Origin of the sequence: Mucilaginibacter robiniae (assembly GCF_012849215.1) — a bacterium.
Classification (GTDB): domain Bacteria; phylum Bacteroidota; class Bacteroidia; order Sphingobacteriales; family Sphingobacteriaceae; genus Mucilaginibacter; species Mucilaginibacter robiniae.
This window is the reverse complement of the sequence record NZ_CP051682.1, coordinates 2,478,273-2,535,943: the sequence shown is the minus strand read 5'-3', so window position 1 is coordinate 2,535,943 and position 57,671 is coordinate 2,478,273. Positions and strand designations below refer to the sequence as shown.

Sequence of the window (57,671 nt, the reverse complement as noted above, 5' to 3'; positions counted from 1 at the left end):
TCTTTTTACCCCTTCGTCGTTATTTCTGTGATAAATGCTTATCCCGAAAACATATCTGGATCAGGCAGCGAGATGTTGAACAGGTTAAATCATTAAGGCATAGTTAAAGCTTCAGCATAGCTGATCCTCTTTGCAGCTAAAAACAAACTATAAGCCGTTTTATGAGTTAAGGGGATAAAGCAGCTTCATCTTGAAAACGAATTCATCCACTCCATTAACCGGCCGCCTGAAATGGGTAGAGCACATTGCTGCACTGATGGATGATCGTTTCCGAATACCGGGCACACAGTTCCGCTTTGGCTTAGATCCCATTCTGAATCTTATTCCGTTTGCTGGTGATGTATCAGGATTTGTTGTAGCCGCAGCACTGGTATGGGTAATGGCCCGCCATGGTGTAAGCCGTAAAGTATTAATCTTAATGGCCGTTAGTATTTGCCTGGATGCCCTGATTGGCGCTATACCTTTAGTAGGGCAAATTTCAGATTTTTATTTCAAAGCCAACACCCGCAACATCAAACTACTGAAAGAGCATTATGAAGAAGGCCGGCATCAGGGTAGCGGAACCGGCGTGCTTATTCTTATTTTCCTGCTATTATTTGCCTTTTTCGCCTTGTTTATTTTCCTGCTATACCATGTTGCTCTTTGGGTAAAAAGCTGGTTTTAACCTAGCTAAAATGATTATTTATCCACAATTACTGTTATAACAAGGCTGGTTAACAACTTTTTTTTTCTAATCAACCCAAATGAGCGATATTGAGCCGGCTAATCTATATACATGCCAGCTTCTACAGATTACACCCCGGCTCAACGCACTTGGCAGCTTTTCAGGCGCAACAAAGCAGCCTTAGCCGGTTTGGCTATCATTATCATCACCGTACTGGCGGCCTTGCTGGGCTATCTTATCATGCCTGATAATACGCCTGCGGCCAATAATATGTCGTTGCGGCTTAGCTTGAAAAAACCGGGCACTACTTTCCGGCTACTGCGCCTGCGTAGGCCAGAAAAAATAGATACCGTAAACCTGCTTACCCAAATGCTTTACGGCCAACCATCTCCCTATCAAGATATCCCTATCACAAGTTGTCACTTTACAAACGATTCCGTTATTGTTCAGGAGTATGTAAGTGCCGAAGATAAGCCAGAACGTAAAGCCTACAACATATTTGAGGTAGTAACCGGACATCCTCCCACTTATAAGAGCGGGCAAGTTACCGTATGTAATTCCAACAAGCACTGTTATACATTCTCAATCAATCCGGCTCTTTATGAACGTTTTAGAACTACTATTCAATCAGAAAACCTATCTACAAAAACCTTCTGGCTGGGTACGGATATTTACGGCCGCGATTTATTAAGCCGGTTAATTTTAGGGGCACGCATATCCTTATCAGTAGGTTTAATGGCTGTGCTCATCAGCTTGCTGATTGGGGTTAGCATAGGAGCCATAGCCGGCTATTACGGCGGCTGGATTGATGCCGGGCTAAGCTGGCTCATGAATATTTTGTGGTCGTTACCTGCTTTACTACTAGTTATAGCTTTATCATTCGCTTTGGGAAAAGGGCTTTGGCAAATATTTATAGCAGTGGGTCTGTCTATGTGGGTGGAAGCTGCCCGGGTGGTACGTGGTCAGGTGATCAGCTTAAAACAAGCCGAGTACATTGAGGCCGCCCGTGCATTAGGTTATACACAAACCCGCATTATCATTCGGCATATTTTACCTAATATTGCAGGACCAGTACTGGTTATAGCTGCCTCAAATTTTGCTTCGGCTATTTTGCTGGAAGCAGGTTTAAGTTTTTTAGGTTTTGGCGCCCAACCGCCCGTACCTACCTGGGGAGGCATGATACGTGAACATTATGGATATATTATTATGGATGCCGCTTATTTAGCTGTATTACCGGGTTTAGCTATCATGCTGATGGTTTATGCTTTCAATCTGGTTACGGTAGGCCTGCGTGATGCCTTCGACATAAAATCACAAAATATCCGCTTATAGAATATTTTTTCTATTTTAGAACTTCCAAGAATACGATGCAGACTATTGAAGAAGGCTCAGGCGAAGACGAACTTATTAAATTGTTACTCAAACGGCAGTGGGAGCTCAACTCTCTGCTCGAGGTAACACAAGCTATCAATAAGAATACGTCGGCCCCGGTTTTGATTCAAATGCTGGAGGTTATCCTGAAAAACTATCTGCACATAGGCAAGCTGAGGTTTTTGGTAGAAAGGCAGGGAGCGTTTGTTTGCGTATCTAAGTACGGGGGCAATTTTGAAACCGTACCTGTACTATATAAAGCCTGCCTGCAGTTAAAAAAAGTAAAGATACCTACCGCACTGGCCGGCCATGCCGACCGACTACTGAGCAGCTACAGCTATTTCATTCCCATTTATCATAAAGGTAAAGCACTGGCTTATGCCCTGATTGGTGATTTTAACCTATCGGGCGAAATGCTGAGTAATGACTTGAACTTTATCCAAACGCTGATTAATGTAATTGTAGTAGCGTTAGAAAACAAAAAGCTGTTCAGGGAACGTTTACAGGCCGAACGCTTACAACGCGAGTTGGAATTGGCAGCCGAGGTGCAGAACATGTTGATACCGGTTAAGGTTCACAAAGACAAAGCAGTAGAACTAGGCGCTAAATATTTGCCGCACCAGGATATTGGTGGTGATTACTTCGACTTTTTCCGACTGAATGATCAGGAGTTTTTATGGTGTATTGCCGACGTATCGGGTAAAGGTATATCGGCCGCGCTTTTAATGGCTAACTTTCAGGCCAGTTTGCGAGCATGGGCTACAGTTGATGATGATTTATCAAACGTGGTAAGGCGGCTTAATACTATTGTTATCAAGAATACTAAAGGCGAGCGGTTTATTACTTTGTTTTTAGCGAAGTATAATGAATCTACCCGCAAGCTTACCTACATCAATGCCGGGCATACACCTTCTATTTTACATACTGGCAATACCACCCTGCCGTTACGCGCCGGTACTACCATGATTGGTGTTTTTGAGGAGCTTCCGTTTTTAAACCAGGGAGAAACGATAGTTGACCCTGGCAGTTTGCTATTCAATTATACAGATGGTTTAATGGATTATGAACTGAATAAAAACGATCATTGGGATGAAGACACTTTAATTGAGTTTGTAAAAGACTACAGCCATTTATCGGCCGACAAGTTTAATCAGGTACTCATGGATCACCTGAACCGTATTATACGGGGTCGCCGTATTGACGATGTCACATTGCTTACGCTTAAATTCTGCTAAAATTATTGATGCTGCAATCTAGATATCAGCATCATTTGCTTGAGGCTGGCTGCGATGAGGCAGGCCGTGGTTGCCTGGCCGGACCAGTATTTGCCGCAGCCGTTATTTTACCGGCAGATTTCACCCACCCGCTGCTTACCGACTCTAAACAACTTACCGAAACTGAACGCTATCAATTACGGCCCGAAATTGAACAGCAAGCACTGGCTTATGCAGTAGCCTCAGCCAGCCCTGCCGAAATTGATGAGATTAATATCCTGAATGCTTCTTTTCTGGCTATGCACCGGGCCATTGAAGGGCTGGTGCCTCAACCTGAGTTTTTAATTATTGATGGCAATCGGTTCAAGCCTTACGCCAACATACCGCACCAATGTTTAGTTAAAGGTGATAGCCGTTATTATAGCATTGCGGCCGCTTCGGTACTGGCCAAAACCTACCGTGATGATTATATGCAGCAACTGGCAGCCGAGTATCCGCAGTATGATTGGGCCAGTAATAAAGGTTACGGCACAGCACGGCACCGGGCTATGCTGGTGCAACACGGACCATCTCCACACCACCGCCGTACATTTCGCGTGAAAAGTCAGCAGCTGAACATTTTTTAACGATAGCTTGTATAAGGGGTTTCGGGATATTAAATTTGCTATCACCACTTATACAACCTGTGAAAATTCTGCTGCTTACACATTTGACGCCTTTTCCGCAAAACAGCGGATATCCTATTGTAGTAGGCAATACTATTCAGGGCTTGGTTGATTCAGGTCACCAGGTTACCTTATTTTCTCTTGATACTAAAAAACCAAACAAAGGCAACGATCCGAAAACGGATGCGCTGACCAGCCAGATACACTATTACTGTCATGAAACAGATACCAACGTATCGCCCGCGCAGGTAGCGCTAAGCTGGGTTAATGGCAAGCTTTTCATGATAGATCGATATTATGATGCGGAATTTGAACGCTTGCTGATTAAAGAACTGCAAAGCACCACTTACGATATTATCCAGTTTGAGGGTTTATTTGTAACGGCTTATCTGAATGCCGTACGTAAGGTTACTTCTTCTAAACTGTTATACCGGGCTCACCATATTGAGTACTTGGTTTGGGAACGGCTGGCCCAGCAGAAAAATGATCCGATAAAAAGGCTTTACCTGCGGCTCATGGCTAAACGCATTAAGAAATTTGAGCTGCAGCAACTGAAACGGTTTGATGCCGCTGCGGTATTTACCACGCAAGATAAAGACTTGCTGAACGGTCACCATCCGCAGCTACCGGTTGAAATCTTACCAGTGGGCCTGAACCTCACCCGTTACCAACCCAGTTGGGATAAAACCGAATTTCCGAGTTTATTTTTTTTAGGTGCTATGGATTGGATGCCCAACCGGGAAGGTATGGAATGGTTTCTGGATAATTTTGTGCAGGAACTTACGCAAGGCGATTTACGCGTTCGCTTTTATGTAGCCGGTAATGATATACCCGAGCGTTTTGACGATTACGAAGTAATGGGCAAAATTTACATCCAAGGCGAGGTAGATGACGCGCTGGAATTTGTAAACAGCAAAGCTATCATGATTGTGCCCCTGCTATCGGGCGGTGGTATGCGTGTAAAAATTGTAGAAGGCATGGCTATGCAAAAGTGCATCATCTCTACTTCCTTAGGAGCGGAAGGTATCAACTACAAGCACGGTGTTAATATCCTAATCGCTAACACGCGTGAAGAGTTTTTTAGGGCCATTAAGCGCTGTATATCTGACGAAAATTATTGTAAAGATATTGGCCATCATGCCCGCCTCCTGGTAGAAGAGCAACACAATGCGGCTTCTATTACCCAACGTTTGGTAACCTTTTATCAGCAGATGCTTTTAGCCTGATTTGGGCTAAATTTTATTACTTTTGCGCCCAACAAACTTCGGGCAATGAAAAATACTGCTTTAACTCCCATACACATTCAAGAAGGCGCCAAAATGGTACCTTTTGCCGGGTACAACATGCCGGTGCAATACGCTGGCATTAACGCCGAACATGATACCGTACGCAAAGCGGTAGGTGTATTTGATGTAAGCCACATGGGTGAGTTTATTTTAAAAGGCGAAGGTGCCCTTAATCTTATTCAGCAAGTAACCAGTAATGATGCTTCCAAGCTGTATGATGGTAAGGTGCAATACTCTTGCTTGCCTAACGAGCAAGGCGGTATTGTAGATGACTTGCTGGTGTACCGCATTGACGAGAAAACCTATATGCTGGTGGTAAACGCCTCGAACATTGAAAAAGATTGGGAGTGGATCAGCAAATACAACAGCTATGGGGTAGAGATGAAAGATATATCTGACCGTACTTCGCTGTTAGCTATACAAGGCCCTAAAGCTACCGAGGCGCTGCAAAGCTTAACCGACATTGATTTGGCCTCGATGGAGTATTACACCTTCAAAAAAGGCACATTTGCCGGGATTGATAATGTATTGGTATCGGCTACCGGCTATACCGGAGCAGGGGGCTTTGAAATTTATTTTGATAACGAACACGCCGAACATATCTGGAAAGCCGTATTTGAAGCTGGCGCTCCATTCGGTATTAAACCTATAGGCTTGGGCGCCCGTGATACCCTGCGCCTGGAAATGGGCTTTTGCCTATATGGTAACGACATTGACGATACCACTTCACCACTGGAAGCCGGCTTAGGCTGGATCACCAAGTTCAGCAAACCCTTCACCAACTCCGAAGCTTTGCAGCAGCAAAAGCAACAAGGCATCAGCCAAAAGCTGGTGGGCTTTGAAATGGTAGAACGAGGCATTCCGCGCCACAACTATGAAATTGTAGATGCCGAAGGTAACAATATAGGCCGTGTTACTTCAGGTACCCAGTCGCCTTCACTGCAAAAAGCTATTGGCATGGGCTACGTTAATGCTACCTTTACCAAAGAAGGTTCAGAAATTTACATTAAAATTCGTGATAATAAAATAAAGGCTCAGGTAGTAAAACTACCTTTTGCTTCACAGCCTGCTAAAGCTGGCGCATAAGCACTTACTACAAAAAATGACTTACGTCATTGTACCATACGAAGCGACCGCTGATCTTTGCATAACTAACGTGCGCTGAGCAGAGGTCGCTTTGTATTTCACATTAGCGGCATTGGCCATTCATTATTATTTATGCAAAAAAACTGCCTTGAGGTTTGCCTTACCCCGGCTTTACTACCCTTATATAAAGTAGAAAATTATATTGTTGTTATCATCGACATCTTCAGGGCTACGTCATCTATCTGTTACGGTATTGAGAACGGGGCTGAAGCTATTATACCCGTATCAGAAGTAGAAGAATGTGCCGCTTATCGTGAAAAAGGATTGAACTACTTACTAGCTGCCGAACGCAACGGCGAAGTAGTGACTGGTTTTGATTTTGGCAACTCGCCGTTCGCTTACACACCCGAAAAGGTAGCTGGCAAAACAGTAGTACTTACCACTACCAACGGTACACATGCTTTGCACTTGTCACGCCAGGCTAAAAGAGTAGTTATTGGCTCGTTTTTAAATCTAACAGCACTATGCAACTGGCTGAAAACGCAGCACGATAATATTTTGCTGGTATGCGCCGGCTGGAAAAATAACTTCAACCTGGAAGATACTTTATTTGCCGGTGCCGTAATTGAACAACTAAAAGAACTGGAGTACAAGCTGGATGACCCTGCCATTGCGGCTAACGATTTATACCAATTAGGCAAACACGACATCAGCGACTATCTGAAAAAAACCTCGCATGGCGAACGCCTGCGCAAGCTGGGCATTACCGAAGATATTGCCTTTTGCATGCAGATTGATCTAACCACAGCCATACCTGTACTGGAAGGAGAGAAATTAACAAAGCTGCAAGATTAATATACTTGCAGCTTTATTGTTATTTATCAATCGGCACGTAGGGTTTTTACCGGATTGGTTAATGCTGCTTTGATAGATTGAAAGCTGATAGTTAATAAAGCGATCAGAATAGCCAATAAACCTGCGGCTACAAACACCCACCAATTAATGGTTATTCGGTAAGCATAGCCATCCAGCCACTGGTGCATACTCCACCAAGCTATCGGAAAGGCAATAATGGCGGCAATAATTACCAGTTGAATAAATTCTTTGGATAACAAAGTAGTAATACCCGCCACACTAGCACCTAATACTTTACGAATACCTATTTCTCTGTTACGCCTTTCGGCAGTGTAGGCGGCCAAACCAAACAGCCCCAGGCAGGAGATGACAATAGCCAAAGAGGCAAAAACACCGGAAAGCTTTCCGACCAATGCCTCACTTTTAAAACGCTGGTTAAACTGATCGTCAACAAAGTTATACACAAAGGGGTAGGCTGGTTCACTATTTTTCATAACACCTTCTATGCGGTTTAAGGCATTAGCTATATCAGCTTGTGGCTTAATACGGGCATAAATATACTTTGCTTCTGATGGCGTGCAGAAAAAAATAACCGGATCACTAGTACCGTACATATCGCCATATACAAAATCTTTAACTACGCCTACTACCGTAAAAGTTAAGGTTCGTGTTTCATTTACATCAGTCTGCATGGTTTTACCTAAGGCGCTTCCTTCACCCAATAGTTGTGCAAGAGATTCGGTGATGATGATATTGGTACTATCTGACTTACTATCCGTTTTAAAATCACGGCCTTCCTTTAACTTTAAATTCAGGGTCGGGATTAAGCCACTGTTCACATAACGGTAAGACATTAAGATTTCTTTATTCGGATCTTTACCTTGCCATCTAAATCCGGAACCATTATCACCGTCGCTTAGGGGATTGTAATCGCTTAAACCCAGGTTATCTATAACGCCGGTGTTCAGTAATTCCTGCTTTACCGCAGTAAAGTTGCGCACCGTAGTTGAATGAATATCTATCGCCACCAGGTTGTTGCGGTTATAACCTAATTCTCTGTTTTTTACATGCTGTATTTGCTGATAAATGATGATAGTACTAATAATAAGTGTTATAGATATGCTGAACTGTAACACCGCCAGCCCTTTCCGAACGTATTCTGGTCCGCTGCTTTTTACCTTGTGCCCTTTAAATATGGCAACCGGGTTAAAAGAGGAAAGATAAAAAGAAGGGTAACTGCCCGAAAACAAACCACACACCAAAGCAATAACCAGTAAAGCTGCCATGTGTACAGGTTTGAATACCTCTGCGGTTAACTGTTGCTGAACTAATTGGTTAAAGCCAGGCAACAGCAACACTACGATAATTACACTTAATATAACGGCTATTACCGACATCAGTAATGCTTCGCCAATAAATTGTGTAATTAGCCGGCTTTTAACGGCTCCTAGTACTTTGCGTACACCTACTTCTTTAGCTCGCTTTTCGCTACGGGCCGTAGCCAGATTCATGAAGTTGATGCAGGCGATCAGCAGTATAATCCAGGCGATAAAGGTGAACATACGGATATACTGAATGCGGCCTCCGGCTTGCTTCCCATTTTCAAAGCCCTGACGCAGGTGCCAGTCGTTCATGGAAAACAACAATGGCCGCGCAATAGCACCCGATGCTTTGGTTTGTATATAACCGTACAGTTGTTTGTTAACTGCATCCGGACTGGCTCCAGGCTGTAATTCCACGTAAGTGTTAACACTGTTGTTGCCCCACACTGCTAAATCGGCTATACGCTGCTTGTAAGTAATTTCGAAAGGAGCCAACCAGTCAAATTGCAGCGTAGAGTTAGATGGTACGTCCTTAATTACACCCGAAACTACGTAGCTGCGCTCATTATTTACTCTCAGCATTTTACCTACAGCTTGGTTTTCAGACCCGAAGAACTGCCTGGCCATTTTTTGGGTAATCACTACCGAGTACAACTCCCGAAAAGCAGTTTGAGCATTGCCCTGTACGAACTCGATAGTAAACATATTGAAAACAGAAGGATCAGCATATACGCCTTGTTCGTACAATGCCTTATCTCCCCGACTGAACAAAAAACGGGCATCATCCATACGGCAAGTGTTGGCAATGCCGGATATCTCCGTTTTCATAGCAGGCCCCATTGGAGCTGGGGTAGAACCAAAGGTACGCACGCTACCATCATACGCCTGATTTTCCATAATACGGTACAAGCGGTCGCGCTTGCTATATTGCTGATCAAAGCTGATCTCGTTCTCCACCCATAAAAAAATCAGACTGGCACAGGCAATGCCCATAGCCAAACCAAAAATATTTAGGAAACTATAAGTCTTATTTTTCCAAAGGTTGCGGAACAAAGTTTTAAAAAAGAGCTGAATCATAAATGAATGCTACTAGTTGCCAATTACACGATTAGAAAACTCTTTCCCAAGACAATGCCACCAATATAAACAATTACAAATCAACCAATTACATTAATATATATTAAGATTGTCTGTTCGCTTTTGATACAAGTAAGTGTCCGTTTACAGCGGATTGTACCCTTATTTTAGCTTTTCGTTGTTCCGATGCCGGTCGGCATCCCTGATGCTTTTCTTTTCCAGATTTTTCTCCAGTGCCTCCGTTAGATTAATGCCAGTTTGATTAGCCAGACATATCAGCACAAACAACACATCAGCCATTTCATCAGCCAGGTTTACTTCGGTATCAGATTTCTTGAAGGATTGTTCGCCATACTGCCGGGCCATAATGCGGGCTACTTCGCCCACTTCCTCCATTAAAATAGCGGTATTGGTCAGTTCATTAAAATAGCGGATACCCGTCGTGTTAATCCAGCGGTCAACCAGTTGCTGTGCTTCTTCAATCGTCATAAACACGAATGTCTCGAATTGAATCGAATTATACGAATGTGAGTCAACACTAATTATGCAAGCTGAATAGATTACAAAAATTCAAAGCATCATTTACTAAAAGATAACGTGCCTTATTTATACTTACCAATTCATATAATTCGCAATCATTCACGATTCTTCGTGTCCATAATGATAGTGACCGGCCCATCATTGACCAGGCTAATCTTCATATCGGCACCAAAAATACCAGTGGCTGTATCATGACCGGTCAAAGAGGTCAGTGTGGTAATCATCTGTTCATACAACGGAATGGCTTTATCAGGCTTAGCCGCACGAATAAACGAAGGTCGGTTGCCTTTTTTAGTTTGAGCGAACAGTGTGAACTGTGAAATCAGCAGAATACGACCGTCAATATCAGCCAGAGATTTATTCATCAATCCGTTTTCATCACCAAATACCCGCATGCCTACAATCTTCTGAGCCAGCCATTGCACATCTTCAATGGTATCAATATCTTCAATGCCTAGCAAAATCAAAAACCCTGTATTAATTTGGCCAGTAACCTGACCATCAACCGTGCAGGATGCACTGGTAACTCGTTGTAGTATAGCGCGCATTGTTAGAATTGAGAATATAGAATCAGGAATAAAGATGCAAAACCATTCGTAGAGATACAATGCTTTTCATCTCTTAAACCAACAAAAAAGCCACAAGATATTGTGCTATATATTTTTAATCACCCGCAAAAAAGGTCTTGACTCCTGATTCTATATTCTTGATTCTCAATTATGCTCTGGTATCATTACCATGATACATGCTCAGGTAACTTTCGTAGCGGGAGGGTTCAATTTCACCATTTTCTAGAGCTTCCAGTACAGCGCAGCCGGGTTCGTTGATATGCCGGCAATTATGAAAACGGCAGCTATGCATACGATCACGCATTTCAGGAAAGAAGTGGCTGAGTTCCTGCTGGTCAATATCAATAATCCCCAACTCACGTATACCGGGCGTATCAATAATAGCACCGCCACCAGGCAGATCGTACATTTCGGCAAAAGTGGTGGTGTGCATGCCTTTATCGCTCCATTCGGATACTTCCATGGTACGCAGTTGCAAATCAGGTAGTATGGCATTCATCAAGCTGGATTTACCGACGCCTGAGTGCCCGGAAAACAAAGTAATTTTATCTTTTAGCTGCGTTACTAATTGCGGAATGTTGGTGCCCTTTAAGGCTGATACCTCATAACATGGATAACCCAGGTTTTCATAAATGCTTTTGTACTCGGCCAGTATCTCCAACCCTTCTTCACTAAACATATCGAGCTTGTTAAACACCAACGAGGCCGGAATATCATAAGCTTCGGCAGTTACCAAAAAGCGGTCAATAAACCCCAGCGAAGTACGCGGGGAAGCCAAAGTAACTACCAAAAAAGCCTGATCAAGATTGGCTGCAATAATTTGTGCTTGTTTAGACAGGTTGATGGATTTGCGGATAATATAATTTTTGCGTGGATGCAGTTTGTTAATGACCCCTTGCTGTAATTCAGGCTCCAGGTCAAAATCTACCTGGTCGCCCACAGCAATGGGGTTGGTGGTGGTGAGCCCCTGAATACGGAACTTACCTTTGATACGGCAGTCATACCGGTTTCCTTCAGGTGTTTGTACCTGATACCAGCTGCCGGTTGATTTAGTGACGATACCCTGCATAAAGTGCGTAAAACTACAAAACTTTAAGCCCTAACTAAAAATTAACCTATTCGGTTTGCATTTGTAATATTTATCTCTTTAATTTACAACCGTCAGCACCTGACGAATACATACATGATTACCAACATTACTATTACAACCATTATTACCACCACCGGCATTTGTTCCGGAGGCAGGTAGTTTGTACGGTAAGAAAAAATAAAAACCAACAAAAGCGCCTTCCTCCGGTAAAACAGAGGAAGGCGCTTTTGCTTTAACAGGGCGTATATGAAAGTTTTAAAATTTGGAGGCACTTCAGTAGGTTCGGCAGAAAGTATCCGTACCGTAATTGACATTATCGGGCAGGAACGTGAACCCGGCTCAGGTTTGGTGGTAGTTACATCGGCCATGAGCGGAGTAACCAATCTGCTGGCAGAAATGGCTACAAATGCAGCTGCCGGACAAGAGTTTACAGCACAATTGGCCGAATTGGAAAGCCGGCATTTTGATGCTGTAAAGCAGTTGCTCGATATTCCGCACCAAAACCCGGTTTATACCCGCCTTAAAATTTACTTCAACCAACTGGAAGATTTGCTGCAAGGCGTGTTTACCTTGCGGGAATTAACTGCCAAAACACGCGACCACATTCTAAGCTTTGGCGAACGCTGTTCTACTTTATTGCTGAGCCGTTTGGCCTTACAGCATTTTCAAGAAGTGTTGTTTGTGGATGCTACTGAGGTGATTAAAACAGACAGCAGCTTCGGGCAGGCTAAAGTAAATACCGGATTAACCGACCTATTAATACGCAACCTGGTTACCGAGAATGCCGGCAAAATATTGCTGGTAACCGGCTTTATTGCCAGTAATGATGCCGGACAGGTAACTACTTTAGGTCGTGGTGGTAGTGATTATACCGCAGCCCTGTTTGGCGCAGCCCTGCAAGCTACTGAGATACAGATTTGGACTGATGTAAACGGCATGATGACTGCCGACCCACGCTTGGTTAAAAAAGCCTTCTCGTTACCGGAACTAACTTATACCGAGGCCATGGAGCTATCGTACTTTGGGGCTAAGGTTATCTATCCACCTACCATGATTCCGGCATTTTTAAAGCGCATTCCTATCGTTATTAAAAATACTTTCGAGCCTACCTTTGAAGGTACCTTTATCCGGCATGATGTAAAAGCTAATAATAATTTACCTATTAAAGGGATCTCTTCCATCAGCCAAATCAGCATCCTGAATTTGCAGGGTAGCGGCATGGTAGGTAAAGCCGGGTTTAGCGGCCGCTTGTTTTCCTTACTAGCTCGCGAGCAGATCAATGTGATTCTGATTACCCAATCTTCCTCCGAGCACAGCATTACCTTCGCGGTACAGCCAGAGGCTGCGGAAAAAGCCCAAAAACTAATCATACAGGAGTTTGAGTTGGAGCTACTGGCGCAAAAGCTGGATGCTCCCGTGATTGAAGGCAACTTGGCCATCTTGGCCATTGTAGGTGAAAACATGAAACAAACGCCGGGCATGTCGGGCCGCTTGTTCAATGCCTTAGGGCGTAATGGGGTGAATGTACGAGCTATTGCGCAAGGTTCGTCGGAGTATAATATTTCGGTTATTATATCGGCAACTGATCTGGCTAAGGCTATGAATGCCGTGCATGATGCCTTTTTTACACAGTTTAACAAAACGCTGCATGTGTTTTGCCTGGGCACCGGTCAAATTGGTAAAACCTTATTCAACCAGCTACAGCAGCACGGCGACTACCTACAACAGAACAACAGCATACAGGTAAAAATTGCTGGTATCAGTAACACCCGCCAGATGCTGTTTAACAGTGATGGCTTAACGCTGGATACCTGGCAGCAACAATTGGAACAGCATGGCGAACCTGCCGATTTAGCCGAGTTTGTAGCCCGCATGAAAAGCATGAACCTGCCCAACTGTGTGTTTGTAGATAACACGGCCAGTCCGCAGCCTATTGTTTGCTATGGGGATGTATTTAAAGCCAACATATCTATTGTTACTTGTAATAAAATTGGCAATTCGGGGCCTTACAGTCAATATAAAAAATTTAAAGATACGGCCCGTAAACATGGCGTGGATTTCTTCTACGAGACTAACGTAGGAGCCGGTTTACCAATCATCCGCACCCTGAAAGATTTAATGAGCAGTGGCGACCGGGTACAAAAAATTGAGGCTATTTTGTCGGGTACTATTTCATACATCTTTAATAATTTTAAGGGTTATGTCAGCTTTCATGATGTGGTAAAAACCGCGCAGGAAAAAGGTTATACTGAACCTGACCCGCGCGATGATTTGAGTGGTAAAGATTTTATGCGCAAAATACTCATCCTGGCCCGTGATGCCGGTTACCCGATGGAAGCCGAAGAGGTGCAAATTGAAAACATGCTGCCACAAGCCTGCCTGGATGCTCAAACCGTTGATGATTTCTATGCAGCGCTGAAAGCTGAAGATGCCTACTTCAACAACCTGAAACAACAAGCCGAAAGCAGCGGCAAAGTACTGCGCTACATTGGCAAGTTGGATAATGGTCAGGCATCCATTACCCTGCAAATGGTTGATGAAAGCCATCCGTTTTTCAGCATGTCGGGCAGTGATAATATCATTGCGTTTACGACTGATAGGTATCGCGAGCGACCTATGGTAGTAAAAGGCCCAGGTGCAGGTGCCGAAGTAACCGCCGCCGGTGTATTTGCCGATTTAATTAATGTAGGAGCGAATTAGAATCAGGAATATAGAGTCAAGAATCAAGAGCTAAGAACCAGGATCAGCATAATTATGGAACAGGAACCAGCAGCCTTTACATCATCTTTCAACAACACAAGTCCCGCAACTGAAAACCCGCAACCTATCACCGGCAACCCGCAACCCGGAACCGAAATTAAAGTTTTTGCACCGGCTACCGTAGCTAATGTGGTTTGCGGCTTTGATGTACTGGGCTTTGCCGTAGATGAACCCGGCGATGAGGTAGTGATGCGCGTAACAGACCAGCCCGGCATTACGATCAGTAAAATCACTGGCGATAATGGCCGGTTGCCGCTAAATCCGGCTAAAAATACGGTAAGCGTAAGTGTGCAGCATTACTTGGACAGCATTGGCCGTACCGATTTAGGTTTGGATATTGAACTTCATAAAAAGATGCCGATTGGTAGCGGCTTAGGCTCTAGTTCGGCCAGTACTGTAGCCGGCTTGTTTGCCGCTAAAACTTTGCTAGGCGATGAAAGGGATGCAGCACAGTTGCTGCCATTCGCCATGAAGGGCGAAGAGATGGCTTGCGGGCATGGTCATGCGGATAATGTGGCGCCAGCCTTACTGGGTGGCTTTGTACTCATTCGTAGCTATGAACCGCTGGATGTAATCCGTTTGCCGCACCCCACCGGCTTGTACTGTGCTATTGTATTCCCGGAGGTAGATGTACCTACCCGCGAAGCCCGACAGATTATCCGCAACAAAATAGCCATGAAAGATGCCGTTACCCAGTGGGGCAATATAGCGGGCTTGGTAAGCGGCTTGTTCATGCAGGATATTGACCTGATTGGCCGCAGTATGCAAGATGTACTGGTAGAACCCGTACGCTCCATCCTGATACCTGATTTTTACCGCTTACGCGAACTGGCTATGCAGGCCGGTGCAGTAGGTTTCGGTATATCCGGTTCGGGCCCATCTGTATTTGCCTTTGCACGTAATGAAGAAACCGCCCGGCAGATTACCCAACAATTACAGCAGCATCTATCGAGCCTAAAAATAGGCTCGCAAGCTTATGTATCTACTATTAATGATGCCGGACCGAGAGTTGTGGTCTGAATCTGAATTTATTGAATTAAAGAATAAACAGAATTGATATAGTTTAGCCGTTGTCAGTGCCTTTACAGATAACGGTTGCATAATAGTAACTGACATGAAATTATATAGCACCAACAATACGGCACATCAGGTAGCCTTTCAGGACGCTGTTTTTAACAGTATGCCGCAGGATAAAGGCTTGTACATGCCCATAGAGATTGCGCGCCTGCCCGACAGCTTTTTTACTGAACTACCGCAGTTTACTTTACCGGAAATTGCCTTTCAGGTAGCTCGGCACTTACTACAGGATGCAATTCCGGAAGCTGACTTGAAAGCTTTAGTAGAGGATGCCATTAACTTTCCGGCACCTGTAATCAAGCTGGATGAAAACGTGTACGTGCTGGAGCTTTTTCATGGCCCTTCATTGGCGTTTAAAGATTTTGGTGCCCGGTTTATGAGCCGGGTAATGAGCTATTTTTTGCAGCCCGATGAAAAACAATTGGATGTACTGGTAGCTACCTCCGGTGATACCGGTGGCGCCGTTGCTTTGGGCTTTTTAGGGGTACCAAACACGCGTGTTACTATTTTATACCCGAAAGGTAAAGTAAGCCAAATTCAAGAACTGCAACTGACCACCAACGGGCAGAACATACGAGCATTGGAAATTGATGGCACCTTTGATGATTGCCAGGCATTGGTAAAACAGGCTTTCACCGATGCGGAACTTAATGCACAATTTCGGCTTACCTCAGCCAACTCCATCAATATTGCCCGATTGATTCCACAAACGTTTTATTATTTTAATGCTTATGCTCAGCTACTGCATGAGGGTAAAAGCAAAGTGGTTTTCGCTGTACCCAGCGGCAACTTTGGTAACATTGGGGCTGGTTTACTGGCTTGGAAAATGGGCTTGCCCGTGCAGCAGTTTATTGCCGCTACCAATGCGAACGATACAGTGCCAGCTTTTTTAAAATCAGGCGTGTATGAGCCTAAAGCTTCGGTGCAAACTATTGCTAATGCAATGGATGTAGGCAACCCCAGCAACTGGATGCGCATTGCAGATTTGTTTAAAGAAGATTTAGCGCAATTAAACCACCTCATGACCGGCTACAGTTATACCGACGAGGAAACGCGCAAAGCGATGCAGCAGGTGTTTGACCAATACAACTATGTAGTTTGTCCGCATACGGCTATTGCCTGGCGAGCCTTGCAGGATTGGCAGCAAACCCATCTAGATGCAGCAGGCGTGTTCTTATCCACTGCACACCCTTGCAAGTTCCCGGATGTTTTTCCTGAAAGTATAGCCAGCCACATTCAGGTTCCCGAACAGGTAAAAACATTGGAAGCACAACAAAAGCAGATGGTAAGTTTGAGTAATAACTTTGAAGGATTTAGAAATTATTTACTGAGTAACCAATAGCTTTTGCATTCTTGAACGTCACGCTGAACCTGTTTCAGCATCCCACCAGCGGAGTAATCTACTTGTTCAAATTCAGACTACCTGATTCGTGTCACCATTCATCTGTCATGCTTAACCTTTTCAGCATGGCAGATAAATGAAATACGACTAGCTGTATTTCTATCTACTGAGCCGGTTTGAACTCTACCAACTGTATCGAAAAATCTTTTGATGGACGCTTGGTTGGGTCGGATAGCTCATTTACTTTAGAATTGAGCACGTATAATTGTCCGTTAGCCGTAGTGCCCGTACTAGGCTGCTGAAAGCGATCTTCGGACGAGGTAGACATCCGCACCTCGGCCGTTTTAAATCCATCCGGACTAATGAGCTGGTGTACTTTATCTACGCTCTTGTTTTGTATCAGCACCAGCGTACTATCATTGCTGAACAACATACCATCCGCACCCGGAAACAAGTCATCAACATTTACTTTAACAATGCTTTTCGGGTCTTTAATATCCACCCGGTATAATGCGCCCTGGCTATCGTTGTTCACTACTAAAAATCCTTGCGGATTGTAGGCAATACCATTCAGGCCAATATCTTCACCACCAAACAAATCGCTCTGCGCAAAAATGGAAGCTTTCCCTTGAGCATCCACCTTATAAATTACCGGCGAATAGCTGTCAGTTACGTAAATATTGCCTGCATTATCAAAGGTTAAATCATTCAGAAAATGTTTACCTGCGTACAATTTAGCCAGGTTAATATCAGCTACTTTACGACCGTTGCCTAAATCAATAGCCACTAAACGGCCGGTCTTTTTATACGTGGTCGAATCAGAAAACCAGCTATACGTAGCATCCGACACACAAGCCCACAAACGGTTTTGCTTGGCATCTACTTTGAGTCCGTAGGAAGATTTGAAGGTGGCGTTCTGATAAAAGGGCCTATAAATACCCAACTGATCAACCGTGCCGATGCTGCCTGTAGTTTCGGAGCTTACATAAAATAGATTGTTTTTAGGGTTGTACGCTAAACCTTCAGGATATAAGCCCGGCAGCGTAAAGTTAATGCGTGGGGTTTGCGCATTACTGCTTAAATTAAGCAGAACGACTACACTTAACAGGAAATATTTAGCAACATTCATATAAAACAACTTGATTTGAGAGTATCCAATTACATTACGCTAAAGCTGACCTTTCCATATTCATTAAGGCTTTACCGGCGCTACACAGTAAATCACGCCATTTTCATCATCCGATATGTAAACCTTACCTGTTTTAGCCACTGTAATGCCAGCAGGCCGACCAAAGCGGGTTTGTTTCGCGGTATCCAGAAAACCTGAAAAGAAATCGGAAGCGGATACCGGATGACCATTGACATAATGAATGCGTTGCACTTTGTACCCTTCCGGAACTTTACGGTTCCAGGAGCCATGCCAGGCTACTAGAGCATCATTTTTATAATCATCAGGAAAACCAGCCGCATTGCCAACAAACCGGAAATCGATAGGTGCGCTGTGTGCCGGGAAATTCATAACTGCCGGCTTGGTTGTTTTGGCATAAGCCTCCTTGGTGGTACCCGATGGGTCTTCACGCGTTACATCTACCAGTTGTTTACCATATACCCAGGGCCAGCCATAATCGCCCCCTTCTTCAATTTTATTCAGTTCTTCAGGTGGTATATCATCGCCACGCCAATCAGTACCGTTATCACAACCCCATATTTCATGCGTTTGGGGTTGCCAGTCGAACCCAATGGTATTACGCAAGCCTCTGGCAAAAATGCGTCGGTTTTTTCCATCCGGACTAATAATCAGCATTGTGGCATTTTCACGGTTGGTTTCGGCACAGTCGTTACAATTGCTGCCTACGGTCATGTACAGCATACCGTCAGGGCCAAAGGCAATCATCCGGTTATCATGCTGACCGCCATCGGGCAAATTATCAATCAGCGTAACCGTATCCGTTACGGTACCATCGGGCTTAATTTTACCTCGCTTTAAAGATTTACTGCTGGATAAATACAAATAACCATCGTGTATGGCAATGCCATGCACCCCTAAAAACTTAGACCATACCGTTTTTAAATCATCAAAACGGCCATCATTGTCTTTATCGCTCAACAATAATACATCGCCCACATCACGGCGGGTTACGTACATCGAACCATCCTCCCGCAGGGCCATAATGCGGGGCTTACCCAAACCCGTAGCCGCTATAGAGGCTTTGAAACCTTGCGGAACCAGAATGCGGCTCAGCATGCTTTCTTTAAAATCTTCATGCTGCGGGTACATGGAGTTGACAGTGGCCGTGTAAGGCTGTTTAGACGGGAGGCCTTTCTGCGCATAGCCGCTCAAGCACATGGGCAGGCAAACACTTAACAGCAAAAACGTACGAAGTATATATCTAGGAACCATAAGCAGCCGCCAATTTAGCTACTTTAACAATAAAGAAGGGCAGATGTTGGATGTGTGAACGACTAGATAATTGGGTTAAAGAAAGATATGACTAATGTATGATGTGCAAGTGAAACGCATGCACTTGTTGAGAATACCCCATCCGTGTTAACCAATATTTATACTCTCTTGCAAAACAAACGCTCCTAAAACCATTTTTTTATACTGACAGAACGCTGCCACCACTGCCAATGGTTTGACAGTGTTACAGGATGTTACACTCTGAAACATGTAACACATGTAACACCTGCAACACGGTCAAGAACCTGTCAGTACCTAATTATCATTCCTTAGAACTCTTCCAGTTCAATGCCTTCCCAGGTTTGGCGTTTGTAGTAGTACATCATGATCCAGTAAATTAGCACTACCGGAACAATCAATATCCAGATTACGGTTTCCCACTTCATAAGTAGGTAGTGCCCGAAACCAATTAACCACACTAAACTTGTTATAATCAGCGAGGTAACTGCACGCCCACCACCTTGCCGGTTCAGTACGGGTTTAGAGAATGGCAAGCCTTTCACCATAAATAAAGCCATGAGCAAGCCGTAAATCAGGCCGGCAAAAAAAGCCAGAATGATGTCATTGATAATTTGCGGTCCCCATATGGCTACGCCAACTATACCCAGCACCAGGCAATAAGGCAAATAGTATAAGATGGCTATTGCCTTGTACATGCCTGATAATATTTTGCCAGGTTGTGTGATAGGCAGTGCATAATAAATCCAGGCGGGTTTGTATTTTTCGGAAAAGGAGATGTTTTGCAGCACTGCGGATAGGACAAACGTACTCAGGTAAATCAGCAGAATGTAAGCTCGCCCATGCTGCAAATGCGCATACCGCTCAGACAAGGTATCGCCTTTACCCTGGAAAGTAAAATACACAAAATAGATAGGCACATAAGCAAATGCCGGGTACACCTTAATTTTAAATTCACGAATACGGGCAGCCAACTTCCAGGTAATGCGGAAACCGGCATTCTCAACCGGGTCGCGCGCTACTAAGTTTGCCAGATAGTTAACGATACTAAAACGTTGCTTTTTCGTGCCAGCAGCAGGTACAGCAGCAGTAGAATTATTATCTGCAGATGCAGATACCATAAGTTGCTGATTAAATCCAGGTGCCAGCACTTTAGCAATCAGCCATAAGCTTACAATAGGTGCGGTAACACCTGCAATAGCTAATAAACTGGTAACAATACCGGCACGTGCAGGATGAATAAGCACTTCGTTTAAAGCCGCTATCCAAACTGGCGGCAACAAGTAACTCCACCAGTAATGCGTTAAATCAATTTGTTTTAAAGCTGATACATCAATCAGCCGTGGCAACAGGTAATAAATACCAAAAATGACAATAGAAAAACCGATTTGAAAGTAGCTGATAATATCTTTAAACCGCTGTGGCGATACAGATTTCATAGCCAGCAGATACACGATATTCACCAGTAAAATACTGAGTAAGGTAGCTTCCAGTACTTGTACGATAAATAGCGGTACCGCTACTATACCATCCAAAAAGCCCACGAATATTAAACCGCCTACACTTATCAGCAAAGCCTGTTTCAGCACATAAATAGTAATATGTAAAATACGCGAAACCGCCAGGGTACGATCATTAACCGGTTTGGGCAAAATGATATATTGGTCTCGTACATCCAGCAAAACGGTAGTAAAATCAGTAATGAGCGTGAGCGACATCAATACCATAAACACGAAGAAGTAAGCCGTTTGCCCTACCATCGGCTTCTCTGAAATGATCAGTACCATGCCGATTAGCCCTCCCATAATCAGGTTAACCAGCAATACCCGCCAGGGTGCTGTGGTGGTCGTATTACTGCTTTTGCGGGCCATAAACATCATGTTTGGCCGGCGACTATCCATCAGCAGCTTGATCTTTACAATTTCATATAGCTGATAGGTATCTACCCCGCTTTTGGCCAGCATAGGCACAAACACGGAAAACAGGCGTAGTAACAGTTTATCCATAAAGTTTAAGGGAAGCAGCAGTTAATCTAAAGCGTTGATAATAGCATCTGTTTCTCCTGCCGACTCTGAACGACCGGTTAGTTTGGCAAAAACGCGCTCCAACGTATCGGCATGGTTTTGCTTTAACGATTCAAAGGTACCATCGGCTACAATTTCACCCTTGTTAATCAGTAAAATTCGGTCAGATACCTTTTCTACCACATCCATCATGTGCGAACAGTAAAATATAGTTTTACCCTCCTGCGATAAACGCTGAATCAGTTCTTTAATCATGATTACCGCATTGGCATCCAGGCCCGAAAGTGGCTCGTCCAGTATAATAATTTGTGGGTTATGCAGAATACCGGATATCAGCAATACCTTCTGGCGCATTCCTTTCGAGAAGGTGTCCATACGGTCGTCCATGTTATTACCCAAACCAAAAGCGGTAAGCAGCCGTCGGGCACGATCGTTCAATAACTTCTCGTCCATATTGTACAGCTTACCAATAAAGTCCAGGTATTCCAGAGGCGTAAGTACCTCATATAATTCAGCATTTTCGGGCACGTAGCCGATACGCCGCTTAATTTCCTGCGGATCATCCTGCATGCTAATGCCATCTACCAGCACTTCGCCATTAAAATCAGGTATCAGGCCCGTCAGAATTTTAACCGTAGTAGATTTACCCGCCCCATTTGGACCAATATAGCCAATAACCTGGCCGGGGTAAATATCGAGCGATAGGTGTTTGAGCACCTGCTTATCGCCGTATGATTTGGAAAGATTACGTATCTGGATTAAAGGAGTAGTGTCACTGTTCATAACCGTAATAATAGGATGGGAAGATACAAAGTATCTGCCTGATTACGGTTATGATATATCATTTGACAGGATGTTACATCTCAAATGATATTAATTAAATTATAGGCTATGAGTAAATGCCTTAAAGCCAACTACGTTTAGTGAGCTTTAAGGCTATACGTAATTATTGCAAATCATCATCGGGCAGATGGTCATCATCCTCCGGGTCTGGCTCTTCCAAATCATCTGAAGTTCTGATTTCACGCAGATCATCTTCATCATCCATGTAATCATCAAAAGCTTCATCATCTTCGTCAGCATCTAATTCACCAGGATAACTCTCATCACCGCCACCAGCCATTGCCCATAAGTAGGTTTGTTCTTGTTCGTCGGGTTGTGCAATCAATATCATGTTGTGCTTTTTGAATAGCAACATGACAATTTGAACAAATGTTTAGATTACTTTCCTTTTCCTGCCATATAATCGAGTGTTAAATCGCACAATGCTTTTACGCCTAAGCTAAAGCCGCCTTCATCAATGTAAAAGTCGGGTGTATGGTGAGCCGCTGTTTTTGCCGGATCAGTACCCTTAGGCATACCGCCTAAAAAGAAAAACAGACCGGGTACCTTTTCCTGGTAAAAGCTAAAATCTTCGGCACCGGTTACCGCGGGCTTTAATGCAACATTGTTGGTACCGGCTACAGCCTGCAAGGTCGGCAGCATTTTTTCGGTTAATGCCGGGTCATTGTACGTAACCGGGTAGTGGGTACTCAGGGGTATTTTTACCTCGGCAGTAGCACCAGCGGCCTCGGCAGTTTTAGTAGCAATAGTTTTTACACGTTCAATCAACATCTGCTCATCTGCTTTACTCAATGCTCGCAAGGTGCCCAGCATCTCTACCTTTTCAGGGATGATGTTGGAGCGATTGCCGCCATTGATAGAACCTATAGTAACCACTGCGGCGTTTTCAGTTAAGTTCAGGTTGCGGCTCACAATAGTTTGCAAGTTATTAATGATCTGTGCCGAAACCACGATAGGGTCAATACTCATCCAAGGGTAGGCGCCGTGAGATTGGCGGCCTTTTACCACAATCTGCATATCGTTTACAGCTGCCATAGTGCCGCCAGGTCGGTAAGTAATTTTGCCCACCTCAGTTTGTGCGTTAATATGCAAACCAAAAATCACGTCCACTTTGGGGTTTGCCAATACGCCTTCTTTTACCATCAGTTCGGCACCGCCTTCTTCACCAAATGGCGCACCTTCTTCAGCTGGTTGGAAGATGAATTTAACAGTACCATGCAGTTCGCTTTTCATGGACGATAGTACCTGAGCTGTTCCCATCAGCATAGCCACATGCGAATCATGACCGCAGGCATGCATCACGCCCACTTCTGCACCATTATAGGTTGATTTTACTTTCGAAGCAAAAGGGATAGCTACCCTTTCGGTCACTGGCAAAGCATCCATATCGGCACGTAAAGCCACTACCGGGCCAGGCTTGCCACCTTTTAATATTCCAACTACACCAGTTTTAGCCACACCGGTTTGTACTTCTATGCCTAATGATTTCAAGTGCGCTGCAATGAGAGCTGCTGTGCGGGTTTCATGGTTACCCAATTCAGGGTGTTCATGAATATCGCGCCGCCAGGTTACCAGTTGCGGTTGCAGAGCATCTGCTTTTTTAGCTACTTGCGCCTTTAAAGCATCCGTTTGCGCCCAAGCTTGACCAGCGCCAAACAGTAAGGCTAATAAGTATAATTTTTTCATGTTAGGGGGGATTGAGCTTGAAGATATGAATATTATTTATTCATCACTACATACTCTATCACATTAAACCCGATCTCAGTTGACCAGCTTCCCACTCAAATCTATAGTACGGGCAAAAGGGTTCAAATACTTGTTAGCCAATACTGCAAATTCCCGACGCGTAACCGGCCGATTTAAATCAAAAAGCTGTTTGAAGTGATAAATACTTTGCCATTGTTTAGCCAAGTTAGTTTGCAGAGGCTTAGGTTCGCTTAAAGTAATTTCGCTAATAAAAGATAATAAGTTACCTACCGTAAATTGCTCACCGGGCTTTTCTTTATTAAACCATAAAAAGCCACGGGTATAAATTTCATCCAGCACGGGTTTAATTTCGGCGGTATAAACCAGGGTGTCCGGCTTAAACAGTACTGATGCGGTTTTACCTTCGGGGTGCTGGATGCCTTGCAGCAAACCTGTAGCACTTACCTGCTGTATAGCCCTGAAATTAGCATCATTTAAAGCCACATCTGAAAAGGGGAGCAAGTAACCTTTAAAATCCAGCAGCTCGCCCTGTATAGCTCGCACGTTGAGATGGTCGGTAGTTGTTTTATAAAAAGCACAGTAAGCTGCTATGGTTCCGGCACCTTGCCCTATGGCCATTTGCACAGAAGGATAAAACGTACTGGCATTTACCAAATGCGTAGTGGATATTGATTTTTCAGTAACCAATAAATTTGTGAAGCCTTTTACCACTACAGCACCCATAGGCACCGAATAAGCCGGAAAAGGTGGATAATTGGTTTTAGGTCCACGTGCATCTACAAAGTGCTGCCCCGGTGAGGCATCACCTACGGCAATAGAAGTACGGTATAGTTTTGAACTACGGCTATACGGTGTATAAATATCATCCAGCACCATGCGCACACGCCCGGTAGAACGCCGGTACTCACGCATGTAAGGAATAGATGGCAGATGATCGGGGGTTGGAAAATCCTCATCCAAGCCAAAGTTTTTCAATCCGCCGGCAGTTTGCAGGTAATAAACCAAGCACAGGGTACGCAGGCGCATATCATGATAATATTTTTCTCGGTGCTCTGGGCTGAGTAAATCTACACTGGTTGGGTACGAGTTGGCGCATTCGCTCCACTTAATCATGTACTTATCATTAGCCAGCTTACCGCCTTTTACCAGGCGTAACAAGTCTTTACCTTTCAGGCATTCGTATCGGGCTGGGTCATAACCTTCCGGCTTGAGTAGGGTACGATCAGCAGCAGAGCCATAATCTTTCAATATAGCCATCCACGTAATATCCTGAATAACAGGTATAGCTTTTTCGGGTGCTAAAGCCTCACCTGTAGTTTCGCGGCTATCAAACCCGCTGATGAAAGGCACACCAGCCTTGGTAGCTACATCGCCGGTTTCGGTGGCATCAATCAGCACCTGGGCATGTATGGTGTTAGTTCTGCCGTTTTCGGTAATAGTTAATTCCCAACCTGTACCATTTTTACGCACGGCTTTCCAGGATGTATTTAGTTTCAAAGTCAAGTTCTTGACTGTATCCGTCATTTTTTTCAGGATGGCAGCTCCTACTTGGGGTTCAAACCGCAAAGGCACACGGGCCGTAGTATCATAACCAGGCGTTTTGTTATAATGCTGGTGCACTTTTTTGTAATACTCTCCCCAAATGCCTGATGGCAAGGCACGGTTACCTTCCACAATACACATGGCACCTGAGGTCATTTCACCGCCCAGCCAAGGGCCAGGTTCCACCAATATGGTTTTCACTTTACTACGGGCACATTGCAAGGCAGCCGCTACGCCGCTGGCGCTGCCACCTACTACTACCACATCGGTTTTAATAGTGTCGGCATAAGCACCCAAAAAGCCTGAAAATATCAGGCAAAGCAGTAACTTTTTTAACATGAAAAGCAATAATCGGGTTTTATGCGCTAATTTAGGGCAAACCTTTTAGTGTATATGAAAATTTCTACAATAAAGCATCTTTCTGTAGCAGCTATAAGCGGTGTAAGCTTCTTATCGGGTGCTTTTATGATTAAAAGCATGGAGGGTGAGCCGGTTACGGCTAGTGTAATACAGGAAGCGCAGAAATTATCCGGGTTTAACTTTACGCCTGCACAGGCCGACTCTATGCTGAACCTGGTTAATGGCTGGGGCAGCTCCTACGATGCTTTGCACAAGTTGAATATGCCCAACAGTGTAGCTCCATCTCTTAACTTTAACCCTGTTCCTGTTGGTTTTACCTACCCCGACGCTAAAAGTGGTTTTAAACTGGGTAAGGCAAATGAGGTACAAATGCCTGCTCATAAAGATGATTTGGCTTTTTACACCATCAGGCAGTTGGCCGAACTGGTACGTACTAAAAAAATCAGTTCAGTTGAACTAACTCAGTTTTTTATTGATCGACTAGAAAAATACAATCCTAAGTTACAGTTTGCCATTACTATTATGGAAGACCGTGCCTTGAAAAAGGCCGCGGAAGCAGATGCAGAAATCAAGTCGGGTCATTATCGCGGTGTGTTGCATGGTATTCCCTTTGGTGTAAAAGATTTGCTGGCGCAGAAAGATTATAAAACCACATGGGGTTCGGTACCCTATAAAGACCAGCACCTGAATGTAGATGCGACTGTAGTAACCCGCCTGGAACAGGCTGGCGGTATTTTAATTGTAAAAACCACGTTAGGCGAACTAGCCCAAGGCGATGTTTGGTTTGGCGGCAAAACCAAAAACCCATGGGATATTACCCGAGGTTCAAGCGGCTCATCAGCTGGCTCGGCTTCGGCAGTGGGGGCTGGTTGTTTACCTTTTGCTATTGGGTCTGAAACATTGGGCTCCATCGTATCACCTTCTACCGAGTGCGGCGATACTGGCTTACGTCCATCTTTTGGTCGGGTTAGCAAATATGGCGCAATGGCTTTAAGCTGGAGCATGGATAAGCTAGGGCCAATTACCCGTAGCGTTGAGGATGCAGCTATTGTGTTTAACGCGATACAAGGCACCGACAGTAAAGATTTAAGCACCATTGCTGCGCCATTTAGCTATGATGGTACCGGCAAAACCTTAAAAGGCTATAAAATTGGCTATGTAAAAGCTGATTTTGACCGGGCTTATTTTACTTACGGCAACAACCGTCGCCCTAACCCGAACCATGCTACTGATTCGGTTACCTTGGCTAAGTTAAAAGAACTAGGCGCCGAACTAGTACCGATTGAGTATCCGCAATTACCCATAGGTGCCATGACCGTAGTACTGGATGCCGAGGCCGGTGCTGCTTTTCAAGATTTATTATTTACCCACAAGGAAGATGGAATGGTATTACAAGGCAAAAACGCCTGGCCTAATATTTTCAGGGCTGCACAGTTTATACCCGCTACCGAGTACATACAAGCCCAGCGTGCCCGTACCTTGCTGATACAACAATGGTATGAAAAACTAAAAGGATTAGATTTATACATCACGCCATCATCCAGCCAAAACTTATCCATGACGAACCTGACCGGCAACCCTTGCGTGGTGCTGCCTAACGGCTTTAATCAACGCGGTCGCCCCATGAGTATTACCTTTATGGGTCAGCTTTTTGGCGAGGGCAAGCTGTTGCAGGCTGCTAAAATATATCAGGATGCTACCGACTTTAACCAAAAGCACCCTTCACTTAATTTTTAATTTTTTTGACTATAAATGACTAACGACGAACAACTACGCTATCCAACCGGCCGGTTTAACGCACCAGCTTCTTATACCCGCGAAGATGTACTACAATACATTGAAGCGATTAAAACATTACCTGGCCGTTTGCGCCAGGCTGTTATACAACTCACCGATGCACAACTTAATACGCCTTATCGCACTGGCGGATGGACGCTGAAGCAAGTAGTACACCACTTAGCCGACAGCCATATGAACGCCTTGATGCGTATCAAGTTAGCGTTGACTGAAGAAAACCCGACCATTAAAGCCTATAATGAACCTGACTGGGCCTTATTGCCAGACTATCGTTTACCGGTTGAATCATCATTAAAGCTGCTGGAAGGGGTGCATCAGCACCTGACTGCTTTATTTGAAAGTTTTACCGAAAACGAATGGAGCCGCACCTTTTACCACCCGGACAGAAAAGATACAATTAGCCTGCAAAAATCATTGGCGATGTACGCGTGGCACAGCAATCATCATTTGGCACACATTACTGAAACCATGAAGCAGTGGCGTTAAGTACAACATTTTGCTTATAAACAAGAAAGCCTTTGCGGTAGTAGCAAAGGCTTTCTTGTTTATAAATATGGAGGATTAACTTTCCTTTACAAAGAGATAAGGGGCATAATCCAAAAAATCATTCACTTTGATGATTGTAGATACTACTTTACCGTTTTCTACTTTAAACTTTATTGGGAATAGGCCATAAGCCTGGTCGTTGTAGGTAAGCAACCATTCACCGTTGTCCATATACTTAACACTAGCCTCTAAAGTTCTGTGCCCTTGAAACTTGATTTGTAAATCTTTCTTATTTGCGGTTATAGCAATTGGGCCATAAATAGGGTTTTGGTAGGTACCCACGTAAGCACTTAGTGGCATTTCAGGAGCTTGGCCTTTAACGCGCTGCTGCAATGCCGTGGTTTTTTGTACCGTTTCAGCCATTTGTTTACTAAAACTTTTCAGCGCTTGCTGGCTACGATCAACAAAAGGCACACCTAGGTAAGCATCTAAAATCTGGTAACGCAAGGCTTCAAAAAACTCCTGATTATCATTATTAGTTAATATAGTAATAGCTAATTTTTCTTCCGGTACAAAGCAGGTGTTAGTTACAAAACCATCTGCACCGCCGGTATGCCAAAATATTTGCCGGCCATTGTAGTCAGCCTCAAAAATCCCCAGTCCGTACCCTGTAAAATGCGTTGGGTACACCGGCGATTTACGACTGCTGATAATTGTGTTTTCCTCACGTGTTCTTTGAAGGGCAGACCACGGGATAACTTGTTTACCCTGATACTTGCCACTATCTAATTGTAGGGTAAGCCATTTAGCTACATCTTTTACGCAGCTCACTATACTACCGGCAGGTGCCAGGTTATCAACCTGATCGTAAGGCAAGGCGGTAAGCTTGCCGGTAAATACGGTAGTATAAGGCTTTGCAGCTTCTTTACGGGTATCTATACCTGTACTTAGCGGATAGGTATTCGTCATGCCCAATGGTGTTAATATACTGTCTTGTATATAGTTTTCCCAAGGTTTACCAGTAACGGCCTGCACAACTTGGCCAGCTGTTAAGAAACAGCTATTGCAATAACCAAAGCTTTGGCGAAATGGAGCTGTAGGTTTCAAAAACTTCATTTTAGCCATAATTTGCTGGCGCGATAAGACACCGTTCCAGAACACAAAATCGCCCTGAAAGGTGTAAGTGCCCAGGTGGTGGCTCAGCATATCGCGTATGGTAACCGCAGCAGTAGTATTGGCATCATACACGCTGTAGTCAGGAAAGTATTTGGTGATTTTATCGTCTAAAGACAGTTTTTTATTAGCTTCCAATTGGGCCAGGGCAGTACCGGTAAACAGCTTACTGTTGCTGGCTATCATAAACAAGGTATTTTCAGTAACTGGTTCTTGCGTTTTAACATCTTTTACGCCGTAGCCTTTCATCACGACTACTTTGCCATCTTTAACTACGGCAATCGCCAATCCAGGTAAATTCCAGTCTTTCAAACCTTGCTTAATATAAGCATCCAGGTTGTTCGTCATAAACGATGGTTGCTGCCCGAAAGCTACCATCATTGTAAAAAAACTTACTACAGTAAGTAAAACTGCCTTTTTCATTGCACTTGTAAATTGAACCCGAAAGTAGTAAAAATATGTATTCGGTAACCGTAATAGCCGCGTTTATAACCCTACCGATTTGCATACCTATTATCGGTGTTAAAATTTATTTTCTCAATTTAGCAGCCTGAGAACAACAGGGTATGAATAAGATTATTGCTTCGTGGTTTGGTATTGGCTATGTAAAAGGCGGCGGCACCGTAGCGGCAGTAGTGACCTGCCTGCTGGTTTATGGTTTAGCTCAAGCACACGCTTTAACAGCAAGCTGGATGTTGCCTTTAATCACCGTACTGATTACCGCCATTGGCATTCATACCGGTAACCAGGTTGAACCCGATTGGGGAAAAGACAGCTACCGGGTAGTTATTGATGAAGTAGCTGGCCAGCTTATTACCTTGTTGTTAGTCGCCATCAATCCGCTCAACTTGGTTATTGGCCTGATCTTATTTCGCTTTTTTGATATTGTTAAACCGCTTTACATCCGCAAAATGGAAGCTTTACCCAAGGGTACCGGTGTTATGATGGATGATATACTGGCCGGCGTATATGCCAACATTGTATTACACCTGATTTTGCTGGCTATTCAGCATTATGGATAGCTACTACTTTAAACTACTCCTTAGGTTCAAAAATCAAGGTAGATAATTGACGTTCATCAAAAATTTGGTTACTAATTTCCAGCACTTCTTCGGCAGTAACGGCATTAATCTTATCGAACACCTGTTGTAAGGTGTCAATGCAGTTGAAATCAATCAGGCTTTTAGCCATTGATATAATCAGGCTTAGCCGGTTTTCTTCCGCCAAGGCAATCTGGCCTATAAACTTTTGCTTGGCCTGATGCAATTGCAAAGCACCTAGCTTGTTATCACGTAGCTTTTTCAGTTCTTTATGTACTAAGCGTAAAGCTTTGTCGGCTTTTTCTACATCCGTACCAAAGTAAACCGAAAACATACCGGTATCGGTTAATGGCGTGTAACCTGATTCAATGGTGTATGCAATCCCATACTTTTCACGAATTTCCAAATTAAGCCGACTGCTCATGCCTAAGCCTCCCAGCAAATTATTAACCAGCAGCAAACCACTTTTGTAGGGGTGCGATGATGGATAAGCCAATCCGCCCAGCATGCAATGCAGTTGTGAAATGGGCTTAGCTGTTTTAATAAATTGCCCTGCTGGTTTAGTAGGTTGCTGGCGCTGCTTAACTGCGGTATTGGGCTGAATATTTCCCAAATATTTTTCAGTTAATTTAATCAGCTTACCAAAATCATAATCGCCAATTATCGCAAACACCATCTCATGCGTATTATAAGTATCCGCCATAAACTGCCGGATATTTTCGCGACTGAGTTGCTGTACGGATTGCTCGGTGCCTAAAATATTGTTTCCTAAAGTATGACCTTTAAACAGTATTCCCTCAAAATCATCCTGAATAGCTTCTTCCGGCTGATCCTGGTAAGAAGCAATTTCATCCAGTATGACGCTACGCTCCTTATCTAATTCTTCTTCCGGGAAGGTGGAATGAAATATCAGGTCTTCAAACAAATCGAGCGTACGTTCCAGATGCTGTTTCAGCAGTGAGGCATGTATACAGGTATATTCTTTAGTAGTATAAGCATTCAAATCGGCACCTACCAGTTCCAGGCGGTTTAATATTTGGTTGGTATTGCGGCGTTCGGTTTGCTTGAATAGTAAATGTTCAATGAAATGCGCCAAACCTTCCTGTTGTGCAGGCTCATCGCGTGCACCGGCATTAATCAGGAAACAAGTATGTGTAATGCTGGAAGCAGCGTGTTTATACAGCAAACGAATGCCGTTGTTGAAGGTGTGAACCTGGTAATCTGTCATATAAGAGCGGTTACAAAGATAGGGTTAATTATTGGGGATAATGTTGCCGTATTGTACAGCTATTCTGCATATTTGTATATGAGAATTGCCGATCTAACTTTTGAGCCATTGATAGATGAGGAAACCATCGCCAAACGCATCAACCTACTTAGTGAGGAACTGAATGCAGATTACGAAGGCAAAACCCCCATCTTTATTGGTGTGCTAACCGGCAGCTTTCTATTCGTAGCCGATTTAATTAAGCAAATTACAATCCCTTGCGAGGTAACGTTTACCAAAGTGGCTTCATACTTTGGCAGCACCAACACCAGCCACAAAATACGTGAGGATATAGATTTAAGCTTTGATATCAGCGGTCGGCATATAGTAATTATTGAAGATATTGTAGATACCGGCAATACCATAAACTATCTGCTGGCTAAACTGAAACAGTACAATCCGGCTTCCATCAGCGTATGCTCCCTACTGCTCAAACCCGGCAAACTAGAGCTCTCTATTGAAGAACTGCATTATGTAGGCTTTGAAATTGAAAACGAATTTGTGGTAGGTTATGGATTAGATTATAAAGAACTTGGCCGAAACTTGAAAGCAATTTACAGGTTGGTGAGTAGTGGAGACCCGACGATGTAGCATATCAAAATAATTTAAAAGACATTAATATTGATTATACTTCTTTGTTGTTTAACTTTTGCCAGTAAAACAAACATGGCGCATCAATCAGGTGCGCCATGTTCTTATAGGAATTGTTTGTTGTAAAATAAGTTAAAGCACGGCTTGTGTTTTAACTAGATTTGGCGCGTAGGGTAACGCATTTGCAGCAATGGTGAAATCTTCAATTTCTATAATGGTAGGTATAGATCTTACCCCAAAGACACCAATTGCGTAAGTAGGGTTAGATGGATTTCCTTTAGCGATATAGGCATACTCGCGAAAAACATTTTCAGCTACTGCCGGAAAATCCTTACGTTGGCCATACACTTCGGTAAAAATGTGGCTGTTACCATCGGCTTGTTGCACTTTATACCGAAGTCGTAAACCTGCCCTTTTTACGTTAAAATTAGCCTCTAACGGAATGGTAAAAAACCGGTAATCCCAATCGTAAGGTGTAGTTGGAAATTGTAAAACCAAATTACCAGCATTATTGATGGAGCAGATGATAGAAGAATCAGGAGCATAATTATTTAACTGCCCATTCCCATTTACTGAAAGTAACTTGCCTTTATTGTTTAATGCAAAGGTTCTGGTTTGTACATATGGCGTATCAAAGGTGGTGTTATAGCCTTTGTCGACAATTTTTGCATTACTTGCCGGATCGTCACCATAAAAGCTATAAGCCGAAACAGCATACCTGTTTCTTGAATAGCCATCTGCATCAGCAGAAAAATCTTCTTCAATGGCTTCACTAAAGGTAATATTTCTAAATACTAAGTTTTCGCAGTACTTATCAATCCTCAAAAACTTATTGTCGAAGTTACGGGCAGTTGGGTCGGTGGCTTTATTTTTAAATACAAATCCATCAAATTCACAGTTGGTTACACTTTCTAATTGTAAGCCGTGTCCAACCATAATTTCACGATCAATATCTTTAAAGCGACTGTTAGTTACGCCTCTGGCTATTAAACCAGCAATTGGAGAAATGCCAGGAGCAGCATATCCGTTGAAGCCTAAGCCTTGCTGTTCAAAAGTAAAGTCAGTAAAGGTACAAGCACTTATTAAACCTCCTTTATTATCTAAAACTAACGGAGTGTTGTTTTTAGCATGTAAAAACACACGTTGTGCTTTAATACCAAATACTGTGTTGTTCTGATCGGCTTCTATACGCAGTGCTACCGGACCAATAGAACTATCATTACCACTGGTATCTGCAGTTTCTACCGTGGTAATTTGACAATCATAAATTTCCATGTCTGTGATACTGCCTCTGCCGCTCGGTTTGGTATGAGCAGCAATTAACATACCTGTGGTATTTACGGTCCAAATGTTTTCCAGTTTAAGATTTTCCACATCCATACTATTGGGATGCAGAGGTTTTACCAGTAAACCTGCTACACCATGGCAATCAGTTATTCCTAAGTTCTTGAACACTGAATCACGACAGGCTCCGATATGTAAACCAATCACATTGTTTACCTGCTGCTCCCGACAGTGAATACTGATGTCACTAAATTTATAAACAGGCCATCCCTGCCCGTCATTAATGTAATCGTTATCGGTAGATACAACGGCTAGCTTGTAGCAATCATCAGTAGCGGTATTATAGCAATTATTGGGTGCGCTGTTGTAATTACCGCCCAAAACTGCCTGGCAAAAATTATCACTGCTAAACAGTATTGTTCCGGTTTCACCTACATAAGTACCAGGCCGCAGGTTCCAGGTTCTGGAAAACGTGTACCAGCCTGCTGGTATAAACAAAACGCCTCCGGTTTGTGCCATCCACAATGTTGCTCTTTCAAAAGCATCAATATCATCAGTAACCGGACCATTTTGTCCAGTACCAAATGCACCAAACCAGCGTACATTTATATTACCACTGTATAATCTTCGCCAACGACCATTGCCGTTAAATGAATTAACTTGGATGACAGTTCCTCCATTATCATTTATTGAAGAGTTAGCATCCCAATAAAATACCCCTTCGCCACCATCAGCAGCGGTAGCATAGCCTTGAACAAACACGGGCTCTGAAGTAACCTGATAACCTCTCAGGTTAGCAATTGATGTTAATGTTACCATAAAAAATTGTTATTAATTTGATTAATGATGTGAGTTCACATATCAAACATACTAACAATTTTAGTAAAATCAAGATTAATCTTTAATTAAATACATAATTTCTTTACTAAATTATTTAAATTATTGACTATCAATTATTTAAATAATAAAATATTTCTTTATTAATACAATTTAACAAAGAAAATAAGACGACATATTATTAAACAGTTGATCTCAGTCTGGTAACATTATGCTTTAACAACATAAATTAGGAAAAAAAGTAAAGATCAGTTAGAATCAATTTTTTTAAAAATATTGACTCATACTATAACCCTGTAAAACAAACATGAGCCACTTCCGCCATTAACTATGCATTCACAGTGAAATATTTTTTTGACTCCAATATACTTCTACTAACAAACTTATTGAGATAAGTTGGTGATGAAGACACATACAATATATTAGATACTTGCTGTTTGACGATCAAGAATACCCGGCTTTATTTTGGATAAGTATTTGACTGCCGCTCTCACGTGCTCTATAGGTAAACTTCTACCTGATTGCAGCTTCTCATACAAAGCCGCTTCGTCAGAAATATTCTCTGTGTTCATCAAGTAATCAACCAACGCAAGCAATAGCAAGCCTTCATTAGTTTTCACCGGTTGTATCAAAGCTGTAACCTGATGTAGCCTTTGCTTTTCTTCAGCAAGTAAAGTATTACTTATTTGTTGTTCAACTTCTTGCTGTGCAGAAGCCCTTAACTCCAGCTTAGCAGCAGGATTATTGGCTACTTGTTCATACCCTTCCAAATACGTTTCGTTCAAAGAATACAGCAGGAAGCTCACTTCGTTTGAACGAAGGCTTTGAGCATCTTTAGTAAACTTGAATTTTAACTGAGTTTCACCGAAGCGTTGAAGAAAGTAGCCCAAAGCGGTAGCTACAGCTTCGGTTACAGGTTTGCCGGATTCTTGGTATTGATAGAGCAGGCATAAAAACATAGCCTTGGCTGGTGCTAGTTTAGGAGTGGCCATCTTAGTCTCCTTCTTGGCAGTTTCCTGCACAAAAGCAGTTGGTTCATAAATGATGATGTCAGCATTCAGGTTTGATAAATACTGTTCCATAATAGGCTTAACAACAGCCCAATCTAACCCGCCGTTGCCACAGCCCAACGCCGGTAATGCTATAGAAGAAATATGGTAATTAATAATTTGCGCACACAAATCAGCCAATCCTTCTTTTATCCAAAGTATTTTTGAAGGGCTGCGCCAATGCTGCTTGGTAGGAAAGTTAACAATGTATTTAATCTTCCCCATGCCAGCAATAGGCACCACCTGAACTTTACCGGTAGTTAACTCCCCTTGATCAACTGCATCTTTATAGGCCTTGTAATTTTCGGGAAACTGATGCCGGAACTGTAAGGCAATACCTTTGCCCATTACGCCAACGGTATTCACGGCATTTACCAACGCTTCTGCTTGAGCATCCAGAAGGTTGCCTTGTGTATAAGTAATCATGAAGGTTTAGTTTGAAATGATATGCGCTAATATATTAATACTTGCAAGTACACTTAATGTACAACAAAGCTCAACCGATTTATTAGCTTAATCAAGTAGGTACTTTAATAAGTCTGCTAATTCTTCATTAGATAAGCTTTCTTTTTCAGCTTTGTCATATATAGATAGTAGATAAACAGTATGATCCGTTATTGCAAAATTTGTAATTACTCTTGCTCCGCCCGACTTACCTTTGCCTTTTGATGATATTGCCAAACGTACCTTAGCAATTTTTACCAAGCGATGTTCCTTGCTCCGGGTTTTCCTTTAACAAATTCACCAATGCTAGTATATCAAACTTTAATGACGGATACTTTTTTATAAGCCTTTTAGTCTGCTTTTCAAAAACAGCAATTGTTTTTACGCTATAGCTCATTTAAAAAGTCTTCTGCATTCCGGGCTTGCTTTTTACCGGCTTTAATCAATTGCATTTCTTCAACTGCCTCTCTAATTTCTTCTAACAATATAGCTTTCGCCTCAGTAAGCGGCTTAGCCCTGACATAGGAAATGCTCTGCAACACTTCCATTAGTGAAGAAGCTTTATGATCAGGTATTTCTAATAGCACTTTCATAACTCAATATAGTTAACATTTTTGACGATACTACAATCAACTACTCTAAAAGTCTATGCTGGTACCAATCCAATCTCACTCAGCAAATCTACGGCCTGGTCAATGCTAGTTACACCTTCTATACTAATGCGTAAGGTATTTTTCACTTCTTTTAAATTCACCCGGCGAGGGTTGGTTTGTACAAAGCGCAATACTTCTTTAAAGGCATCACTTTCAAAGTAAGGCGAGTTCTGGTTGGTTAGAAAGTAGCCACGCAGCACATTCTTTTTCAAAGATATTTTTTCAAAACCTATAGCCTTGCCTAACCACTGCAAACGTATGGTGTTAAACAAATCATTTACTTGTGGCGGTACAGGACCAAAGCGGTCGGTAAGTTGCTGGGCGAAAGCTTGCAACTGCGTTTCGTTTTCCAGCTTCGATAATTCGGTGTACAGATTGTAACGTTCGGTCAGGTTGGTTACGTACGCATCCGGAATCAGGATTTCCATATCGGTATCAATCTGCGTAAAGCTGATAAATGGCCGAGGTTTTTCATCCTGAAATACCTCTTTAAACTCTTCGTCTTTCAGCTCCTGTATGGCTTCATCCAATATCTTGTGGTACATTTCAAAACCGATTTCAGCAATAAAACCGCTTTGCTCGGCACCCAGCAGGTTACCGCTACCGCGAATATCCAAATCGCGCATAGCTACATTGAAACCACTACCCAGGTCTGAAAATTCTTCAATAGCACTTAGTCGTTTACGGGCTTCGGTAGTTAGGGTAGATAGCGGCGGACTCAGTAAATAACAGAAAGCCTTTTTATTGCTCCGACCTACACGACCACGCATCTGGTGCAAATCACTCAAGCCAAACATGTGCGCATGGTTAATGATGATGGTATTGGCATTCGGAATATCCAAACCGGCTTCAATAATGGTAGTAGCCACCAACACATCATATTCGTGGTTTACAAACTTGAGCATTACATCTTCCAAGTCATCACCTTCCAGCTGACCATGTGCAATACCAATACGAGCTTTAGGTACCAGCTTACGGATCATGCCGCCTAACTGAGCCAAATCATTTACGCGGTTATGAATGAAAAATATTTGTCCGCCGCGGTCAATCTCAAACTCTACGGATTCTTTAATTAGCTTATCGTTAAACACGTGCAGCTCGGTAACTACCGGCTGGCGGTTAGGCGGCGGGGTAGAAATGATAGATAAATCGCGTGCACCCATTAACGAGAAGTGCAACGTACGTGGAATGGGCGTAGCCGTCAGCGTTAGCGTGTCTACATTAGCACGCATAGCTTTCAATTTTTCTTTCGTAGCTACCCCAAACTTTTGCTCCTCATCAATAATCATCAAGCCTAAATCTTTAAACTTTACATCTTTGCTGACTAAGCGGTGGGTACCAATTACAATATCCAGCTTGCCTTCTTGCAGTTTAGTTAAAGTATCCTTGATCTGCTTGCTCGATTTAAAACGATTGACGTAATCAATATTGCACGGAAAACCTTTTAACCTATCCGAAAAGGTTTTAAAATGCTGAGCGGCTAAAATGGTAGTAGGTACTAATACCGCTACCTGCTTACTATCGGCAACGGCTTTAAAAGCAGCCCGAATAGCCACCTCCGTTTTACCAAACCCTACGTCACCGCAAATCAACCGGTCCATTGGATGTGGCAATTCCATGTCGCGCTTGAAATCATTCGTTGCTTTTTCCTGGTCGGGCGTGTCCTCATAAATAAACGAAGCTTCCAACTCAGTTTGCAAGTAACTATCGGGTGAAAAAGCATTACCATGCTGAGCTTTGCGCAATGCGTAAAGCTTAATCAAATCGCGGGCAATGTCTTTAACTTTTTTTTTTGTGGTTTTCTTGAGGCGCTCCCAAGTGTCGGTACCTAATTTGTTCATTTTGGGTACCGCACCTTCTTTACCGCTAAATTTAGAAATACGGTTAAGCGAGTTAATGTTTACATACAGCAAATCATTATCAGCATAAATCAGCCGTATCATTTCCTGCATTTTACCATTCACCTCTACCTTTTCTAAACCGGCATATTTGCCAATGCCGTGGTCAATATGCGTAACATAGTCACCAGGCTTAAGCTCGCGTAGTTCTTTTAAGGTGATGGCTTGGGTACGCTGGTAACCTTTGCGCAGCTTGTATTTATAATACCGATCAAATATCTGATGGTCGGTATAGCAAGCTACTTTTTGCTGCCGGTCAACAAACCCTTCGCGGATGGATACATGCACTGGCGTGAACTTTACCGTTTTATCCAGATCATCAAAAATAGCATACAACCTTTCTACCTGCTTGGTAGAATCCGTAAAAATAAAGTTCTCAATCTTCTCAACTTCGTTGTTCTTGATATTGTGAATGAGTAACTGAAAATCTTTATTAAACGACGGCTGTGGCCGTATATCAAAATTGACATTGTACGTATCCTGGTAAAAAAACTGTTTACCAAACTCAATTACAGGAAAATCATGCAACTGATCGGCAATCATCTTTTCGTCGGTAAAGGCAAATTTAGGGTCAATCCAATCCGGGTTTTGTGCTTTATCTTCAGCAGGTAAAGCTTTCCATAGCTGGGTAGCTTTTTTGTGCCCATCTTGAATAATATCCAGCATGAACTGCACATCTTTAATCCAAACCTGAGTGTCATTATCAATGTACTCCAGCAGCGAAATATTATTTTCGGTCAGGAACTTGGATTGTACGTTTGGAACGATGGTTACATTTTTTACCTGCTCGGCCGATAACTGGCTTTCAATCTCGAACGTGCGGATAGATTCAATAAAGTCGCCGAAAAACTCTACGCGGTAAGGTAAATCGTGCGAGAAAGAGAAAATATCTACAATACCACCACGAATAGAAAACTGCCCCGGTTCATAAACAAAATCAACCCGTTCAAAATCATACTCAATTAAAAACTCGTTGATAAAATCAATACTAAGCTTGTTGTTAACTGCAATTTCAAGCGTATTCTTTTCCAGCGCCGAACGGTCTATTACCTTTTCGGCCAAGGCTTCAGGATAGGTTACAATCAGCTGGCCATATTCGGTAGCATGGTTCAGTTCGTTTAGTACCTCAGCACGAGCCAGCACATTGCTGCTATCCGGCTGAGTGAATTCAAAAGCCTTCCGGTAGCTGGATGGAAACAGCATGACTTCCTTACCAGTCAAATTTTCTAAATCAGCCTGAAAATAGCTGGCTTCTTCACGGTCGGGCAGTACAAAAAGTTGATGTTTGTGTTGTAAAAAATACAAAGCTACCGCAATAGCAGCATCACTTGACCCTACCAGTCCGCGCAGCTGTATGCGTGGGCTTTTGGCTTTATTCAGCGCCTGAGCCAATTCCAGCACGCGCGCATCAACCTTATATCTTTCTAGTATATCACGAATATTCAAAACAGTACAAAGATAGCAAAAAAGGTGCCTGTTTGTGCGGTCAAAAGTCAAGAGCACGAAGTGCAGAAGGTTGGCAAAGCTTTATAAATCATACACTTTAATCTACCTACCTGCCGGCACTTAACGGCACTGATCTGCCAAGGTTTTCTACCAAAATCTGACACGGAGCAAACAAATATTTCTCACAATCCTTTATACCTATTACAAACATCAGCTTAAACACATTAACTAATATTACTATGAAAAACGCAGTAGCTTCCGGATTAATTATAGGTATTTTGAGCGGCTTATGGCTGTTTATTATGCGCTGGGCCGGCTATACTATGTTTGGCGACAATGTAGCCCCTATTGAATACATTTCCATTCTTATTCCGATCATCGGCTTATTTTTAGGTGTTTGGAGTTACCGTGAACATCAGCTGGGCGGTCAAATGGGCTTTTTAGAAGCTTTGGTACAAAGTCTGAAAATTTTATTTATAGCTGGTATTGTTGCTGTAGCTTGCGGTATCATTTACACAAACTATGTAGAAGTACAACATAACGCACGTGATTTTTCTGGACGTCTGTTTGGCGCATTGCTAATTGGCGTACTTTCTTCCCTGGCCGTATCGTTGCTGCTCATGACCCGCGGTTCAAAAGTAGATTAACCATTTGTAGCAGCTTTTGCTGCTTTATATCTTTTAAATAAGCACCACTAACTTAGTGGTGCTTATTTTTTTAACTAATTTTAAGAGGTAATTAACAAATGCCTACTTTTAAGCAGCTTAAACTTATTAGCAATGGATTTTAATTACTACACTGCATTTTCAGGCATTACACCCGAAGAGGTTAATTTTCTGCAACAAGCTACTGCCGGATTAACCGAAACTCAGCATCGCAACTTTCTGGCTATTTACGGTAGCAAGCGCCGTAGTCCGCAAGATATTTTGCTGTTTACCTTGTTAGGGTTTGTGGTTGTTGCCGGTGTGCAACGCTTTGTAGTGGGACAAATTGTAATGGGTATAATCTACTTACTTACCGGCGGTTTTTGCCTAGTTGGCACTATTGTCGACTTAATCAACCATAAAAGCTTGGCTAACAATTACAACCGCGATATGGCGTATGAAAGTTTGCAGATTGCAAAAATGACCCCTTAACCATATGACAAGTGATACGGGCAAATGGCTGATTGTAATTGGAGGCCTTATTGTTTTGGCAGGCTTAATCGTTTACTTTTTGGGCGATAAACTGCACTGGATAGGCCATTTGCCTGGCGATATTCATGTTGAGAAAGAAAATTTCCGGTTTTACTTTCCGCTTACTACGCTGATTTTGCTGAATATATTGCTGTTTGCCATTATCCGTATTTGGAACTGGCTAAGCCGCTAAGTAACTTGCCGCCATGATAAAACTGGCTGAACTCACTGCTTACCTGGAAAGCCTGGCACCGTTGGCTTACCAGGAAGATTACGATAACTCAGGTTTGATTGTAGGCAACGGCAATCAGGAAATTACCCAAGGTTTAATTTCGCTGGATTGCACAGAGGCTGTAGTGGACGAAGCTATTGCTACAGGCTGCCAGGTGATTATATCACATCACCCGATTGTATTTAAAGGTTTAAAAAAGTTTAATGGCAAAACTTATGTAGAACGCGTGGTTGAAAAAGCCATCCGGCATAACATTGCGCTATATGCCATTCATACCAATCTGGATAACATGATGGATGGTGTAAATGCCCGCATTTGCCAAACATTAGGTTTAAAAAACTGCCGTATTTTATCAGCTAAGCAGAACATCCTGAAAAAACTGGTTACTTATGCGCCACATAGCCATGCCCAAGCTGTACGTAGTGCTTTGTTTAAAGCGGGTGCCGGGCAGGTTGGAAATTATAGCGAATGCAGCTTTAATGCTGATGGTACCGGAACTTTTAAAGGCGAAGAAAACACGAACCCCTACGTGGGCGAACGCGGCCGGCAACATCATGAGCCTGAAACCCGCATTGAAACCATTTACCCGGCCCATCTGGAAAGTAAAATATTGATGGCTCTTTTCCTGAACCATCCTTACGAGGAAGTTGCCTATGATTTATACCAGCTGACCAACCAGCACCAGCAGGTAGGCGCTGGCATGGTTGGCGAACTGGAAATAGGGGCTGATGAAAAAGCTTTTTTACAGCACTTGAAAGACCGTATGAAGGCCAGCGTAGTAAGGCACACTGAACTAACCGGCAAGCCTGTAAAAAAAGTAGCTGTTTGCGGCGGATCGGGAGGCTTTTTACTGAAACAAGCTATAGCTGCCGGAGCCGACGTTTTTGTAACGGCTGACTACAAATACCACGAGTTTTTTGATGCTGAAGGAAAAATAGTAATTGCCGACATCGGACATTTTGAAAGTGAGCAATTTACGCAGCATTTATTGTATGAAATAATACAAAAAAAATTTAGTAACTTTGCGGTCCGTTTAACAGAAATTAATACAAACCCCATAAAATATTTTATTTGATGGAACAAACCGTAGAACAAAAGCTGAAAGCTTTATATGAGCTACAAAATATCCACACCAAAATTGACAGAATACGCCAGATAAGAGGTGAGCTGCCTATGGAAGTAGCCGACCTGGAGGATGATGTAGCTGGTCTGGAAACCCGTATACAAAAAATCAAAAATGAGCTGGACGATTTAGAAGATGATATTGTAACCCGCAAAAACCTGATTAAGGAAGCGCAAGCCAATATCAAACGTTACGAAGCTCAATTGAATGACGTTAAAAACAACCGTGAATACGAAGCTATTTCGAAAGAAGTAGAAATTCAGGGTTTAGATATTCAAGTAAGTGAGAAAAAAATCAGAGAATATGGTTTTGAAATCACTTCTAAAACCCAGATTTATGACAAAGCTGCTGGCGATTTAGAAGGCCGCCAAAACGATCTGGATGCTAAAAAAGCAGAGTTAGGCACCATTACTGCCGAAACTGAAAAAGAAGAAAACGACTTGAATACGCAAGCTGAAACAGCTAAGCAAAACATTGAAGAGCGTTTGTTAACTGCCTACACCCGCTTACGCCATAATGCTAAAAACGGCTTGGCTGTAGTTACTATTCAACGTGATTCATGTTCAGGTTGCTTTAACCAAATTCCGCCACAGCGTCAGGCTGATATCCGTCAGCGTAAAAAAATCATCGTTTGCGAACATTGCGGACGTATTTTGGTTGATGAACAAATGGCGCTCGAAGTAGAGCACGCATAATCAGCTTTATAAATTTAAATTGAATGATAACAGGCGCCTTGATAAGGCGCCTTTTTTTGTACATGCTTAAATCTTTTCTACTTTTTACGTTATTGTTCATCAGCAGGCCAGTCTGGGCCAGCTTTGATGTGAATACTACCTGTACCCAAGCCTATAAAAACATCCTGAGCTTTAAATTAAAAGCAGCCCGCGCGCTTATTGATCGTGAAAAGGCTACCCATCCACAAAACAGCTTTACTATTTTGCTGGATAATTATTACGATTACTTTTACTTGCTCAGCACCGAAAGCAAAGCCGATTATGACCGGCTGAAAGGCAATAAATCATCCCGGCTGGATAAGCTGGAAGATGAAAACCAGAGTTCACCCTATTACAATTTTGCTTTGGCCGAAGTACAGCTACAATGGGCTTTGCTGAACAGCCGTTTTGGCGATAACACCACTGCAGGCTTTGCTATCAACAAAGCTTACCATTTACTACAAGATAACAGCAAAAAGTTCCCTGCCTTTTTGCCGGATGATATTCCATTGGGTGTAGTCAGCGTAGCCTTAGGCGCTTTACCCGATGGGGCTTTAAAAAGCATACTCAACATTTTTGGTATCAAAGGCAGCCTGGAAGGCGGTATTAACTTGTTGCAAAATGTAACCGCCCGACTGCCGCAATCGGCCTATGCCATGTATTATGACGAAGCAGTATTTTACACCACCTACCTGCAAGCTGATGTGGTGAATGATGCACAAGCTTATCACAAAATGTTGCAATATACCAGCCGTATGGATAACAGCAGCCTGTTAAAAAGCTACATACAAGGTTACATTGCCCTACGCACAGGCCACAGTACCGAGGCTATTGGCTTTTTTGCCAAACGTCCGGCAGGCAGCGAGTATCAGGATTATCCATATCTGGACTATTTAACAGCATTAGCTAAAATGAACATTCAGGATGAAGGAGCTACTGATTACTTTAATAAGTTTCTGCAAACCAACAAAGGAGTCAGTTATATTAAAGACAGCTACCTGCACTTGGGCTGGGAAGCCTTGTTAAGCGGCGATGTGAAACGATACAATGCATTTGCACAGTTGGCTAAAAACAAAGGTTATACCTACAACGAAAAAGATAAACGCGCACTGACAGAAATTGCCGGCCCTTTGTACAATACCTCGCTGCTTCGTGCACGGCTTTGGTTTGATGGCGGATTGTACGATAAGGCACTGGCATTACTTAAAGCTAAAGATGCCAGCAACTATACTTCTGTACATGACCGGGCTGAATATTATTATCGACTGGGCCGCATATACGATGCCTTGCAGCAGGATGATAACGCTTTGAGCAACTACCAGCAGGCTATCAGCACAGGGCGTAATACCAGCTATTACTTTGCGCCTATGTCAGCCCTCAAGGCTGGTAATATTTATGAACAGCGCAAAGACAGCAGCCGGGCTATCAGCTACTACAACATGGCAATTGCCTTCAAAAATCATGAGCAGGAAAACAATATTGAACAACGAGCCAAAGAAGGTTTGAAACGATTAAAAAGATAAAGCATTGCCGTAGAATAACCTTGTTCTTTTAATACTGGCAAGGCTTTTGAAATATCGATACCGCGTTCAGATTTAGAGTGAATAATTTTTTATAATTGTAATTATGTCAGCACCTGTTGTTACCGGTTTATTGGCTTATGGCATGTCGGGCCGTATATTCCATGCTCCTTTTTTGCATACCCATCCGGGTTTCCGGTTGAAAGCAGTGGTAGAGCGCCATGAAAAGAAAGCATTGGGCACATACCCAGATATGATCAGCTACAACAGCGTAGAAGATTTACTGAACGATCAGGAAATTGAACTGGTTGTGGTAAACACGCCTGGCTTTTTACACTATGAACAGGCTAAACAAGCTTTACAAGCCGGCAAGCACGTGCTGATTGAAAAGCCTGCTACGGCTACCCTGGCCCAAGTGCTGGAACTGTTTGATTTGGCTAAGCAGCTTGACCGTCAGGTGTTCATTTACCAGAATCGCCGTTGGGACAGTGATTTCCTGTCGGTAAAAGAAATAATTGAGAGCGGACGGTTAGGCAACTTGATAGAAGTACATTTTAGGTATGACCGGTACAAGCCTGTATTAAGCCCGAAAGCGTTCAAAGAAACAGCTAATACACCAGCTAATGGTTTGGTATATGATTTAGGCCCGCATCTGCTCGATCAGGTCATTAGCTTGTTTGGCAAACCAGTAGCCAGCCATAAAATTACTGGCATTTACCGCGACCATTCGGTCGTGCCCGATTACTTTAGTTATCAGCTTAGCTATCCGCACCAGCTTACGGTATATTTAACCTCCAGCTTACTGGTCGCACAACCTTTACCGGCCTTTGTGGTGCATGGTACGGCAGGCAGCTATATTAAAAACCGTTGCGATACGCAAGAAGCCCAGTTAGATGCTGGCCTGATGCCAACTGATGCAGGTTACGGCCAGGAACCAGCCAATTGCGAAGGGCAGCTTACCACGATGGATTTTAACAACCAGCCACAAATTGAAGCTATACCATCTATGGTAGGTAACTACACGCATTTATTTGAAGCCGTGTATCAGACATTGGTACATGGTGCGTTATACCCTATAACAGCCGAACATATAGCCTGGCAACTGGAACTGCTAGAGGCTAAATCTAATTAATAAAGAAAATGAAAAAACTACTATTCATATTATCCCTGGTTATTACTGCCGGATGCAGCCGTGCGCAAAACCCACCTAATATTCAAAAAATACCAGCTTATCATATTTTAACTAATGATAGCGTATATGTAACTCAGGCCAACCTGAAAAAGAACATGCCGGTTGTAATAATTTACTTTTCGCCGGATTGCAGCCATTGCCAGCGCATGATGTACGAAATGCAGCCTAAAATGAAAGAGCTGGAAAAAGCACAAATCGTCATGATTACTTTTACGCCCTACAACATGATCAAAGGCTTTTATCGTGATTTTGGCTTATCAAGATACCCGAATGTAACCGTTGGTACCGAGGGCTATACCTACCAGGTACAACGCTACTTTCAGGTTAAAACCACGCCCTACATTGCCGTGTATAATAGCAAAGGCAAGCTGGTAAAAGCCTTTGAAAAAGCGCCCAAAGTAGATGAACTGATAGCTACTATTAAAAAAGCTTAACACTTTGATAATTACGAGCTTCACCTAATAATACTTAGGTAATAAAAAATTTACTTTCCTGAATACATTCATCAGTATAAAAGTTACACGGCTTCATAGCCCGACAACGGTAAAAGTGTGACTTTTGCAGGATGAATTTTTCTTTGCTAAAGCGTATAGCTCTTGTACTACTATTACTGTTTGCCGTTAAGGTAAATGCACAAACTACAGCATCGGGCGGTACCGTTTCGGGCAAGTTGATTGATGCAACTACCAACAAAGCGTTGGATTTCGCCACCGTGGGTTTGTTTAACAAAGCAGATAATACCCCGGTAAAAAGTATGCAAACCGATTTGGACGGCAACTTTAAGCTTACCGGTATTAAAAATGGTTTATACCTGTTACGCATTAGCTTTGTAAGCTATCTTACTTACACTAAAGATAGCATCACTATTAATGGTTCTCACCCGTCAGTACAGCTAGGCAGCATCAGGATGCGGGAGGCTAAAAGTGCGTTGAAAGAAGTGGTGGTAACCGGCCAACGCAGCCAAATGCGCATCACCGCTGATAAAAAAGTATTTAATGTTGAACAAAGCCTGGTAAGTCAAGGCGGTACAGCTACCGATTTGCTGGCCAATGTACCATCAGTACAGGTGGATGTAGATGGTAACGTTGCCCTACGTGGTTCCAGCAATGTACGCATTCTGATTAATGGTAAGCCATCGGCCTTAACCGGCGCTAACTTGAGCGATGTACTGCAATCTATCCCGGCCAGTTCTATCGAGAACATTGAAGTAATTACCAATCCATCAGCCAAGTATGATGCGGAAGGCCAATCGGGTATTATCAACATCGTATTAAAAAAGAATGCACAGTTGGGCTTTAATGGTTCGGTAAATGCAGGTGTGGGTAACCGTAATACCCGTACCGGTTCTGCAAACCTGGCTTACCAGAACAAAGCTATTAACGTTTATAGTAATTATAGCTACCGTCATGGCGATCGTATTGGCAATGGCACTACCAATACCACCAACTATTTACTAGATGGCAGTAAATTATTTCAGGATCAGGTAGCCGATCAAAAGTTCACCTTCAACTCGCACAACATACGCAGTGGTATTGATGTGAACCTGGATCAGAAGACCACGTTGAGCTTTACCAACAACGTAAATATCCGGAATATTCAGCGTTACCAAACCGGTTATACTGAGGTACGTAACGAAAATGGCAGCCCTAACCAAAATTTCACCCGTAATAACTATAGCAAAGGCCCTGGCCACAACCTAGATTTTAACTTAGATTTAGATAAGAAATTTAAAAAACCTCAGGAGCAGTTAACTGCCAACATTGGCTACTCAACCAGTAACAACCATAATACGGATAACCTAAATACCGATTACCAGTACTTTGTGCCAACCACCTCTTTTTACAATGCCGGGCAGTTGAATAATACTCTTGGCAAGCAGCACAACTTAAACTTACAGGCTGATTATACCTTGCCTTTAAGCAATAATAACCACCTGGAACTGGGTTACCGTAGCACCTTTAATAAAAACAGTAATAACTATCTGGTTGATACGCTGAACAACATTTTAGGTGCCTATGTACCTTCCGATACCTTGAGCAATGATTTTGTTTACAACGAACAGGTACATGCTGTATATGGCAACTACCAGCAGCAACTGGGCAACTTCGGCATACAAGCTGGTTTACGTTTGGAAGATGCACGAATTAGAACCACTACAACTTCAGTTGGGCAAGCTCAGGTATTTAAGCAAGATTACTTCAGGGTATATCCAAGCGTATTCTTAACCGATAAACTATCAGAAAGCCAAACCTTGCAACTTAGCTATAGCCGCAGGGTAAGCCGCCCGCGCGATCGTCAGATTTCACCTTTCTTGGATCGAAGCGACCGCCAGAACTATCAGCAGGGTAATCCGAACTTAAAGCCAGAAGACACGCACTCTTTTGAATTAAGCTACATCAATTACTATAAAGCGCTTACGTTAACTTCTTCACTATACTACCGCTTAACTAACGACAATATTCAGCAGGTACGCGGCTTAGAAAACAGCACGGGTACTATTACCTTAACCCGGTTTGAAAACCTGAAAAGCGCATCTAACGCCGGCTACGAGTTAATTGCCAAAGTATCGCCTTCTAATAAGTTTGACCTAACCGGTAACTTAAACGTTTACTATCGCCATATTCAAGGCGATACGGCTTTACACGTGGCTACCACATCAGGTTTTTCATTTAATGGCAACATTACCGGTAATTATAAAGTAACCAGCAAACTGGGCGTGCAGTTACGAGCCGATTACCAAGGCCATCAGGTTATGGCACAAGGCTACATGAAAGCTTTATACGGACTAGATGGGGCAATTAGGTATGATGTGACTAAAACACTAAGCTTTAGCCTTAACTCGCGCGATATTTTCAATACCCGTAAATTTAAGTCGTACGTGCTGAGTAATGACGGCGTATTGCCTTACTACGAGCAAAACTCATCACGCCGCTGGGCTACTCGTATGGTCATGTTTTCTCTATCATACCGCTTTGGCGCTTCAACCCAGGCTAACAAACGTAAAGGTAACCGTGACCAGCAGCAAGACCAAGATGTTCCGGATGAAGGCCAAGCCAGTGGAAATCAAAACAGCAACAATAACGGCCCTAGTACCACTACAGGTGGCAGAGGAGCCGGCACCAACGGTATCAGATAAAATAAATTTCTGATCTTTATACCTAACAAAAAGCCCTTGCTGATCTAATACAGCAAGGGCTTTTTATTTTCTACAGAATAAGCCAGAAGGGATACACAGAAATAGGATTTGTCTGCCTTATTGTACAAAGCTGCCAACTCGTCTGCTTTTTAGCGCGCGAAAATTATGACAGTAATCTGCGAAATAACGCGAAACAAGTATGATATACCGGTAAGTAGTTACCCGTTTACTGTAGCATAATTAGCAAACACGTAATTTAAGAATGCTAATTGCTGCAACATAAGGATACAAGTTGAGCGCCTTATGGAAGTGGTATTACTTAAAGCATTTTTTATCGTTACTTTATTCGTCCTGATTGCATTTGCTGTTACAAGCGTTTTGGCTGTAGCAGGCGATTTTGACACCTGGACATCCCGCTTTAGCAAGAAGCGCAGAAAGTCATCAGTAGTTTAGTTCTGCGGCACCGTAAAGTACGGCTAAACTAGTCTAAGTTAGTTTAAGCTTACCATAGCATGTGATTTAATTAATCTACTACCTCAAACTCAGCTTTCAACTTAATATCTTCAGACGAGCTACCAATCATTACCCGGAACTTACCGGGTTCTACGGTCCAGTTCATATTCTTATCCAGCAGGGCTAAATCATCAGGGTGTAGGGTAAACTTTACCGTCTTTTTCTCACCCGGCGCTAAAGGCACACGTTCAAAACCACGCAGGTCATACTCGTAAGTAGTTACGCTGCTCACCACATCTTTCAGGTATAGTTGTACTACATCATCCCCTTTAACATTTCCGGTATTCGTTACATCTACCGTTACTGTAATATCATTCTGACTATGTTGGCTAGGCTGTATAATTTGCAGATTGCTATAGCTAAAGGTAGTATAGCTTAAGCCGTAGCCAAACGGATATAAGGCACCATTCACACTGGTTTTACCATAACCATTAGGCCCCGAAGTTGGCTGGTTGGCTTGTGAAGCTGGCTTAAATGGAAAATTAAACTCAATTTGCCCGGTAGTTTTCGGAAAAGTAATCGACAGCTTACCTCCTGGATTGTTCAGCCCGAACAAGGTTTCGGCCACCACACGTCCAGATTGCGGCCCGGGGAACCACGCTTCCAGAATAGCCGGTAAATAGCGGTTTTCCCAATTGATGGTAAGCGGCTGTCCGTTAATCATCACCATAACCACAGGCTTGCCGGTGGCTTGCAAGGCTTGCAACAATTGTAGTTGCCTGCCGGGTAGGTTCAATCCGGTACGTGATAAGCTTTCGCCTACCTGTCTCTCGTTCTCGCCAACTACAGCAATTACTACATCGGCCTGCCGGGCTTTGGCTACTGCACTATCAATGCCGGCCTGTTCAGCAGCGGTTAATGGTGTCGGGATGATTTCACTTTCGGGCCAGGTAGCATCAGTTACCTGGCAGCCTTGTGCGTAATCTACCTTTACACTTGCACCGGCAAACGTTTTAATACCTTCCAGCACCGAAGTAACCGGATTATGTGAAGGGCCATAACGACTAATGGCATAACTCTTCTCGCCCGCTAAAGGCCCAGTTACCAGTATATTTTTCAGCTTACTTTTATCTAATGGCAACAGCTTATTTTCGTTTTTAAGCAGCACCATTGATTCACGGTTTAATTGCAAGGCAAAGTCTTCATCAGCCGCAGTATGCACCAGCTTGTCGGCCGCTTTCGGGTTAGCCACATACGGTTGATCGAACAAACCCAATTTAAACTTTACCCTTAACACATCAGCCACACTATGGTTAAGCGTTTTCATACTCACGCTGCCTTCCTTCACCAGTTCACGCAAAGGCATAATGTAGGTTTGCGGCATACTGAAATTGGTACGAACGTTCAAACCGGCATCAATAGCCTGCTTAACGGCACCTTTCATATCAGCCGCTACATGGTGCTTAGAATATAAGTATTCCACCGCTTCACTATCAGAAACCACATAGCCTGTAAAGCCAAACTTCTGGCGTAACAGCTCAGTCAGGAAAAAGTAGCTCCCGGTAATAGGCACGCCGTCCCAATCGTTATAGCTGCTCATTACTCCCAATGGCTGCGCCTCCTGTATTACCCGGCGGAATGGATATAAGTAAAGCTGATACATTTCTCGCGGAGCCACATGCGGGTCGGTACGGGTATTACCATCCCGGCCACCTTTCGGCACGCTATACACTGCAAAGTGTTTCAGGGTAGAAGCCACACCCTGACTTTGCACGCCTAATGTCATTTGCTTGCCTAGTTCGGCAATCAGGTACGGGTCTTCACCATAACATTCCACTACACGCCCCCAACGCTGATCGCGGGCGGGGTCTAATATGGGTACATAAATATTCGTATAGCCTAGAGCCTTCGCTTCCCGACCTACCGTCTGGCCGGCCCGAAGTACCAGTGCTTTATCCCAGCTGCTGCCAATACCTATAGGCGCTGGCAGTGGCGTAGCCCGGTCATGGTTCAGGCCATGTATGCCTTCGTTGGTAAAATCAACCGGTATGCCCAGTCGAGTTTCTTCTACAAACCACTTCTGTATCGTGTTAATTGCTGAAGCATGTTTACTGTACGGGTAACTATATTGCGTAGGCGCATCATCTGTATGTGAGGTTAAGTTGTTCAGTTCCTCATCAATATTGGCAATACCATCTTTCCATACTTCATTTTTCCAGTTAGGCGTAGGCATTTCATCCCTTAGCACCCGCTTATACCCATATAATGTAGCCTGTTGGCAAGTCTTTTCTTCCAATGTCATCTGCGATAGCAAATCGGCGATGCGCTTCTCTACAGGTTCAGCAGGATCTTCAAATACATCTTTACGGCCGTTCTTGTTAAAATCTATCCATCCCTTATGGTAAATACTTTTGTTTTGGGCCCACAGCGAAGAGGTAACTAGGGTGAGCAGGGCAGTAGCTAACAAAGCTTTGCTTTTAACTAACGGTTTCATGAATGGTAGGTATAATGGTTATGGTTTAAAGCATTCATAAGCAGCACAATTTTTCAATGGGTTGCTGATTATGAATGCCATAGGCTATACTGCAAGTATACTACTAATATACCGATGATGATTGTTCTGGATGAAAACTGTGAAGGTACATTCAGCTTACCTGCACGATAAGCCACAGGGTTGATAAACCGGCACAAAAAAGGCGCTTTATTTTATAAAGCGCCTTTTCAGTTTTATATTTTTTATCAAAACTAGCTTAGCTGACGAACACCATCCGCAATAACTGATTGGTAAACCGACGGTTCATAACCAATGGCTTCGGTGTAGTAAGTGGTAATATCTTTACTGTACGATTCAAACACAGATCCTTTAACCAATGCAATAGCACAGCCACCAAAGCCTGCTCCCGTCATGCGGGCGCCAATTACGCCGGGGTAGCGCTGGCTATATTCGGCAATGGTATCCAGTTCTATGCCGCTTACTTCGTATAGTTCTTTAAGTGATTGGTGTGACTGCTGCATCAGCTCACCAAAGGATTGCAAATCGCCTTGTTCCAATACCTGGGCTGCCTTTTTCACACGATCATTTTCTTCGACCACGTGGCGGACACGCTTCCAGATGGTTTCATCGGTAATCAGGTGCTTATGCTGGTGTAAGGCATCTGCATCAATTTCACATAATTCTTTAATCGGTAATTCCTGCTGTAAGGCTTTCAGCGCTTCCTGACATTCAGCTACGCGTTCGTTATACTTGGATTCGGCCAAATTACGGGGCTTGTTGGTATTCACGATAGCCAGCACGTATTCGCCCAAAGGAACGTCAACAGCGGTATAATCGAGCGTTTCACAGTTCAGCATCAAAGCTTTGTTGTGCTCGCCAAAAGCTACAGCAAACTGGTCCATAATGCCGCTGTTTACCCCGATAAACTCATTTTCTACCCGTTTGGTAAGCTTTACCAAATCCAGCTTAGTGTAAGGAGATTGCAGTAGCTGATTAAAAGTAAACGCCGTAACCACCTCGATAGAAGCTGACGAAGACAAGCCCGATGATATAGGCATATTGCCATAATACAGCAAATCATATCCCTGCTGCAATGAATGACCAGCCTGAGCAAACAAATGAATTACGCCCAACGGATAGTTAAACCAGGCTTTACCTTGCTTTTCATAAGCACTTTGCACAGGTATATCCAACGTTTCAGGAAAGTTCATTCCGCGAAAACGAAGCAACCCTGACGAGTTAGGTGCTATCAGCAACCAGGTACCGAAAGTAACGGCGCAGGGCATAACCAAGCCGCCATTGTAATCAATATGTTCGCCAATCAGGTTAACCCGGCCTGGGCAGAAATATACCCCGGCAGCTGGCTGGCCAAATTGCTGCCGGAAAGATTCGTGCAAATGCTGATCGTTCATAAAAACAAAACTACACTTTGCCAGGCATATTTAGTTCAACAATAATTGTAAAAGCCACATTTACAACTTCCCGGTTCTGGAAGGTACCGTACTGGCTTCATAGTTGAAGGTTTGTGTCTGGTCGGCTATCTGAATTTTAAACTCGCCGGGTTCGGTTACCAATTGGCTTTGGTCGTTCACAAAGGCCAAATCTTTAGGGGTAATGGTAAAGCTTACGGTACGACTTTCACCTGGTTTTAAGTTGATTTTGCTGAAACCTCTTAAACGTTTGGTATCCGGTGTAATGCTGGCATACAAATCACTGATGTATAACAGTACGGATTCTTTACCTTCACGCTGACCGGTATTTTTTACATCTACACTGATGGTTAATTTTTGGCTAGCCGTTAAACTTGGCTGACTAACATGCAGGTTACTGTAGCTAAAGGTGGTATAGCTAAGTCCGTAGCCAAATTCATATAAAGGGTGATAGCCGTGCGCATCATCACTGTTACCATTCTCTAAATTTTTGCGGTAGTAGTTAACCAAAGCATTGTTATAGCGTGGGTAAGTATAAGGCAAGCGACCTGATGGGTTCACATCGCCAAATAAAATGTTAGCTAAGGCATTGCCACCTTCATTACCTGAATAATACGCCATCAGCGTAGCAGCCGATAGGTTTTCCGCTTCTGTTACCACTCGCGGACGGCCTTCTGTTAATACCAGAATAACCGGCTTACCTGTTTTAGCCAACTCATGAGCCAGCTCTATTTGTGCATTTGGCAAACTCAGTTCGTCAATATTACCTGGGTTTTCGGCGTAAGATAGTTCACCAAGACACAATACAATGGCATCAGCTTTACGTGCTGCTTTTACTGCATCATCCGTATTTTGTGCTGCATCAAACGTTGCGCCGGGTTCATACAATACATTGTCTTTACCTACCTTTTGCTGTATAGCTTCCAGAATAGTGTTCTTATCGGCAGCAAACTCATCGCTACGGTCGCCTTGCCAGGTATAGCTCCAGCCACCGTTTAAAGCACGCATGGTATTGGCGGTTGGGCCGGTTACCAGCACTTTCATATTCTTTTTAAGCGGCAGTATCTGGTTGTTGTTTTTCAATAAGGTAATGGATTCATTAGCGGCCTGCAAGCTAGCCTGCGTAAACTCAGCCGAACCAAACTTAGGGTAATCATTCGGGTTACCTATTGAACTTTCAAACAAGCCGGTTTCCAGCTTCACTTTCAATATCCGTTTTACCGCTTCATTAATACGGGCCATAGGCACTTTACCTTCATGTACCAGTTCAATCAGGTAATTATAAAAGGTATAATCATAAGGCACCATGCTCATATCAATACCGGCGTTCACCGCAATTTGCACGGCTTCTTTCTGCGTAGCAGCAATATGATGACGGTCATGCAAATATTTAATATCCTGCCAGTCAGTTACCGCAATACCGGTAAAGCCCAGTTCGCCTCTTAACACATCGGTTAACAAATACTTGCTGGCATGCACGGGTACCCCGTTAATTTCAGAAGAGTTCACCATTACGGTACGGGCACCGGCATCAACAGCAGCCTTAAATGAAGGCATAAAGTATTCGCGCAGATAACGGTCAGGTATCCAGGCAGGGGTACGGTCTTTACCATTTAATGGGAAACTGTAGCCCATATAATGTTTCATACAAGCGGCTACATTGTATTTGCCGTTCAGGTTACCTTGCAAACCTTTCACCATAGCCGCACCCATCGTTTTAGCAACATAGGGGTCTTCGCCAAAGGTTTCATAAATACGCGGCCATAGCGGGTTCTTACCCAAATCCAGTACCGGTGCAAAGTTCCAGGTAATATAGCTGGCCCGAACCTCGTAAGCGGTAATTTCAGCAGCTTTATAAGCTATATCGGGGTTAAAGGTAGCCGCCATACCAATTTCTTGCGGAAATAAGGTACTGCCTGTAGTATAGTTCATGCCATGCATCGCATCAATACCATACAGCACAGGTATTTTCAGGCGGTCTTTAGCAGCGGTTTTTTGTATTTGCGAAATTAAACCGTACCAGTGTTCCCGGGTTTCGGCAGCACCGCTTACGTTTAGTAATGAACCTACATGGTATTTTAGTAAAGCTTCATTCAGCTTCTGCTCATCCAGTGCATGAGGCATAACAGCATTTTTCTGAGCATCTGTTTTCAACACGGCATCTAAAGTAAGCTGCGTCATCTGGCCTACTTTTTCTTCCAACGTCATTTGAGATAAAAGCTGATTCACACGTTGATCAACTGATGAACCTGGCTGCGCGCGCTGGGCCATCACGCTAAATGAACAGCAAAAAGCCACAAGGGCAAGTCCGATATTCTTCATAAAAAAAGGTGGTCTGCTTATTAATTGGTTAATTAAACAGTTTTAAGCCAACGAAGATATAGGTTAATTAAACAACTTATCGGCAGTGGTAAAATAATGTCAATAAAAGCAATAAAAATACAATACGCCTAAAGCATATAAGTGTTATCATTAACGTTTCAAACAAACTGCCCCCAATTAAAGGGACAGATAGATAATTTGCGCTTACAGGTTTATGAAAAAATTATTCCTTTATGCTGCTTGTGCAGCTCTTGTTAATTGGCTATCAGCAACGCCCGCGCATGCACAAAATGCACCGGTAAAGCAGGTACAATTAACACGTTTTCAGTTACAATCCTCGGTATTGGTGAAAGCCGGTGGGCGGGAGCTATCTGATAAAAACTACCGCAACACGGCACCCTGGTATCCGGTTCAGGTGCCCTCAACAGTACTTTACGGCTTGGTAGCCAACCATGTGTACCCCGACCCCTACCAGGGCTGGAACAACATGCACATTCCCGATGCTTCAGATGCGTTTAACAAACAGTATAATCTGGATAAGTATAGCCATCTGCCGGGAAAAGTAAACCCCTGGAAAAAACCTTATTGGTATCGTACTACCTTTACGGTACCGGCTGCTGATAAAGGCAAAACCTTTCAGTTAATTTTTAAAGGTATTAATTACCGCGCTGAAGTTTGGCTGAACGGCCATCGTGTAGCCGACTCTACCCAAATGGCAGGCATGTTTGCTGAGCACAACCTGAATGTGAGCCGTTCCGTTTTGGCGGGTGGTTCAAATACTTTAGCTGTTAAGATATTCCCGCTGGATGAACCCGGCCTACCGGCTAAAGAGCAATTGGAAGCCTTAGGCCCTTTTTATGAAAATGGTGGACCAACAGGCGATATCGGTAAAAACGTAACGATGCTATGCTCCGTTGGGTGGGACTGGATGCCGCCCGTACGCGATCGTAATATGGGTATCTGGCAACCGGTTTACTTACGCACTACAGGTACGGTAACCATTGCCCGGCCCAAATTAACTACCGATTTACCTTCATTCCCTGATACCAGCACTGCTAAGCTTAGCTTAGGCTTAACTTTAACTAACTACAGTGCAGCAACAGCTAATGGTAAGTTAATGGTAAGCATTAAGCCTGAAAACTTTGCAGGCCCAGTCACGCAGTTTACCCAGCCGGTAGCCTTGCCAGGCGGCGTAACTAAAATTGTAAAGCTGGATGCAGATAAGGTCAATCAGCTGCTGATTAAAAACCCTAAACTTTGGTGGCCTAATGGTTACGGGCGGGCTAATTTGTACCGTATCAAGTTACAGTATGCCAATGGTGCCCATATTACCGATGATACCAGCTTTGTTTTCGGTATACGTACAGTAAGTACCCGTACCAGCGAAGTAAATGGCTTTACCCGTCGCGAGTTTTTTGTGAATGGCAAACGCGTACACCTAAACGGTGGTGCCTGGGTACCTGATTTAATGGTACACCGCGATTCGGCACGGTATGATTATGAAATGCACCTGTGCCGCAATGCCAACGTGAACCTGGTACGTATTTGGGGTGGCGGCGTTACCCCACCGGATGCTTTCTGGAATGCTGCCGACCGCTACGGTTTAATGGTATGGTCAGATTTCTGGATTACCGGCGATACCCAAGGCGAGTTTAAAGGTTCGCCTGACTGGCCGCTGGAAAATAATGTATTCACCAAAAACGTCATCAGCACTATTTACCGCATCCGCAATCACCCTAGTTTACTAGTATGGACAGGCGGTAATGAAGGTCATGCCCGCCGTGAGTTGTACGATGTAATGCGCAACAATATCATCAAACTGGATGGTACCCGGCCATTTATCCCTAGCTCATCGGGCTTTGCCAAACTTCCGGCTGGCTGGGAAGGCTCATGGCCTGATAATCAGCCTAGCGGCGTGTATAGTGGTGGCCCTTACGCCTGGAAAGATGCTAAAGAATACTACAAACTAGCCGATCAGGCTCATGATTGGGTATTTAAAGATGAAACCGGCTTACCATCGCAGCCACCTTACAATACATTGGCTAAAAATATACCGGACACTACCTGGGATAAAAATTTACCCTACCCATTAAACAACATGTG

General features: G+C 43.3%; 45 protein-coding genes (1 of these 45 only partly in view). 24 read left to right on the top strand and 21 right to left on the bottom strand.

The genetic code is table 11. The annotated features are described in order from the left end of the window. Positions 1-190: 190 nt before the first annotated feature. The 7 genes from HH214_RS11330 to HH214_RS11300 all read left to right on the top strand — a co-directional run bounded on the left by HH214_RS11330 (position 191) and on the right by HH214_RS11300 (position 7,141). On the top strand, positions 191-664 hold the full coding sequence (locus HH214_RS11330) for a DUF4112 domain-containing protein (protein WP_169607734.1): 474 nt from the start codon (positions 191-193) through the stop codon (positions 662-664). A 111-nt stretch (positions 665-775) separates the two neighbouring features. Further along, positions 776-1,996, top strand: a complete 1,221-nt coding sequence (locus HH214_RS11325; RefSeq protein WP_169607732.1) for an ABC transporter permease — start codon at positions 776-778, stop codon at positions 1,994-1,996. A 35-nt stretch (positions 1,997-2,031) separates the two neighbouring features. Beyond that, positions 2,032-3,270, top strand: coding sequence for a PP2C family protein-serine/threonine phosphatase (locus HH214_RS11320; protein WP_169607730.1), 1,239 nt, complete (start codon positions 2,032-2,034; stop codon positions 3,268-3,270). An 8-nt stretch (positions 3,271-3,278) separates the two neighbouring features. Continuing rightward, positions 3,279-3,875 (top strand): ribonuclease HII, encoded by a 597-nt coding sequence (locus HH214_RS11315; protein WP_169607728.1) that lies wholly within the window; start codon positions 3,279-3,281, stop codon positions 3,873-3,875. 59 nt (positions 3,876-3,934) lie between these two features. After that, positions 3,935-5,140 carry a glycosyltransferase family 4 protein gene (locus HH214_RS11310; RefSeq protein ID WP_169607727.1) on the top strand — a complete coding sequence of 402 codons (1,206 nt, stop codon included), beginning with the start codon at positions 3,935-3,937 and terminating at the stop codon, positions 5,138-5,140. A gap of 45 nt (positions 5,141-5,185) precedes the next feature. Further along, positions 5,186-6,286, top strand: a complete 1,101-nt coding sequence (gene gcvT, locus HH214_RS11305) for a glycine cleavage system aminomethyltransferase GcvT (RefSeq protein ID WP_169607725.1) — start codon at positions 5,186-5,188, stop codon at positions 6,284-6,286. A gap of 132 nt (positions 6,287-6,418) precedes the next feature. Next, positions 6,419-7,141 carry a 2-phosphosulfolactate phosphatase gene (locus HH214_RS11300; protein WP_169607723.1) on the top strand — a complete coding sequence of 241 codons (723 nt, stop codon included), beginning with the start codon at positions 6,419-6,421 and terminating at the stop codon, positions 7,139-7,141. A 26-nt stretch (positions 7,142-7,167) separates the two neighbouring features. On the opposite strand, the gene HH214_RS11295 is transcribed toward HH214_RS11300, so the two are convergent. The 4 genes from HH214_RS11295 to rsgA form a co-directional block, all read right to left on the bottom strand. Then, the gene (locus HH214_RS11295; RefSeq protein ID WP_169607721.1) at positions 7,168-9,540 is read right to left on the bottom strand and encodes an ABC transporter permease; all 2,373 of its coding nucleotides are present in this window, start codon (positions 9,538-9,540) and stop codon (positions 7,168-7,170) included. A gap of 162 nt (positions 9,541-9,702) precedes the next feature. Beyond that, entirely contained in the window at positions 9,703-10,029 is a 327-nt protein-coding gene (locus HH214_RS11290; protein ID WP_169607720.1) for a nucleotide pyrophosphohydrolase, read from the bottom strand. Between the two features lie 146 nt (positions 10,030-10,175). Then, positions 10,176-10,628 carry a D-aminoacyl-tRNA deacylase gene (gene dtd / locus HH214_RS11285; protein WP_169607718.1) on the bottom strand — a complete coding sequence of 151 codons (453 nt, stop codon included), beginning with the start codon at positions 10,626-10,628 and terminating at the stop codon, positions 10,176-10,178. 169 nt (positions 10,629-10,797) lie between these two features. Further along, positions 10,798-11,718: a ribosome small subunit-dependent GTPase A gene (rsgA, locus tag HH214_RS11280; RefSeq protein ID WP_169607716.1), complete on the bottom strand. Its 921-nt coding sequence runs from the start codon at positions 11,716-11,718 to the stop codon at positions 10,798-10,800. 267 nt (positions 11,719-11,985) lie between these two features. Between rsgA and thrA the strand changes: the two genes are divergently transcribed. From thrA to thrC, 3 genes are all read left to right on the top strand, one after another. Then, positions 11,986-14,439, top strand: coding sequence for a bifunctional aspartate kinase/homoserine dehydrogenase I (gene thrA, locus HH214_RS11275; protein ID WP_169607714.1), 2,454 nt, complete (start codon positions 11,986-11,988; stop codon positions 14,437-14,439). A gap of 54 nt (positions 14,440-14,493) precedes the next feature. Further along, complete coding sequence (locus tag HH214_RS11270) at positions 14,494-15,519, top strand: homoserine kinase (protein WP_169607712.1); 1,026 nt, start codon at positions 14,494-14,496, stop codon at positions 15,517-15,519. Positions 15,520-15,613: 94 nt separating this feature from the next. Next, positions 15,614-16,918 carry a threonine synthase gene (thrC, locus tag HH214_RS11265; RefSeq protein WP_169607711.1) on the top strand — a complete coding sequence of 435 codons (1,305 nt, stop codon included), beginning with the start codon at positions 15,614-15,616 and terminating at the stop codon, positions 16,916-16,918. Between the two features lie 163 nt (positions 16,919-17,081). On the opposite strand, the gene HH214_RS11260 is transcribed toward thrC, so the two are convergent. The 7 genes from HH214_RS11260 to HH214_RS11230 form a co-directional block, all read right to left on the bottom strand. Continuing rightward, the gene (locus HH214_RS11260) at positions 17,082-18,047 is read right to left on the bottom strand and encodes a gluconolaconase (RefSeq protein WP_169607709.1); all 966 of its coding nucleotides are present in this window, start codon (positions 18,045-18,047) and stop codon (positions 17,082-17,084) included. Positions 18,048-18,110: 63 nt separating this feature from the next. Beyond that, positions 18,111-19,319 carry a PQQ-dependent sugar dehydrogenase gene (locus tag HH214_RS11255; RefSeq protein ID WP_169607707.1) on the bottom strand — a complete coding sequence of 403 codons (1,209 nt, stop codon included), beginning with the start codon at positions 19,317-19,319 and terminating at the stop codon, positions 18,111-18,113. 329 nt (positions 19,320-19,648) lie between these two features. After that, entirely contained in the window at positions 19,649-21,343 is a 1,695-nt protein-coding gene (locus tag HH214_RS11250) for a hypothetical protein (RefSeq protein WP_169607706.1), read from the bottom strand. A 21-nt stretch (positions 21,344-21,364) separates the two neighbouring features. Next, complete coding sequence (locus HH214_RS11245) at positions 21,365-22,144, bottom strand: ABC transporter ATP-binding protein (protein ID WP_169607704.1); 780 nt, start codon at positions 22,142-22,144, stop codon at positions 21,365-21,367. 163 nt (positions 22,145-22,307) lie between these two features. Continuing rightward, positions 22,308-22,535, bottom strand: coding sequence for a hypothetical protein (locus HH214_RS11240; protein WP_169607702.1), 228 nt, complete (start codon positions 22,533-22,535; stop codon positions 22,308-22,310). Positions 22,536-22,582: 47 nt separating this feature from the next. After that, the gene (locus HH214_RS11235; protein WP_169607701.1) at positions 22,583-23,890 is read right to left on the bottom strand and encodes an amidohydrolase; all 1,308 of its coding nucleotides are present in this window, start codon (positions 23,888-23,890) and stop codon (positions 22,583-22,585) included. A gap of 75 nt (positions 23,891-23,965) precedes the next feature. Next, entirely contained in the window at positions 23,966-25,792 is a 1,827-nt protein-coding gene (locus tag HH214_RS11230) for an FAD-dependent oxidoreductase (RefSeq protein WP_169607699.1), read from the bottom strand. Between the two features lie 54 nt (positions 25,793-25,846). Between HH214_RS11230 and HH214_RS11225 the strand changes: the two genes are divergently transcribed. Both HH214_RS11225 and HH214_RS11220 read left to right on the top strand, forming a co-directional pair. Next, on the top strand, positions 25,847-27,550 hold the full coding sequence (locus tag HH214_RS11225) for an amidase (RefSeq protein ID WP_169607697.1): 1,704 nt from the start codon (positions 25,847-25,849) through the stop codon (positions 27,548-27,550). Positions 27,551-27,565: 15 nt separating this feature from the next. Continuing rightward, positions 27,566-28,096 carry a YfiT family bacillithiol transferase gene (locus HH214_RS11220; protein ID WP_169607696.1) on the top strand — a complete coding sequence of 177 codons (531 nt, stop codon included), beginning with the start codon at positions 27,566-27,568 and terminating at the stop codon, positions 28,094-28,096. A 75-nt stretch (positions 28,097-28,171) separates the two neighbouring features. Here HH214_RS11220 and HH214_RS11215 read toward each other — a convergent pair whose 3' ends face one another. Further along, the gene (locus tag HH214_RS11215) at positions 28,172-29,692 is read right to left on the bottom strand and encodes a serine hydrolase (protein WP_169607694.1); all 1,521 of its coding nucleotides are present in this window, start codon (positions 29,690-29,692) and stop codon (positions 28,172-28,174) included. A gap of 143 nt (positions 29,693-29,835) precedes the next feature. Between HH214_RS11215 and HH214_RS11210 the strand changes: the two genes are divergently transcribed. Continuing rightward, a complete protein-coding gene (locus tag HH214_RS11210; RefSeq protein WP_169607693.1) occupies positions 29,836-30,291 on the top strand; it encodes a phosphatidylglycerophosphatase A family protein in 456 nt (151 codons plus the stop codon). A gap of 13 nt (positions 30,292-30,304) precedes the next feature. Here the strand turns inward: HH214_RS11210 and HH214_RS11205 are convergent, their stop codons facing one another. Further along, positions 30,305-31,537, bottom strand: a complete 1,233-nt coding sequence (locus HH214_RS11205) for a M16 family metallopeptidase (protein WP_169607691.1) — start codon at positions 31,535-31,537, stop codon at positions 30,305-30,307. 78 nt (positions 31,538-31,615) lie between these two features. Between HH214_RS11205 and hpt the strand changes: the two genes are divergently transcribed. After that, positions 31,616-32,167, top strand: a complete 552-nt coding sequence (hpt, locus tag HH214_RS11200; protein ID WP_169607689.1) for a hypoxanthine phosphoribosyltransferase — start codon at positions 31,616-31,618, stop codon at positions 32,165-32,167. A gap of 132 nt (positions 32,168-32,299) precedes the next feature. Here hpt and HH214_RS11195 read toward each other — a convergent pair whose 3' ends face one another. The 5 genes from HH214_RS11195 to mfd all read right to left on the bottom strand — a co-directional run bounded on the left by HH214_RS11195 (position 32,300) and on the right by mfd (position 39,778). Continuing rightward, complete coding sequence (locus tag HH214_RS11195; protein WP_169607687.1) at positions 32,300-34,270, bottom strand: hypothetical protein; 1,971 nt, start codon at positions 34,268-34,270, stop codon at positions 32,300-32,302. A 440-nt stretch (positions 34,271-34,710) separates the two neighbouring features. Continuing rightward, on the bottom strand, positions 34,711-35,763 hold the full coding sequence (gene darG, locus HH214_RS11190; protein WP_169607686.1) for a type II toxin-antitoxin system antitoxin DNA ADP-ribosyl glycohydrolase DarG: 1,053 nt from the start codon (positions 35,761-35,763) through the stop codon (positions 34,711-34,713). An 87-nt stretch (positions 35,764-35,850) separates the two neighbouring features. Next, positions 35,851-36,042: a type II toxin-antitoxin system RelE/ParE family toxin gene (locus HH214_RS22110; RefSeq protein WP_248282078.1), complete on the bottom strand. Its 192-nt coding sequence runs from the start codon at positions 36,040-36,042 to the stop codon at positions 35,851-35,853. Positions 36,043-36,167: 125 nt separating this feature from the next. Beyond that, positions 36,168-36,374, bottom strand: a complete 207-nt coding sequence (locus HH214_RS11180; RefSeq protein ID WP_169607684.1) for a hypothetical protein — start codon at positions 36,372-36,374, stop codon at positions 36,168-36,170. A 53-nt stretch (positions 36,375-36,427) separates the two neighbouring features. Beyond that, entirely contained in the window at positions 36,428-39,778 is a 3,351-nt protein-coding gene (gene mfd, locus HH214_RS11175) for a transcription-repair coupling factor (protein WP_169607682.1), read from the bottom strand. Positions 39,779-40,017: 239 nt separating this feature from the next. On the opposite strand from mfd, the gene HH214_RS11170 reads away from it, so the two are divergent. From HH214_RS11170 to HH214_RS11130, 9 genes are all read left to right on the top strand, one after another. Then, positions 40,018-40,425, top strand: a complete 408-nt coding sequence (locus HH214_RS11170; RefSeq protein ID WP_169607680.1) for a DUF4199 domain-containing protein — start codon at positions 40,018-40,020, stop codon at positions 40,423-40,425. A gap of 132 nt (positions 40,426-40,557) precedes the next feature. Continuing rightward, on the top strand, positions 40,558-40,914 hold the full coding sequence (locus HH214_RS11165) for a TM2 domain-containing protein (RefSeq protein WP_169607679.1): 357 nt from the start codon (positions 40,558-40,560) through the stop codon (positions 40,912-40,914). A gap of 4 nt (positions 40,915-40,918) precedes the next feature. Beyond that, positions 40,919-41,146: a DUF2905 domain-containing protein gene (locus tag HH214_RS11160; protein ID WP_169607677.1), complete on the top strand. Its 228-nt coding sequence runs from the start codon at positions 40,919-40,921 to the stop codon at positions 41,144-41,146. Between the two features lie 16 nt (positions 41,147-41,162). Further along, entirely contained in the window at positions 41,163-42,260 is a 1,098-nt protein-coding gene (locus HH214_RS11155) for a Nif3-like dinuclear metal center hexameric protein (RefSeq protein ID WP_169611123.1), read from the top strand. After that, a complete protein-coding gene (locus HH214_RS11150; protein ID WP_169607675.1) occupies positions 42,260-43,003 on the top strand; it encodes a zinc ribbon domain-containing protein in 744 nt (247 codons plus the stop codon). The genes HH214_RS11155 and HH214_RS11150 overlap by 1 nt, the downstream gene beginning before the upstream one ends. A gap of 62 nt (positions 43,004-43,065) precedes the next feature. Continuing rightward, positions 43,066-44,544, top strand: coding sequence for a tetratricopeptide repeat protein (locus HH214_RS11145; RefSeq protein WP_169607674.1), 1,479 nt, complete (start codon positions 43,066-43,068; stop codon positions 44,542-44,544). 103 nt (positions 44,545-44,647) lie between these two features. Then, the gene (locus HH214_RS11140) at positions 44,648-45,673 is read left to right on the top strand and encodes a Gfo/Idh/MocA family oxidoreductase (protein WP_169607672.1); all 1,026 of its coding nucleotides are present in this window, start codon (positions 44,648-44,650) and stop codon (positions 45,671-45,673) included. Between the two features lie 8 nt (positions 45,674-45,681). Next, the gene (locus HH214_RS11135; protein WP_169607670.1) at positions 45,682-46,167 is read left to right on the top strand and encodes a TlpA family protein disulfide reductase; all 486 of its coding nucleotides are present in this window, start codon (positions 45,682-45,684) and stop codon (positions 46,165-46,167) included. Between the two features lie 131 nt (positions 46,168-46,298). Then, a complete protein-coding gene (locus HH214_RS11130) occupies positions 46,299-48,869 on the top strand; it encodes a TonB-dependent receptor domain-containing protein (protein ID WP_169607669.1) in 2,571 nt (856 codons plus the stop codon). Positions 48,870-49,392: 523 nt separating this feature from the next. Here HH214_RS11130 and HH214_RS11125 read toward each other — a convergent pair. From HH214_RS11125 to HH214_RS11115, 3 genes are all read right to left on the bottom strand, one after another. Continuing rightward, positions 49,393-51,816, bottom strand: coding sequence for a glycoside hydrolase family 3 N-terminal domain-containing protein (locus HH214_RS11125; protein WP_169607667.1), 2,424 nt, complete (start codon positions 51,814-51,816; stop codon positions 49,393-49,395). Positions 51,817-52,067: 251 nt separating this feature from the next. Continuing rightward, positions 52,068-53,228, bottom strand: coding sequence for a galactokinase (locus tag HH214_RS11120; protein WP_169607665.1), 1,161 nt, complete (start codon positions 53,226-53,228; stop codon positions 52,068-52,070). Between the two features lie 60 nt (positions 53,229-53,288). Next, on the bottom strand, positions 53,289-55,568 hold the full coding sequence (locus HH214_RS11115; protein WP_169607664.1) for a glycoside hydrolase family 3 N-terminal domain-containing protein: 2,280 nt from the start codon (positions 55,566-55,568) through the stop codon (positions 53,289-53,291). A gap of 214 nt (positions 55,569-55,782) precedes the next feature. Here HH214_RS11115 and HH214_RS11110 point away from each other — a divergent pair, with 214 nt between their 5' ends. Next, positions 55,783-57,671: the 5' portion of a glycoside hydrolase family 2 protein gene (locus HH214_RS11110; protein ID WP_169607662.1), read on the top strand. The gene runs 898 nt beyond the window's last position; the window shows 1,889 of its 2,787 coding nt (coding positions 1-1,889); it begins with the start codon at positions 55,783-55,785; the stop codon falls past the right edge of the window.

Coding starts and splice junctions, on each gene's coding strand:
- HH214_RS11325 (WP_169607732.1), top strand. CDS start 776: ATGCCAGCTTCTACAGATTACACCCCGGCTCAACGCACTTGGCAGCTT.
- HH214_RS11320 (WP_169607730.1), top strand. CDS start 2,032: ATGCAGACTATTGAAGAAGGCTCAGGCGAAGACGAACTTATTAAATTG.
- HH214_RS11315 (WP_169607728.1), top strand. CDS start 3,279: ATGCTGCAATCTAGATATCAGCATCATTTGCTTGAGGCTGGCTGCGAT.
- gcvT (WP_169607725.1), top strand. CDS start 5,186: ATGAAAAATACTGCTTTAACTCCCATACACATTCAAGAAGGCGCCAAA.
- HH214_RS11300 (WP_169607723.1), top strand. CDS start 6,419: ATGCAAAAAAACTGCCTTGAGGTTTGCCTTACCCCGGCTTTACTACCC.
- HH214_RS11295 (WP_169607721.1), bottom strand. CDS start 9,540: ATGATTCAGCTCTTTTTTAAAACTTTGTTCCGCAACCTTTGGAAAAAT.
- HH214_RS11290 (WP_169607720.1), bottom strand. CDS start 10,029: ATGACGATTGAAGAAGCACAGCAACTGGTTGACCGCTGGATTAACACG.
- dtd (WP_169607718.1), bottom strand. CDS start 10,628: ATGCGCGCTATACTACAACGAGTTACCAGTGCATCCTGCACGGTTGAT.
- rsgA (WP_169607716.1), bottom strand. CDS start 11,718: ATGCAGGGTATCGTCACTAAATCAACCGGCAGCTGGTATCAGGTACAA.
- thrA (WP_169607714.1), top strand. CDS start 11,986: ATGAAAGTTTTAAAATTTGGAGGCACTTCAGTAGGTTCGGCAGAAAGT.
- HH214_RS11270 (WP_169607712.1), top strand. CDS start 14,494: ATGGAACAGGAACCAGCAGCCTTTACATCATCTTTCAACAACACAAGT.
- thrC (WP_169607711.1), top strand. CDS start 15,614: ATGAAATTATATAGCACCAACAATACGGCACATCAGGTAGCCTTTCAG.
- HH214_RS11260 (WP_169607709.1), bottom strand. CDS start 18,047: ATGAATGTTGCTAAATATTTCCTGTTAAGTGTAGTCGTTCTGCTTAAT.
- HH214_RS11255 (WP_169607707.1), bottom strand. CDS start 19,319: ATGGTTCCTAGATATATACTTCGTACGTTTTTGCTGTTAAGTGTTTGC.
- HH214_RS11250 (WP_169607706.1), bottom strand. CDS start 21,343: ATGGATAAACTGTTACTACGCCTGTTTTCCGTGTTTGTGCCTATGCTG.
- HH214_RS11245 (WP_169607704.1), bottom strand. CDS start 22,144: ATGAACAGTGACACTACTCCTTTAATCCAGATACGTAATCTTTCCAAA.
- HH214_RS11240 (WP_169607702.1), bottom strand. CDS start 22,535: ATGATATTGATTGCACAACCCGACGAACAAGAACAAACCTACTTATGG.
- HH214_RS11235 (WP_169607701.1), bottom strand. CDS start 23,890: ATGAAAAAATTATACTTATTAGCCTTACTGTTTGGCGCTGGTCAAGCT.
- HH214_RS11230 (WP_169607699.1), bottom strand. CDS start 25,792: ATGTTAAAAAAGTTACTGCTTTGCCTGATATTTTCAGGCTTTTTGGGT.
- HH214_RS11225 (WP_169607697.1), top strand. CDS start 25,847: ATGAAAATTTCTACAATAAAGCATCTTTCTGTAGCAGCTATAAGCGGT.
- HH214_RS11220 (WP_169607696.1), top strand. CDS start 27,566: ATGACTAACGACGAACAACTACGCTATCCAACCGGCCGGTTTAACGCA.
- HH214_RS11215 (WP_169607694.1), bottom strand. CDS start 29,692: ATGAAAAAGGCAGTTTTACTTACTGTAGTAAGTTTTTTTACAATGATG.
- HH214_RS11210 (WP_169607693.1), top strand. CDS start 29,836: ATGAATAAGATTATTGCTTCGTGGTTTGGTATTGGCTATGTAAAAGGC.
- HH214_RS11205 (WP_169607691.1), bottom strand. CDS start 31,537: ATGACAGATTACCAGGTTCACACCTTCAACAACGGCATTCGTTTGCTG.
- hpt (WP_169607689.1), top strand. CDS start 31,616: ATGAGAATTGCCGATCTAACTTTTGAGCCATTGATAGATGAGGAAACC.
- HH214_RS11195 (WP_169607687.1), bottom strand. CDS start 34,270: ATGGTAACATTAACATCAATTGCTAACCTGAGAGGTTATCAGGTTACT.
- darG (WP_169607686.1), bottom strand. CDS start 35,763: ATGATTACTTATACACAAGGCAACCTTCTGGATGCTCAAGCAGAAGCG.
- HH214_RS11180 (WP_169607684.1), bottom strand. CDS start 36,374: ATGAAAGTGCTATTAGAAATACCTGATCATAAAGCTTCTTCACTAATG.
- HH214_RS11170 (WP_169607680.1), top strand. CDS start 40,018: ATGAAAAACGCAGTAGCTTCCGGATTAATTATAGGTATTTTGAGCGGC.
- HH214_RS11165 (WP_169607679.1), top strand. CDS start 40,558: ATGGATTTTAATTACTACACTGCATTTTCAGGCATTACACCCGAAGAG.
- HH214_RS11160 (WP_169607677.1), top strand. CDS start 40,919: ATGACAAGTGATACGGGCAAATGGCTGATTGTAATTGGAGGCCTTATT.
- HH214_RS11150 (WP_169607675.1), top strand. CDS start 42,260: ATGGAACAAACCGTAGAACAAAAGCTGAAAGCTTTATATGAGCTACAA.
- HH214_RS11145 (WP_169607674.1), top strand. CDS start 43,066: ATGCTTAAATCTTTTCTACTTTTTACGTTATTGTTCATCAGCAGGCCA.
- HH214_RS11140 (WP_169607672.1), top strand. CDS start 44,648: ATGTCAGCACCTGTTGTTACCGGTTTATTGGCTTATGGCATGTCGGGC.
- HH214_RS11135 (WP_169607670.1), top strand. CDS start 45,682: ATGAAAAAACTACTATTCATATTATCCCTGGTTATTACTGCCGGATGC.
- HH214_RS11130 (WP_169607669.1), top strand. CDS start 46,299: ATGAATTTTTCTTTGCTAAAGCGTATAGCTCTTGTACTACTATTACTG.
- HH214_RS11125 (WP_169607667.1), bottom strand. CDS start 51,816: ATGAAACCGTTAGTTAAAAGCAAAGCTTTGTTAGCTACTGCCCTGCTC.
- HH214_RS11120 (WP_169607665.1), bottom strand. CDS start 53,228: ATGAACGATCAGCATTTGCACGAATCTTTCCGGCAGCAATTTGGCCAG.
- HH214_RS11115 (WP_169607664.1), bottom strand. CDS start 55,568: ATGAAGAATATCGGACTTGCCCTTGTGGCTTTTTGCTGTTCATTTAGC.